The sequence below is a fragment of the Fictibacillus nanhaiensis genome (genome assembly GCF_023715445.1).
In the GTDB taxonomy this organism is placed as follows: Bacteria; Bacillota; Bacilli; order Bacillales; family Fictibacillaceae; genus Fictibacillus; species Fictibacillus nanhaiensis_D.
This window is the reverse complement of record NZ_JAMBOD010000001.1, coordinates 1152571-1208935: the sequence shown is the minus strand read 5'-3', so window position 1 is coordinate 1208935 and position 56365 is coordinate 1152571. Positions and strand designations below refer to the sequence as shown.

The following is a 56365-nucleotide window of genomic DNA, read 5'->3' as shown; positions in this document are numbered from 1 at the left end:
TACAAGGTCTTGTGCATATTTCTGAAGTTTCCCATGGCTTCGTTAAAGATATTAATGACGCTTTAAGTGTTGGGGACGTTGTGTCAGTGAAAATTCTTTCTGTTGACGAAGACAGCAAGAAAATTTCACTTTCCATCCGACAAACACAAGAAGCACCAGCGCCAGCACCTAAAAAAGAGCGCCGTCCTGGTGGTTTCAACAACAAAAAAGCAAGCAGCAGCAACTCTCAAGACGCTAACAAAGGTTTCAACACACTTGAAGCTAAACTTAAAGACTGGTTAAAAGAGTCTACAGACCGTCAGGCTCAACTTAATAAGCGTCTTAAAAAGTAATGAAAACCTCCCGCTCCGGGAGGTTTTTTTGGCTTTAAAATGATATAAATTAAGCACGGTTATGTTCTGGATTGCCTTCATGACTAAACTCTTCAGAAGGCTTGAATAATAAAGTTAAACAGTATAAACCAGATAGACCAACAAGACCGTAGACGATACGAGCAAGAGCGGTGTCCTGCCCGCCGAAAATGGCAGCAACTAGATCAAATTGAAAAAATCCGATAAGCCCCCAATTGATTGCACCGATAATTACGAATGCTAAAGCAAATCGTTGTAATCCACTCATTTTATGATCCCCTCCTTACTTGCACGTATAGAATGCTGTCTTAGGGTGTCCATTTTTTACTTTATCTATACATTCCCCTATTCTCCGTGATGAAACAATCCATAGAGGAAAAAGCTAATGTTCGGTAAGCTGATTACTTTACTTTTCAATTGAGTCTCCACATAATACGGGTTAAATGATAGTAAAGGGAGAGATTGTATTGAACGAATACATATATCACAATCCGACACGATTAGTATTTGGTAAAAATCAAATTAAAGCACTTAAAGAAGAACTTGGCCGCTATGGTAAAAAAGTACTTTTTGTCTATGGCGGCGGCAGTATTAAACGCAGTGGCTTATATGATGAAGTTATGAATGAATTAAACCAGATGGGTGCACAGGTAAGCGAGCTTTCAGGCGTTGAACCGAACCCAAGACTTTCAACAGTTAAAAATGGAATTAAAATCTGTAAGGAGAACGATATTGATTGCTTATTAGCGGTTGGCGGAGGAAGTGTAATTGACTGTACAAAAGCAATCGCAGCAGGTGCAAAATATGATGGAGATGTCTGGGATCTAATAACCCTTAAAGCACAACCGCAAGATGCTCTTCCGTTTGGAACAGTACTTACACTAGCTGCAACTGGGTCAGAAATGAATTCTGGTTCAGTTATTACAAACTGGGAAACCCAGGAGAAATATGGCTGGGGGAGTCCTCTAGTCTTTCCGAAATTCTCAATTCTAGATCCAACTTATACATTTACAGTTCCAAAAGATCAAACAATTTATGGTATTGTCGATATGATGTCGCATGTATTAGAGCAATATTTTCATAATGCTGAAAACACTCCTTTGCAAGACCGTTTCGCTGAATCTATTTTGTTAACGGTGATGGAAACAGCTCCTAAGCTATTGGAAGACCTTGAAGATTACGATCTGCGTGAAACGATTCTTTACAGTGGTACAATGGCATTAAACGGAACATTGCAAATGGGTCTTCGCGGTGACTGGGGCAGCCATAATATTGAACATGCAGTTTCTGCGGTGTATGACATACCGCATGCTGGTGGGTTGGCAATTCTGTTTCCGAATTGGATGCGTCATAACGTAGACACAAATGTTAAACGTTTTAAACAGCTCGCAGTTCGTGTGTTTAATGTAGAGTCAGATGGCAGATCTGATAAAGAAGCTGCCTTAGAGGGGATAGACCGTCTTTCAGCGTTTTGGACATCACTTGGTGCACCAAACTCATTAGCCGATTATGATATTGACAACTCAAAACTCGATCTAATAGCAGATAAGGCAATGGCTAGAGGTGAGTTTGGCAACTTTAGTAAACAAAATAAAAATGACGTATTAAACATTTTAAAAATGTCATTATAAAAGAAGGGGCTGCCCCCTTCTTTTTTATGTAGAATGATTAAGAATATTTCGTCTTTTTAATCGAAACCGTTTACATGGATGGGGTTTCTTGATTTGCATGGTCGCATTGTATAAAGTGAAAGAATAAATGATTGTTGGGAGGCTTACATATGACAAAGAAGCTGAGTTTTGATTATAGCAAGGCCCTTTCTTTTATCGGGCAGCATGAAGTAGATTATCTTTCAGGAGCTGTAAGAGCAGCACATGAGGCGATTCATGAAAAAACAGGTGCAGGCAATGATTTTTTAGGCTGGGTAGATCTTCCTGAAAACTATGACCGTGAAGAGTTTAGCCGAATCGTTAAAAGTGCTGAAAAGATTAAAAATGATTCCGATGTTTTGATTGTAGTAGGAATTGGGGGTTCTTATTTAGGAGCTAGAGCTGCGATAGAAATGCTGAACCATTCTTTCTACAATCTTCTAACGAAAGAAGAGCGAAAGACTCCGCAAGTTTTCTTTGCAGGACAGAACATTTCATCCACATATGTTAAGGAGCTTTTGGATGTATTAAAGGATAAGGATGTTTCTGTAAATGTTATTTCTAAATCTGGTACAACTACTGAACCAGCTATTGCGTTCCGTATTTTTAGAAAGTTCTTAGAAGAAAAATACGGAAAAGAAGAAGCACGCAAACGCATTTACGCAACAACGGATAAAGCGCAGGGGGCATTAAAGACTTTAGCAAATGAAGAAGGCTATGAATCCTTTATTATTCCTGATGATGTTGGCGGACGCTATTCTGTTTTAACAGCTGTAGGCCTTTTACCAATCGCTGTTAGCGGAGTTAACATTGAAGAAATGATGAATGGTGCAAAAGATGCATCAGTTGATTTTAACAACCCGAACCTTGCAGAAAACAGTGCCTATCAGTATGCTGCTGTTCGTAATGCCTTATATAATAAGGGCAAGACGATTGAGCTGATGGTAAATTACGAACCGGGGCTTCATTATGTGTCTGAATGGTGGAAGCAGCTTTATGGCGAGAGTGAAGGAAAGGACTACAAAGGAATTTATCCTGCGTCAGTTGACTTCACAACTGATCTGCATTCAATGGGGCAATATGTTCAGGAAGGACGCCGTGACCTTTTTGAAACGGTATTGTACGTAGATTCAGCCCGCGAAGAATTAACGATTGAAGAAGATGATCAAAACTTGGATAAACTGAATTTCCTTGCAGGTCAAACAATGGATCTTGTTAATAAGAAAGCATTCCAAGGAACGCTTCTTGCCCATACTGACGGTGGAGTTCCTAACTTAATCGTGAATATTCCGGAAATGTCACCATATCATTTTGGTTACATGGTTTATTTCTTTGAGAAAGGATGTGCGGTCAGCGGATATCTTTTAGGAGTGAATCCGTTTGATCAGCCAGGAGTAGAAGCATATAAGAAGAATATGTTTGCACTCCTCGGAAAACCTGGATTTGAAAAAGAAAAAGAAGAGTTAGAAAAACGTTTATAAGATAGAGCCTGGTCATATGACCGGGCTTTTTTAAAGAAACAGTCTTCCTTAGCACTCAAATATTCTATAAGTTATTTGGATACGCTAAATGATAGTAATAGGAATAGCTAAGGAGGACAAGAATGAAACCAATTAAAAGCAAGCTGGAAAATGGATTTTTTGCATTGAATGAAGCCGAAGATGTCTTGAAAAGCCTTGGTTTTTCATATGGAGGCAACTGGGACTATGACCACGGGTATTTTGATTACAAACTCGATGATGAAGAAGGGTATTCTTTTTTAAGAATCCCATTTAAAGCGGTTGAAGGGGAATTGGATAGAAGAGAGACCACCATCCAAATGGGGGAGCCATTTTTGCTCGCCCATAAATATCAGATTGGACTAGATGATAACGCAGGAGCGGGTAATTTATCGGGGAGTGTCAATCAATTTTCGGAACCGCAAGACCCCGACGCATCAATAGATAAAAAATGGATTGGAATCGGAAAAGAACTTCTGAAAAAAGCTGAAGAGCAATTGCTAAAATAAAAAAATAGACAGGGCATCAGCTGCCTGTCTATTTTTGTGTAATTTCATTATATAAGCCATTGACCATTTCATTAGCAGCCAGGTTTGAGGTTTGTATAAGAAAATCGGCACCAGCCCGCTTTGCATTTGTTGATTGCTCGGATGTTAATATTTCTGCATGTATCAGTACTTCTTCATTGAGTCCGCGTGCAGTAAGAATGGATAATATAGTATTCATATCTGCATCCGATTCTTTTAAATTTGAATCAGCGGTTATGAGAACAATCTTCGCTTTTTGGATATGGGCCTTCATCCATGTTTGATCTTCAGTAGCTTTCGCCTGAATAAAATGAATCCCTTCTTGATATAAAGGGTTAGCTTTTAAGGAATCATCAATTAAAACAATTTTATCGGTTTCTGACCTTTCTATTAGGACCCGAATCGTGTTTCGTGCACGCTCATTCCAGCCGACAATTATAAAATGACCTTGGTCTTTATACATATTTTTCCCTTCTATAAAACGATTTTCATTTTTCACAACAGCACTCGCAAAGTGAATAGTTAAGAATGCTAAAAAGGATCCTCCTAAAAATACGAGAAAAATCGCGATTAATCTGACTCCAAAAGTAAGGGGTGCGTAATCTCCATAACCTACAGTACCTGCTGTAATAACTGCCCAGTAAAAAGCTTCAAATATCGTTGGAAAAGTCTTTTTTTCTAAGAAGTGTGCTAAAACAGCGCTTGTAAACAGAATAAGCAAAAGAATGATGCCCAGCCTGATCAGCATTGGCAGTCTTAAATAGATATAATAAACTCCGCGCATGTGCACTCTCCTCCTATTATCACTATTGCCACAAGAGCAAAGAAAATATACGAGGGAGGAAAAAAGAAAAACTCCGGATAATACCGGAGTCTGTTTAAGTTATGCAGCTTTTTGCGGGGAATTCTCTGCTGTATTTTTAGCAGGTTCAACTTCCTGGCCGCAATTGGTGTTATTAACTATTTGTGCCGTTCCTTTTGGCTGCTTAGTTGAAGCGCCTAAAGATTGGTTTTGAGATAATAGATTTTGATTTATAAGTGCTAATGCTTGTTTGGTAAGATCTTCTGTTAATAAATTTGAATCACTTTCAATTCTAACCGTAATCATCATTCCATCAATCATGATTTCAATATAAATCCAGTTTTCTTGCTTCGGTACTGGTTCAGGCTGGGGATCTTGAACAGGTTCTTCAGGATCTGGTGAAGGCTGTTCATATCCTTTTGTTTTGTCATCTTTCGGCTTTTCTTCTTTAGGTTTTTCCTCCTTGATTTTTTCTTCCTTTGACATATTATTCTTAGGAGGAATTGCAGCTGGTACATCTTTTTCTGAAGGCTTCGCTGCGTTTGTATTTTCAGAACCTGCGGCAGTTAACGGCAGGTCTTTTGGTTTTCCGTGTTCTTTTTTTACACGTTCTTTAACCTTTTCTTCTTTCTTTGGTTCAAGTGCCATGATCAATTGACTGCTATGAGGTTTTGCAGGTTGTTCTTTACGAGTCGTTTGTACTTTTGAAGGCTTTTCCGGTTTTTCATTTATCGCTTTATCTTTCCCTTTTTGATCCAGGATTGGATGTGGCGGCTCATAAACACGATTTTCCTCTTTATTTGATGAAACTGTTTCTGATTTATCATTTTTATCTAAAAGTTCTTTAATGGGTCCAACCTTTTCAGAAATTTCTTCAATTGTTTGATTGGAAACTTCTTTAGCGGTTATTTTGATGCCGGATTTTTTTGCAGCTGTATAAATGGCGTAGTGCCCGGGTGATATTTTCATTTTTTTGGCTTTTTCACGTTCTTTAGAACTTATCACGATCGTTGTCATTTCAACAGATTTCTTTTTTGCGGTTTGGGTCATAACTTTATTAACCCGTTTCTTCATCTCAATTTCTTTTTCCTCAGGAATATCTTCAGAAAGAGTTGTCGTAATTAATACTTCCTCTTTCTTTTTTAAATATCCTAGGTCTTCACATGCTTCAAAAATAAGGTTTGTTACGTATGCAATATCTTTATTCTCCCATTCGCCCATAAGATTGAGAACGGTATCCCCTTGTTCATTGAATGAAAAGATATTGAGTACATGCATGTCTTCATCAATCTTTAATTCCAAACTAGGATCCATATTCATTCCAACGTATGCATAAGCTCCTTGTTGTAAAAGAGGGGATAAAACTTGAAAGAACAATAGAATAATAGCTAATGCTATAGCTGTTCCAGTTTTCCAATTTATAATGACAGAGAAAATAGAATCCTTTCTTTCTTTCAAAACAGGTAGTGAGATTTCTTGTCCGACTGTGTATGCCGCATTCGTATTTTTAATTTTTTTAAATTCCCCGCCTTCAGCCAGAACGATGAGGTGGCGGCTGCTAACTTCTACAATAATCGCTTTGTTCATTAGTGTTTTCCTCCCGTGCCCGGTACATATTGCAGTAACACTTGATAATTTTCTATAAAAATCAGTGTAAGTGCGGTTATGTATTCACGCTGCTTTTTCATGGTGAGTTTTTGATGCAATGTTCGTTCGTCATGAAGAAGGGGTAATCGTTTCCAGGTTAAAAAGTAGTTTCTCATTTCAGGATCTCCTGCAATTTCTTCCGCTACTTTAATTGCTTGAAGTCTATTTTCAGGTTCACGAGGCGTGCTTGCTGCCAATTGGCTAAATTCAATGCCAAAATCTTTTAATCGGCTCTTGAAATGAGATATTTCTCTTACAGGGTCTGGATCTGCAGCGTCGTACGCATACAAACCCGCCGCTGTCTCCTTAGACTGTGTATGAAGTACAGCTTGCAGGGATTTATTCTTTTTTGTAAACCACCGGCGAATCAATTTTTACCCCTCCTTTCTATTTATTTGTAAAATAATATATTTCAAGATAATAATAACCAAATTATTATAGTATACTTTCTTGTAAAAAAATAGTGAAAAAAGTCATGGCTCCGCAATGTGATGAAGTTTGATAGTGAGAAGAGATGGAAAAACTGATGGATGGGTGATAAAGGTGAAATATAACAAAGAAGACCGTGAAAAATACAGTCAAGCCATTGATCGGATGCAGGAAGGTTTGGACAGCATGATTGATTTATATAATGAGGCAGAAGATGATGAAGATTTAATCCAATATGATGAAGAAGTAGTAATAGCTATAAAAAGAGCCAAAGAAACATTCGGAGACGGGTTCATCGATCAAAAAATCAACACCATCGTCAAAGAGGTGCTGTCGCTAATGGAGGGGGGCCAGACCCCCAAAAAAGACAAATAAGTGTATTTTGTGTTTTTGAGGCGCACACATAAAGCGGGTTAAAGAAAAGGAAAAAAGGAAAACGTCCTATGGCAAAGCCATAGGACGTTTTCCTTTTGTTCTTATGTGATTTCAAGCATCCAGAATGGATTAAAAAATATACATAACAATCGGGAACATGTTCCAGCAGATCCAGAGAGTTAGAATAAAAAGCAAAGATACCGGTATAGAGACAGAATATTTTACCCAGACTGGGGTGCTTCTATTTTGGATCCATAGATTCCGAATTATCAGAATAAAAACGGGAAGCAATAAAAGAATAAAAAATAACTGTACCCAGAACACATAGGAAGTTGTGTCAGGTTTCAAAATCAGCAAACCGATCATATACGTTACAGCTATTACTCCGTATACAGACCAAGTAATTTGTTTGAACTTCAAAGTATCATTTTGAGTTAATAGATAGAAGGCAGCTATGCATGCAGCAGTAAAAAGAAACATATAAAATTACCCCCAAGACTAATCGTTTTTATTAAACTATTAATTCCTTTTGTATTTTATGCGGCATCTCTTGCAAAATTCAATATACTTCCTTTTACCTCAAAAAAGGCAAAATAAATCATTGCTTTTTTTAACACACAACGTTCATTCGGATTGAAATTCTTAAATGTAAAAATAATACTTGTAATTTTTTGTATTTAATAGAAAAATAGAGAAAAGACAATTCTTGTAAGATAACAACATTAAATAAATTCAGCAGGGATGTAGACTATGCGAGAAACTTCGTTAAAATCTCAAGACAACAATATGATGGATACATTGTACGAAGCCGTTTCCAGCGGTATTATCGTCCTTGAACGTTCAAATCTTATATTGCTGGCAAACAGAAAAGCCTGTGAAATTCTTTCGCTTTCTAAAACGGAAATGGTAGGTAAATTCTTATATGATCTGCCTCTCACCATTATTAATCAGCAAAAAACTAAACTACCATTTCAGGAGCTTCCTTCACAAATTACATTTCAAACGGGTCATGAGATAGATGGTAAAGAACTCGGATTAATACAGGAAGAGGGTGTGCATTGGTTACTGGCCAGTACTAAACCCATATACAAACAAGAACAAATCAAACAGGTTGTTATCACTTTAGTGGATATTACGGCAAGAAAACAGACAGAACAGGCTTTAAGCCAAAGCCAGGAAAGGTTTCTGTCACTTGTAGATTCAATGGAAGATACTGTTTTTACACTGGATCACAACTTGAGACATACAGGCATCTACGGAAAATGGATGGAAAAACATAATGTAACACCAGCCTATTTTCTCGGAAAGACGGTTAGAGAAGTTTTTGGTGAAGAAATTGCGGATGGCCAGGAAAAAGTGTGCAAACTCGTCTTAGATGGAAAATCACAGATCTATGAATGGAGCAATGTCCGGGATGGGGAACGACTATACTATCAAGCTATTCTTTCTCCCATAAAAAATGAACAAGGGCAAGTCGAAGGGATTGTTGGTGTTTCCAGGGATATAACAGAAAATAAAAGAATGGAAATAGGACTTCGCGAAAGTGAGGAGAGGTTCCGGCAATTTGCTGAAAATGCAAAAGATGTTTTTTGGATGGAAGATTATGAAACACGTAAACTGATCTACGTATCGAAAGCTTATCAAAAAATATGGAACATAGAAAACCCAGCAGTATTTTCTTCTGTTTTTACCGGGATTTATCCTGATGATGAGGAAGAAGTTAAGGAGTTTATCGAAACAATCTCCAGAGGAGAAGCGAAAATCGAATACCGTATTCAATGTAAGAATAAGAAAGTACGCTGGATCAGAACAAGAGCGTTCCCGATAACAAATGATCAAGGTGAAATCTATAGAATTGCCGGAATCTCTGAAGATATTACAGAACTAAAGGAAAAAGAAGAGCTTCTTAAAAAATCTGATAAACTTACTGTTGTTGGTGAGCTGGCAGCAGGCATAGCTCATGAAATCAGAAATCCGCTTACCAGTATAAAAGGCTTTGTACAATTAATGAAACAAGATTTGGACGATTTACATAGCGGAATTATTCTTTCTGAAATGGACAGGATTGAATCTATCATAACGGAATTTTTAGTACTGGCAAAACCCCATCAAGATACGTTTTTTCAACAAAGAAACGTAAATGACTTTATAAAGCAGACCATAACTCTATTAGATTCTGAAGCAAACCTGAACAACGTACAGTTTGAAACCAAGCTAAGGGACGTATCCCAAATACTTTGCGAAGGAAATCAGATTAAACAGGTCATCATAAATGTAATTAAAAATGCAATCGAATCCATGCACAGCGGGGGAACGATTACTGTTGAAACAGGTAATTTTGAGGACAGCTACGTGTTTATAAAGGTTACCGATCAAGGCACCGGAATCAGCGAAGACCGGCTTGCGCGATTAGGAGAACCTTTTTACTCAAATAAGGAAAAAGGAATAGGCTTAGGATTGATGGTCAGTTTGAAAATTATTGAGAACCACCATGGAAATATTACATTTGAAAGTGTTTTAGACGTAGGGACAACGGTCACTGTCTTGCTGCCCATTAAACTATTACTTTGATAAAAATAATAGAAAGCGCTTTTTGGATATCTTGCTGAAAGGCGTTTTTTGCTTGCTTACTAGGTGTTTACATCTTTTCTAAAAAGGGTAAATAACGCGTAGGAGCGTGGAATAACGGTTTGATTTCTTGTTGTAAATTTGCGGAAAATTGAGAAACATTACATTTCATGCTACCATTGTCATGTGGGTGTAACCTGCTAAATGGGATTTCAAGGAGGATAAGAATGAAGGATTTCAAGAAGAAGATTAGTATTTTAGCAGTCATTTTTTCGATGATGGTACTGGCTGCATGTGGCAGCAGTGAATCAAGTGACGGGGGTATTGAATTAAAAAACGAAGGGGAATTCAATTTTATTGTTTCAGGTGAATTTCCGCCATTTAGTTCTGTTGATAAGAATGGTGAACTAACAGGCTATGATGTTGCAGTAGGTAAAGCAATTGCAGATGAGCTTGGTTTAAAAGCTGTTCCAGAGAAATTTAAGTTTCATGGTGCGGTTTCCGCAATAAAGGCAGATCGTTTTGACGCAGCAGTGGCGAGCCATACAATCACTGAAGATCGTAAACAAGCAGTGAATTTCAGCGAGCCATATTATTATTCTGGTCCAGTCATTTTTACAAGACCGGACAGTGATATAAAAACAAAGGAAGATTTAAAAGGAAAAGAAGTTGCTGTTTCAAAAGGTTCTACCTACGAAAAATCTGCTCAGGAATTTACAGATCAGATTAAGAATTATGACAGTGATGCAACTGCATTACGTGCCTTAAGTGAAGGAAAGCATGATGCTGTAATTACAGATGCAATCACAGGAAAACAAGCGATAGAAAAAGGTTTTAAAATTGTTGAAAAAGAACAATTAGGCACAAGCGAGCAAGCTATTGCCGTGAAAAAAGAAGATAAAGAACTGTTAAAAGCAATTAATAAAGCTTTAAAGAAGCTCAAAGACAGCGGAGAGCTTGCTAAGCTTAGTGAAGAATTCGTCGGTGCTGATATCACAAAAAAGCCTGAATAACCTATGTGAGCCGCCCGCATGACAAAAGTGCAGGGCGGCTTTCTTTTCTGAGAAAAGAGATGAAAAGGGGAGAATAAACTGCATGTTTGATATAGCACATATTCTAGATGTATTAATAGAAAGTTATCCGCTCTTCATGAAGGGTCTTTGGATTACTTTAAAACTAACAGTAGTTTCTATTTTGATCGGTACTGGAATCGGACTGATCTTTGCTTTATTCAAAATATCAGGTATCAAAATTCTTAATTGGATTGCCAACATTTATATTGCACTAATCCGCGGGACGCCGCTAATCGTGCAGATTTTTATTTTTTACTTTGGTCTTGCTGAACTTGGCATTTCAGCTTTCTGGTCTGCTGCTTTTGGTCTTGCCATGCATAATGGTGCATATATAGCTGAAATTTTTAGGGGATCCATCCAATCTGTAGACAGAGGACAAATGGAAGCCGGCCGTTCTTTAGGAATGACCTATGGTTTAACGATGCGCAGAATTATATTGCCGCAAGCGTTCAAAAGAGCATTGCCGCCGCTTGGAAATCAATTTATTATCGGTCTAAAAGACTCTTCCTTGGCATCTTTTATCGCTTTATCAGAGCTTTTCAGTATAGCAACTACACAAGGATCAAGAACGTTTGATGAGATGACATATTTGATAATTGTCGGTTTATACTATCTGGTCCTAGTCCTTCTTTTCACACTTCTCGTTAATATGTTGGAAAAGAAACTTTCAGCTGGGGAATAGGAGGAGTTTTATATGAAAAAAGAGATGATAAAAATAGAGAACCTGAAAAAAAGCTTTGGGGATCTGGAGGTTCTAAAGGAAGTAAATCTGGATGTCCATGAAAGCGATGTAGTTGTTTTAATCGGTGCCAGCGGATCTGGTAAAAGTACTTTGCTGCGCTGTATAAATTTTTTAGAAATTAAAAATGGCGGAAAGATAGTGATCGAAGGAGAAGAAGTTGATCCAAAGTCTCATAATTTGAACGAAGTACGTCAAAAAGTTGGAATGGTTTTTCAGCACTTTAACCTTTTTCCTCACAAAACCGTTCTCGAAAACGTAATGGAAGCACCAGTAATGGTGAAAAATCAGGATAAAAAAGAAGCTGAAAAAGAAGCGAGGGTTTTACTTGAAAAGGTAGGCTTGTCAGACAAAGCTGATGTATACCCGGCTAAGCTATCTGGGGGTCAGAAGCAGCGGGTAGCTATAGCAAGAGCACTTGCTATGAAACCAGATATCATGCTTTTTGACGAACCAACATCAGCACTCGACCCTGAACTTGTTGGAGAAGTGTTGGCCACAATGAAGGAACTCGCTCAAGAAGGCATGACTATGGTCGTTGTTACCCATGAGATGGGATTTGCAAAAGAAGTTGCAGATGAAGTGGTATATATGCATGACGGTCAGATTTGGGAAAGAGGAACACCTCAGGAGTTGTTTAATAATCCACAAGAAGAACGAACGAAAGATTTTTTAAGTTCAATTTTATAATCAATAAGAAAGGGTACAGCATCTGGCTGTACCCTTTTTATTGAGCTTTATTCAATGTTCCATCGATTATTGTCTTTTTTGTTTTTCGTTCTTGTATCAATAGAACCGCACTTAGAACAAGCAGTATGCCAGTCATTTGAATGCTAGAAAGCGATTCTTTATATAATAATAATCCCATGATCGTTGCAACGACAGGTTCTACAGTAGATATAATCGAGGCTTTACTTGCTTCGAGCTGCTTTAACCCCTGTGTATAGAACCAATAAGCAAGCACTGTGGGAAACAGTCCCAGTCCGGCTGTATACCCCAAAACATTTAATTGTAAAACTGAAATTTCAGAAGAATAGATTCCGCTTATAGGAAATAAAACAATCATTGCAAATAGAAAAGTATAAAAACTGATCGTCAGCGTTTCGTATTTTTTGCCAGCAAGTTTGCCAAAGATGCTATAAAGAGAATATCCAAATCCAGCTCCCAAACCCGTAATGAATCCTGTCCATGAAAGCTCAGAGAAATTTCCTGAAAATAAGCCCGAAACAAAAGTGCATCCTAAAAAAGTTAAAAATAATGCTGTAAGCTTCTTCCATGTTAATTGTTCTTTAAAAACAAAAATAGAGATTAAAAGAACAAAAGCGGGAGCTGTATATAAGAGTATAGCTGCAATAGCAAGAGATGAGTGCTGAATCGTAGTGAAGTAGCAATAATTAAAAAACGAAACACTTAGCACACCTGTTCCGAAAAAATACCAGCTGTCTTCCCATTTTATTCTTAGCAAACGTGGACGGTAAAAAATAATCCATAGGAAAAAGAAGAGCAAAGCGCTAATAGCTCTTAAAAATACAATTTGTAAAGGTGTATATCCGATAGATGCGAGTTCTTTAACGAAGTAACCGATTACTCCCCATAAAGAGGCACCTGCAGCAACAAACAGGAATGCAATTTTAGTGCTTGGCATTGTTGTTCATCCTTTTTTGATGAAATCTATTTCTAATATGAACTCTAACAAAAAACACCTTCATTGTATACGACAATGAAGGTGATGAAGAACCACTTTATTTATTATATTTCTTGTCAATCTTGTCTGACTTGTCATCATCCTTAATAATATCATCATCAATATCCTCTTTAAATGCGAATGAGAGCAAAAGAGATACAAGAATTCCCCCTCCGATTAAATTCCCGATGGATGCGGGAATCAGATTAAGGAGTATGAATTCATACCAGCTGTATTCGAAGCCTTCTAAAACGGTAATGCTGAAATATCCCATATTTGCAACGGCGTGCTGAAAATTCCCCGCTTCAAAAATAATCACAGGCAATAGAATTCCGAATATCTTACCCATTACATCTCTTGCCGCGGTAGCAAGTACTGCAGCAATACCAATCAGCCAGTTAGCGAGAATACCTGAAAAGAGAACTTGGAACCATCCCCAAGTACCACGATCTGTAAACTCCATTTTCTTTTCCATGAATTTCAAAAGTCCTTCATAGAATTCTTTATCAAGAGAGCCCGATAAATTTAAAAGAAATCCTACAAATAAGGCTCCTAAAAAATTTCCGATGTAACAAATGCACCAAAATCGCAGCACCTTTTTACTTACCCAATATTTACTTTGTAAAATATAGCTGGGGAGAAGCACATTAATCTCTGTAAAAAGAATCGAACCCGATAAAAAGATCATGGCATATCCAATGGCGAATCCTACCCCGGAAAGCAGATTATATGGACCAGGAGTATGAACTCCCATCGATAAAAGAACTGAACCTAACGCACCAAAAGCAATAAATGCTCCTGCCATAAACGATAAAATAAATTGTGCCAGGTTCGTAATCTGCAGGGAAGCTTTACCTTCTTCAATAAAGTATTCGATAATTTGAGCTGGAAAAAAATACTGCCGATCTGGTACGTCTGGTGATGTCTTTTTATTGTTTTTTTTCATCCATATTCCCTCTAGTTTCGTATTTCTTGTTTTATTACTCTTCCCAAAAGGAAGAACCCTCAAAACCAATAATGGAACAAAGTATTGAAAATGTAATTTAAAGCTTTTTCACGAAATGTGGTAAAATAGAGTAGAAGGGAAGTGTTTACTTGAAGGGATCAGGTAACATGTTTAATCAAGGAGAGACAGTAACCGTTTTAAAAACGGGTGAGTGTGTGACAATTTCAAAATTCCAATATGTTAAACATATGAAAAAATATTGCTATAAAGTCAGCGAACACCCTAGTACATTTTTCTTCGAGGAAGAATTTGAAAACGGTAAAAAGAAACGATAAAAGTTGCTAACTGAAAAGTAAGAATAAAAAGAGCACTCCGCCCGAAACAGCGGAGTGCTCTTGTCTTGAAAAATTATCTGGATGCAGTATGTCCTGTATGACTGGATACAGTAGTTTTAAAACCAACATAAAAAGAAGAAAATGCAATGGCAAAATGCAGAATATTTGTAGCCACCATAAACATAATACCGCTAAATTCATGAGTGAATATACCTAAAATTGCGACAAGCAGATACACAACACCAAAAACCTTCGCATATAATAAACTTTTAGCTTCACTTGAACTCATAATAAGCGCCACAATACCAGAAACAATGTGAATCACATTATGAATCGGTGTTAGATGAAACAATTCTTCCATCGGAAAAACGAATCCGACAACAGCTAGAATTTGTGTAATTAATATATCATTTTTTTATCTTTATTTATTTCTGTTATTTTACATACGACAAGACTAGAGTTCTTGCAAGACTAGAAGAGCTTTCTTATCAAATTAAATTAACAGGTTACGCTGTTAAATTAAATAGTGTCAATTAAATGAGAGACTATAATGGTTTCTCATTTTTTGTTGATGTTTACCAAAAATTCATGAAATTTGTCTTAAATTAAGTAAACAAACTGAAACAATTATGAAGACTTTACTCATGCGAAGAAATCTCTTTATCTATATATAATTTTAGTAAATTCAAATAATAATAGATTGGGAGGAGAAGCTGTGTTGAAAAAAGGGCTGGTTTTATTTATTACGTTTTTATTTATAGGGGTATCGGGATTAAGTGATAAAGCTGAAGCAGCTAGTTATGTCAATCCGTATCAAACGTATACATATGAAATGATGACGAATGACATAAAAACTCTTGCACAAAAATATCCAGGCTTGGTTCAATATAGCTCACTTGGAAAAACGCCTTATGGCAGGGACATATGGGCGGTAAAGCTGGGCAGGGGGGATGCGACAGTTTTATATAACGCATCTCATCATGCGAGGGAATGGATAACAACCAATATTGTAATGGAAATGATTGATCAATACAGCGAAAAGTATGTATTGAATGGAACGATGGACGGATACAATGTTGCACATGTACTTAATAATACTTCAATTTGGTTTGTACCCATGACAAATCCCGATGGAGTAACTCTGCAGCAAAAAGGGCTTTCTGCTTTTCCGGCTGGAGCACATGCAAACCTTATTAAAATGAATGGCGGAAGCAAAGACTTCAAACGCTGGAAATCAAATGGAGAAGGGATAGATTTAAACCGCCAGTATCCTGCACGATGGGAAGATATCAATAATAATGCAAAAGCTCCTTATTACAAAGATTATAAAGGGAAAGTCCCGCTTCAAACGACTGAAGCAAAAGCAGTTTCTGCACTCACATACTTAGTGGATCCTGAGATTACAAATTCTTATCATACTGCCGGAAGAATTTTGTATTATCATTTTAACTATGGAAGCAATACATATGAGGGTGACAAGACACTTGGAAGTATACTTGCGAATATGACAGGATACAGGCTTATTCCTCCTGATACGAGTTTATCAAGTAGTGGAGGATATAAAGACTGGTTCATTCAAACTTTCAAACGGCCTGGCTTTACTTTTGAACTTGCACCTTATGCCGGAGAAACAAATCCGCCAGTTTCCATCTTTTCGGAAGAATGGAACCGTAATAAAAAGGCAGGACTTTATATGGCAATTGAAGGGGATAAAAGATGGGAAAAGCGTATTACTGCTTTAACAAAAACAATTACGCTTACACAAAAAGTACCTTTGCATGACCGCCCGAACATAAAACATAAAATGGCGGCAGCAAGTCTTTACCCAGGCACATATCAAGTAAATGCATCATTCGGAAATTTTTATCGTATACAAACGATTCTAGGAGCAAAATGGATTTCAAAATAAGAATTGAACAAGCAGCATTTTGCTGCTTGTTTTATTTTACTTTATTTTACAAAAAAATGCATAATGCCTCAATTGTAAGGAAAGATAATATGGAAAAATGATGAAGGGGGCTATTCCAATGCAACAGCAAAATCAAAATCAGATGCAGAATCAGCAGCAGCCTGTCTATCAAAATCCGCCACAAATTATCACAGGAAAAGATCTAAATTATGTTACGGACATGCTTTCATGGAACCTGCTAGGGACGAAAAAAGCACATTTCATGGCCACTCAATGTCAGGATACAGAGGTGAAAGCTGTACTTGAAAAAGCATGCCAAATGCATGAAAGCCATTATAAACGAATAATCGGCCATATTTCAGCACAACAAGCAGCAATGAATCAGACACAGGCCAATATCCAAAACTAGGAAGGAGTTTACAAATGAATCAATCCAATAAAATTCAAAACCCAAAATCTCCTGTACCTAAAACACCAGAGATGAACGACAGGGATTTTATCAATGATATTCTGTCCTATGAAAAATACATGACCGATTCTTATTCTATAGTATTAAATGAAGCAAGTCATGAAGCGCTTTACCAAGACTTGCTTACTGTATTTAACGAAACACAAAATATGCAAAGAGAACTGTACAACATGATGTTTAAAAAAGGCTGGTATTCTCTGGAACCTGCTGATGCTCAAAAGCTGCAGCAAACTTATCAGCAATTTTCAAACTATATGAATCAGTTCCCGCACCAGGGACCAGCTCAATAAAAGAGTTAACAAGCAGGATGTCCTTTAAGGGGCATCCTTTTTTGAATCCAACGACCTACTGCAATGATATTTTTAAATACTACTTTTAGTGTAGGACTCACTAGTAAATAATATGTGTTTTTACAGATTAACTGGATTTATAACTATTATTTGAATATTATGATAATTAAATGAATGAGTCGCCATTCATTTTTATTAAAAAGTCTTACATACATTTGGAGGGGATCTGAATGAAGATCTTTAATTTGTTATCAGCTGAAATTGCTAAACTCGCAGCAAACAAAGCTATTCTTTTTTCAGTCATTGCCGCATTACTTGTTCCTGTGGTATATGGAGGAATTCTTTTATCAGCAACTTGGGGACCTTATGATAATCTTTCTAACTTGCCGGTTGCAGTAGTTAATAATGATCGTGGGGCTGTTTCCGGAGAACAGGCGATTAATGTAGGGGAAGATCTCGTAGCGAATATGAAGGAAGGGAAAGACCTAGGCTGGAAATTTGTAAATTCAACAGAAGCTATGAAAGGGCTTCAAAAGAATGAGTATTATATGGCCATTATCATTCCAGAGGATTTTTCTGAAAGAGTAACAACGGTTTTAGGCCCGCAGCCAAAAAAGCTAGAATTAGAGTATATCCAAAATGAGGGACTTAACTTTTTAGCTTCCAAAGTTACAGAAACAGCTACACAAAGAATGCGTGAAAAACTTGCCGATACAATAACGGAAAAATATGTGACGAATATTTTAGGAGAGGTTTCTGATGGGTTTGGAAAAGCTGCAGATGGATCTTCTCAGCTTGCAGACGGTACAAGCCAGCTGCATAAGGGAACGAATGAACTCTTAACTTCTGTGACCTCCAAGCAATCGGATATTACGAAGCTGGCAAACGGAACAAAAGAACTGAAAAACGGAACTGGACTTTTACTAAATAAACTTAATGAAAAATCAGGGGATATCAACAAATTGGCAGATGGCTCAAAACAGCTGCACGAAGGTACAGTAAGCTTAAAGGATGGATCTTCGCAAATCCTTGCCGGACTTCAAAAAGCAGAACAAGGAAGTGAAGAGCTTAAAAACGGTGTTGCAGAACGTTTAGTCCCCGGAAGCAGAAAGGTAGCAGACGGGACGGGCCGGCTTAAGGACGGTTCGGCAAAACTTGCAGCTGGTGCACAAAGATTGGTTGCCGGCCTTGAAGAATATAAGAAAGCAAATCCAACTGTTAATGTAGGACCTTATTACCAGCAAATCATAGATGGTGCGAAAGAAATATCAAGTGGATTAACCAACCTTTCCGCAAAATCAGTTGCTTTGAATGAAGGAGCTGTTTCGGTCGCGGATGGAATCGCTTACAAAGTAGCTCCCGGAACAGTTGCCTTGAATGCCGGACTTAATCAATTGGTGGCCGGGCAGATAAAACTTGATCAAGGAGCTGGAAAACTTGAAGCTGGTGCAGCACAGATAGCAGACGGTAATGCTAAAGTCGATAAAGGGTGGAACGAGTTAATTTCAGGTGTTACACGATTAGATTCTGGAGCTGGCCAAATTTCAGATGGAAATGCAAAAGTTGATGAAGGGTGGAAAAAGCTGTCCCAAGGAGCAACCAAACTAAATGATGGAGCAGGAAAAATTAATGATGGAAGTGCAAAACTATCTTCTGGTCTGAAATCAGGTGCTGAGAAAACAGGCGGCATGAAGGGAAAGGATAATATCAATATGTTTGCTTCTCCTGTGCAGCTAAAAAGTAAAGCAGTGAATGAGTATGAACACTATCGTGATTCTACTGCTCCATATGTGCTTACACTTGGTTTGTTTGTAGGAATCTTAATCATGTCTCTATTCATTGATTTTAAAAAACCGCCGTTCATTTCTAGCTTTAACTGGTTTGCGGTGAAGTTTTTAAAGCTTGCGACACTTGCTGTTGTTCAAGCAATCTTGCTATTAATTGTCGTGCTATTTATTTTAAAGGTTAATGTGAGTAACCCAGGTGGATTAATCCTGTTTGCTCTTGTTGCAAGTAGTGCTTTTTCAGCCATCGTCCTTTTCCTGGCTGCCTTTGGCGGAAACGTTGGACGTTTTATTGCGCTTGGACTTGTTATCATGCAGCTATCAATTACAGGAGCTAACCTTCCGATTGAAATGCTGCCCGAGGAATATAGAAATCTGAGCCAATACTTGCCGTTTACTTATTCAATTGCAGGATTTAAATCTGTGATCACGTTAAATGATTTTGGGGCTGCTCTTTCAAACATGGCTATCCTGCTGACATTCCTTATTGTGTTTGCTCTATTAGCCTTTGCAGTGTTTAGCTTTAAGAAGGAGAGAGTGCACAATCATGACAGGGAAATAACTGCTTAGAAAAAATGAATAGAGAAAAAGACTGCCCTAAAAGATAATCATTAGGTCAGTCTTGTTTTTGTTTTACGCACTAATCGTATGAGAAGATTCAATTTTAGGTTCTGGTACAAAAAATAAAATTGAAATACCAATAATGAAAAGAATGACTAAGCTGAACACAGCGCTTGCTGAGTTTCCTGTAACTTGGGCTGTGATCGCAACCAATAATGGTCCCATGATGGAAGCGAACTTACCGAAAATATTATAAAATCCGAAAAACTCATTGGCGTTTTTCTTTGGTACAAGTTTAGCAAAGTAGGCACGACTAAGTGCCTGAATGCCTCCCTGTGAAGTTGCAACAAGCATCGCTAATATCCAAAAGTCGAGAGTAGTTTTTAAAAAGTAAGCATAAATACAAACGATGATATAAACACCAATACCTACATATAGCATCTTTTTACCTGTGAATCTTTCAGCTAATCTTCCATATAAAATGGCAAATGGTGCAGCTACAACCTGAGTGGCAAACAGAATAATTAAAAGATTAGTAGAACTGATGCCCAGATCAGATCCGTACGCTGTTGACATCGTAATAATCGTACCTACTCCATCAATATAAAAGAAATAAGCAAGCAGGAATAAGAATAATGCACGGTATTTACGGATTTCCTTTATCGTGTTACCTAAGCGTTTAAAGCTGTTGACGATTGGTTTTGGTTCGCGCTCGATTCCGTAACGCTGATAAACGTTTTTCAGCATGGGAATCGTAAAAACACCCCACCATACAGCAGTTATAAGAAACGCAATCTTACTTGCAATCGTGGTTGAGAATGGGAGAACTTCATTTTGGGCTAAAACGATAATGGCAATGCTGATTATAAAAGGAATTGTACTTCCAATATAGCCTAAGCCAAAACCTCTGGACGAGACTCTGTTCATTCTTTCTTCCGTTGTTACATCTGTAATAAATGCATCGTAAAAGACATTGGATCCGCTGGAGCCTATTGCTGTAAGGGTATAAAAAGTTAATAATAGCAGCCACTGATCACTTGGAATAAAAGCAAGGGTTGCAGTTGAAATCAAGCCAAGGGCAAAAAAGAAGGTGAAAAACCTTTTTTTCAGTCCTTTGTAATCTGCAATGGTTCCTAAAATGGGGCTGAGCATCGCCAAGATAAACGTGGCAATAGCAATCGTATAACCGAGATATGCAGTAGAATCTGAAGCACTGACACCGGCCTTCATAGCTGCAGCTTTATAAAACAGAGGAAATACGGCAGTTGTAATAATGATTGAGTAAGCAGAATTTGCCCAATCATAAAACATCCAGCTATTCTCTTCTTTTGTAAACCGTTTCATTTAGTTTGTCCTCTCTTTAACGATTTTTACAAGATTAAAAGTCTTTTAAACAGATAGTAAATCATCAATAATATGACCGTCTGTTTCTCCTAAATGGAGTCCAAGCAGTCTTGCAAATGTTGGTCCTTCATCTACAAGGCGCATAGATGGAACAACAATATTCTGACGAATGCCTTTACCTGCTGCCATGATAGTGGTTGTGTAGTTTTCTTTTTCAGGTGAGTATCCGTGTGATGCCAATGTATAGCGTTTAGCTCTTACATCTCTATCTGTAATAACATCAATAAATTCTCCGTCTAATTGTTCCTTGATGTAAAAACCTCGTCTTGCTTCTGCCATAAACGCACAGTTTGTATCTGCCCCTAGCGCTGCAACTTCATCTTGACTAATCACTTTTTCGATGCCATTTGTTTCATCAAGTACTAAATTCTTCAAAAGCTTTTCTACTACCTCCTTTGTTTTTATATCAGTAGGATCATTTAAGTAAATATATGCAGAACCATCACAGCTTTTGCAATAGGCTTTCCAATTTTGCACATGACCTCTTGTATTGATATCTATTAAGCCGTGTTCACGAAATAACACATTAAGTTTTACAGCTTTAGATTCATCAAGAGCACTATGATCCCCGAGAGCAACGACAGCAGAGTTCTCATATATTCCGCTCTCTTTCAGCGCTTGGATAATTCTTCCTAAGCGAAAATCATGCCTGCGAACAGCATCCATTGCCTCTTTAGAAGAAAATCCGTGATAATGACGTTGCGTGTCTAGATCTACAAAATGAACAAGAAGCAGTTCTGGTTTTTTCGTTTTAATGGTATGAACAGCAGACTCCAATACAAAATCATCGAGCTCGGGCTGATCAAGACCCTTCCGCAAATGTCCGAATCGGCGGTTCATATCCAATTGATAACGAATACTTCCGTTTACGAGTGAAACAGGAATTTGATGGTGCCAAGTATGGTTTGCAAAGATCTCAGGCATATTGTAGTCAATGTTTGCTCTCGCTGTAACTGGCCATAATAAAGCGGCAGTTTTCATACCAGCCTTTTTAGCTTCATCGTATAATGTGGTCCCTTGTACATGTTTGCGGTGCCAATACCAGTCAGGGGATACTCGACCTGGCTGAAGAAAAGTATTATTTACCACTCCGTGCCGATTTGGGTATTTTCCAGTCACGATGGTTGTATGACAAGGATATGTAACAGAAGGATAAATGGTCTTTACCTGATTGCAATAAGATCCACTTTGCAGAAGTTCCTTGAAATTTGGAAGTTCCTGCAGCTGAGGGAAATCCAGAGAGGAAAGGCAATCAAAAGATATAACAATTAAATGATCAGTGAGACGCTTCATAATGACCTCCAGCTAAAATGATTATCCATCCTTATGGTAAATAATAGCACAAGAATACAATTACGAGATAAGTATTGAAGAATGGTGGTGTTTCATAATACTAGACTTCCGATTTCCAAACTTTGGAAAGTATGATATGAATAAAATATCTTAAACGAGTTGGTGATTTCATGATTAAATGGTGGCTTGGGGTAGTATTTATGTTTTTTATAGCAACTGGAGTAGTAAGCTATTTATTTGTGATGGACTACGCGTCTGAAAAAGCGATGATCGAAATCTCTAAAGAATTATCTGCAAATGAAGAAGAAATCAATAGACTTCTCGCAGATCCTGAAATAAGAAAATACATTGAAACAGGAGAGACACCAACAAACAATCTGCCTTTTACAACTAGAAAACAAGCAGTAAAGCTTATATCTGAAAAGTACACGATAAGTGAATTAGCTAAAACGAGAGAACAGGTCAGCGGGGGATTAAACGAGAAAGAGAAGGAAGCAGTTTATGAAAAACTTTTAGAAAAGTTTACAGAAAATGAGCTTCTAGCCTTAAAGGTTGTAGCCTTAAAAGAAATAAAAAAGAATAAATAATACAAAAACCCTCGATCAGAGGACTTTTTTGTTATTAAAAGGATAATTTAATCGTTTCACCTGTTTTTGCTACATGATAGCTTTCGAATTCTCCCATCTCAACTATTATTTCTTTGCCAGTATCAACTACTTGTTTAATCTGTTCTTTTATGTCAGGGTGCATGTCATAAAGTATGGCGACACTTTCGGTAGGGACAGATCTAAACCCAGTGCTGATCATCATGACGGGTTCTCCCGTTTTATTATCATACATGGCAAAAGAATCACTGAACTCAATAGCATATAATGTTGCATGATGTTTTTTTGAAATATCGATTAGATCAGCGAGGTTTTCTGACTTTGAATCCATTATATTTACATACGTAAGCCCATCAATCATCCTTTTTTCGGGAATAATGTTTTCTTTTTCATTTGCTTTTGTCTCAGATACGATGTTAACTGTATGTTCCTCGCTGACTTGATTTTCGCCTTTAACTGACGGTTTAGCGTATATTTCTGGTTGATGAACTTCCTCAACGACCTGTTCTTTTTCTTTTAATGATGGGAATTGTTCCAAAGGCCGTTGAGCAGGGATATCGGATTTTGATATTTCCACCGACCTTTCTGTATGTATTTCTTTGTTCTCTTTAATATTTTGATTAGTAGTTGCCTTTGCTGTACCTTCATATTTATGATAATTTAAAACGCCGATTGTCAACAGAGAAGATAACGTAAAAATAACAGCACGATTTCTGTTCTTCATTCCAATCCTCCTTAAATCCTTACTCACCTATTAGACGAGATTAAATGCTTTTAGGTTTCGTTTGTTACAAAAATATTTCATGCATATTACAGATGTTGATTCCTAGTAATCATGATTTTTAAAAATGAAAGGGATATTTTTATGAAAAAAGAAATCTGAAAATTATAACATTTCATGACAAGACAAAAGAGAGGAGTAGAAAAAACAAAAATGTAAATGTGAATAAACAAAGTGGAAAAACAGAAGTTATACCTGCAGTTTCCGAATAAAAATAGATCCCTCACAAAGGTATGTGTGGGATTTGTTATTCCTTTAAGTATGAACCTTCTTTTTTTGTTGCAAACTAGAAACAGATTAAGGAGGTTTTAAATTGGAACAAACAAAAGTTATTTTAATTAAGTTTATCGTTTGTTTAATAGCATTTTGGATCGGTTTGGATTTATTTTTTGATGCGGGAGTCAGCGACATCTTATCTTTCGCAGTTACTGCCACAGTCATCACCTATATTGTTGCTGACCGGATTCTTTTACCCCGTATTGGAAAAAGAAATACATTGATGGTTGAATTTATTCTCGCTTATACAATCGTATGGATTTTTGGTTCCATTCTTTTAGAAGGATATCTTCAAATTGCATGGGGGAGTATTATTTCAGCAGGTATTATCACAGCCGGAGAAGTATTTGTTCATCAGTATCTATTAAAACATATGCCGGAACGGAAAACTGTAAAGCGCAAACATAGAAGATTCAGACAGCCAAGTTTAAGATATGCTACAGAGTTTGCTGAAGATCAAGACCCGAGAGATAAAAAGTAAATAGTTACTAAAAAAAGAAATCTTTTACAGGATTTCTTTTTTCATTTTTATGTTTCTGTGAAGTAAACCTTTACACCCTCGCAACCCACTATAAACATTGTTACATGAAAATATAGTTGCATTAAACAAAATAAAAGTATACCTCAAGGCATTTTCTAACTCGTATATTTTATAAATAATTTGAGAGGATTTAACACGGTTTTTTCTATGTTGTTTAACAAAAACTAAAATTAAATAAGATGAGGGAAAGGGGGAGTTTTCGTGAATAATCAGATCAAAAAAGTTATTGATTGGGTTCAAACAAAAGGTAAACAAATTCCTAATAGCATTATGGAGATGATGGGTAAACTAAATACTAAATCCACTATATCAGTCAGTAATTTAGCAAGTATTATTATTTATCATCCGAACACAGAAATAAGAAAAGATAATTGGTTAGGTTTAACTTTCCATGTTTATAAGTTAAAGATCGGAAATTTAACTTTTTATCTTGAAACAAAAGGAAAGAATAATGATTATATACTCATGTGCCAAGTTTTTGACGAAAATGGTCTTTTTTCCGAATATAAATCATACGAAAAAGTTATCTCTATTAACGATCAAATAAAGATCCCATTAATCGATCAAATTTAGCAGATGTAAGTTTTACCTTATTTAAACAGTTTTAAATGGAAGCAATCACCTTTTGTTTTTTTATTATTTTAACCAAACTAAAAGTGTTCAAAATGTGAACAATAAAAGAGGGGTAATAAAGATGAGAAGAATGGATCGGATTTTACCGATAATCGCTTCAGTTGGAGTGGGTATTGCAGCTTATCAGATGATGAGTGGAAATGGTGGAAAGATGAAGAATATGTTACCACATGCTTCAAACATGATGGGTATGGGTACAGGTATTCAGGGACAAGATCAACAACAATCAGACAATCAATTACTTTAATTAGAAGTAGGAGTTAAAAGATTACCGATAGGATAAGTCATCCCCTTTAGATTCGGAAAAAAAAAGCATCATAAAACAATAATAAAAGCAGTGGGATTCGGATGTGAAATCGCACTGCTTTTCCTCAAGGGTTTTTAATCTTTATGTATGGTGGAGACAGCGGGATCGAACCGCTGACCTTTTTGCTGCCAGATGAAATCCAGAAATAAAACTAAGTTTATTGAGGTGAATTAAGATTAAATAAGTCTTATTTAATAAGGGTTTTGAGAAATTCGGAATAGAAATAAAACAATACAAACCAATAGAATAAATTACGTCTGTGCACTAATTTGTGCACTGATTTAAATTTTTTAAAATTAAAAAGAGCCTTACAAAAACATATCAGTTTTTGTAAGGGTGCTTATTAATTTAAGGACTTATGTATTTTTGTATGCATACCAGTATAATCCCAGTACACCGTGTCGTTTCTTTTTAGTTGATCTCATGTATTCCTTTAGATCGTTTTCCATTTCATCTCTTTCAATCTCATCTGTAGTAAATATAATTTGCCTTGTGTCCCAAAAAGGTAGCTGGAAAAAGCACCTGAAGCCGGAATTATGTGACGCTGTTTTAAAATTTCATTACCGTTACCTTTTGATAAAAATTAATCGGTGTTGAAAATATTCTAAACTAATATGGGGAGAGTCCAATTTATATTTTGTAGACACGCTCATCTACATATAATGACGTTTATCTGAAAAAGGCGTAGATGACGCAGAAAGAATTACTCAAATACTTGTACTAGAAAATATAGATTTTGTCATTTCAATTCCATCAAAAGGGAGTTTAAACAGTCGAAAGAGGACAATTTATAGGTAATGAAGTTGTTTTTGTGAATGGTTTTAAAGAACAGAAATTGTCTGAAGGTCCTGTTGAGGATTTTAATATAGCTATCACAAAAGTTTGAGAGGAAGAAACCTTTTCTTGGAAGATGGAGAATCCAATATTAGTGATCAGAAACGGGGAGTTAAGGCAACTTTAAAGGTATTAGAAAGTATAATTATATAAAATTGGGTATAACTAAAATAACATAGCTACGAAGGTAGGGCAGATAATGGAACGCCTTGGAAAATCACATTTAAAAAACAAACTTGAAACCAATATCAACCAATCCTTCGAAAATTCGAGTTCAAATATTAGCAAAAACATTGCAGAGAATGAGCAATTTTTAAAAAATATGTTTCAAAACTGTTCTGACATTATATTTCGTGAAATTATGATACACGGTGAAACCAAATTACTATTGATTCATGTTGATGGTATGATCAACACAGATATCATTACTTCAAACGTTCTAAAACCATTAATGTATGGTGGTCTGCCTCAAGGTCTCGGGACGATCGACAGTATTGCCCAAATGTTCGAACAAGAGGTCTTTTCCGTTTTACCAATTAAGAAACTTTCCAACTATGGAGATATCGTTGATCATATTCTAAAGGGAAATGCTGCCATATTGGCCGATGGTGAAGATGTGGCCCTTCTTGCCGATGTCTCAAAGTTTAAGACACGAGCCATAGAAGAGCCTTATAATGAGGCAGTCATTCGAGGACCTAAAGAAGGTTTTACAGAGCAACTGCGGATAAATACCACGATGCTACGCAGGATAGTGGCAACACCGAAGCTGAAACTCGAATCTTTAAAAGTCGGGAAACTGACAAGGACCGATGTAGTCATTGCTTACATAGAAGGAATTGTTTCCCTATCCGTCCTGAATGAAGTTCGCAAAAGAATAAATCAGATAAAAATCGATGCAATTATTGAATCAGGGTATATCGAAGAATCCATTGAAGATACTCATCTTTCTCCCTTTCCGCAAATGGACGTCACTGAACGTCCTGACATTGTTGCCGCTAAATTGGTTAAGGGAAAAGTCGCCATATTAGTCAATGGAAGCCCATGTGCACTTGTCGTTCCAATGACGTTTTTGGAAGGACTTCAGGCGCCTGACGATTATTATGAACGATTTTTGTTCGTATCCTTTATTCGATGTATTCGCTATCTATTAGTTTTCTTGTCGGTTGTTTTCCCTTCTATTTATATTGCGTTAACCACTTTTCATCCGGAGATGGTACCTCAAGAACTAATGATAACGATTGCATCGCTGCGAGAAAAAACACCTCTTCCGACCGTGATTGAAGTCTTTATGATGGAGTTCATGTTTGAAGGTTTACGGGAAGCAGGGATCCGTTTGCCAAAACAGATAGGTCCACTCGTAAGCATTGTTGGAGCATTAATCATTGGGGAGGCGGCTGTCAACGCTGGAATCATTTCTGCACCTATTGTCATTGTCGTTTCGATTGCCGGAATCTGCTCGTTTATCATACCGCGACTTCGTTCTGGTTATCCTTTTAGGATGTTAAGTTTTCCTTTATTGATCCTATCTGGAACATTTGGCCTATTTGGTTTGGCGATTGGAATCATTGCCATTTTAATTCACTTGGTTCAACTAAGTCCATTTGGAACTCCTTATTTAACTCCGGTAGCTCCACTGATCACGCATAGACTTAAGGACTTGTTCATTCGATGGCCTCGAAAGCGTGCCATATATACTGGACCTGACAATGAGGCGGATCAACCATGAAGAGGGCAGGGAAACTTTGTTTCGTATGGCTGCTAATGATATTGAGCACAACCGGCTGCTGGAACCTGAGGGAACCGGATCAACTCGCATACGTTTTGGGGACAGGGCTGGATTTAACAAAAGACGGTCAGTTACAAATTAGTATTCAAATCGTGATACCCTCCGGTGTTGACGGTGGACAAGAAAGCGGCGGTGGAACCAAGGAAAAAAGCTTCCGTGTGATAAGTGCGACAGGAAAGAACGTTTACGATACGGTTCCAAGCTTTCAGGCGCAGCTATCGCGAAGTTTATTTCTCGGGCATCGCCGGATCATTCTCATCGGGCAACGGCTGGCCGAGCATGGAATTGGCAACTTGCTCGACGAGTTTATTCGCAATCCTCAATCGGAGCTGCGTTCAAGGATCTATGTTGTGAAAAACGGTCAAGCGAAAGACATCCTTTCTGCAGAGCCGATTTTCGAGCCGTTTACACCCACGGAACTCGTGCGTCAGCAAGCCACTCTAGGTTTAAAGCGTTATTATTTCCGCGATTTTTTGTCGGATGCTTTGAGTCAAGGCTTGCAGCCCATGGTGCCGACGGTTCGCTTAACGGATTCAAAGCAATTTGTCTATAGTGGAACTGCCGTTTTTAACAAAGACGAAGGCCTGAAATTAGTAGGTTTCTTGAATAGTAAAGAGTCTAACTATGCTTACTGGATTACAAACAGACAAACCACCTTTACCATCACTTCTATCGTCAAACAAGGAAATGGAAATGTTAGCTTAAAACTGCGATCATTGGATCGACGTATTCGTGTAAAGATGATCGATAAGCAAATACAAATTGACGTCCATCTCACTGGAGAAGGAACCATTCTCGAAAACAATACGAACTTGGATCCAACCAAACGAAAGGATCTCAACATTATTCAAGAAGAACTCAGCCAAACGACTCAGAAATCGATACAGAAGATGATCAAAAAAGTTCAGGAGCAGTACAAGACAGACATCTTTGGGTTTGGTGAAAGTGTTCATCGTAAGTACCCTTATCAGTGGAAAACCTTGAAACAAGATTGGAACGATACTTTTCCTGAGCTCGATATTTCGGTCAAAGTAGAACTTCAAAGCAAAGATCCGGGCGAAACTACTTCGTCTATCAAGAGTATACCTTAATTCTGGTTCGGGCAGTATCGTATCGATGAGGAGTGGAAAGAATATGAACATGCAAGGATCACAATTGGTTTGGATTATTGTAACAACTGAAGTCAATGCGTTAATCGGGATAACTATTTCACCAGCGATCTTAATATCAAAACAAGATACGTGGCTTTCGATGTTGGTTGGGGGTGGAATAGGTTTAGTCTTAACCTTGCTTGTTGTTCATCTGAGTACTCTCCATCCCAATCAAACATTGACCCAATTTAGCCAAGCTCTGCTGGGTAAATGGTTAGGGAGACTGATTGTCATTCCATATCTCATTGCCTGGTACACGCTATCTGCTTATTTACTGCGCGAATTTACAAGTTTTTTGCAACCTATTCTAATTGACAGAACACCCCTGTGGATCATCATGATACTCTTATTAGGTTTAATGGTATATTTAACCTGTTCCGCAGGTATTACGGGAATCGGTCGATTATGTCAAATAGTGGGACCCATTATTATCTTTGTGTTGATTGTTTGTTTTATTTTAAATGTCGGCAATGCGGACTGGCATAATCTACTCCCTGTTTATGTCGATTCCGGATGGGTTAATATTTTAAAAGGATCGCTTCGTCCCTCTTTTTGGTTCGCAGGCCCGTTCACCTTATTGGTTATTATCTCTTTTATGCAAAACCCGCAAAAAGCGATTGCTAAATCGATGTTAGGTGTTGGTATTAACATTTTCATGGTTTTAACTGCCACACTTATGGTATTGATGGTTTTTGGTCCCAATTTAGCAGCAAAAATAAGGTTTTCTTACTTTATGTATGTAAGAACCATTGATATATTAAACTTCATTCAAAACTTAGATATATTCACCATATTTATTTGGATTTTCGGAGTGACTATTCAATTATCCTTATATTTGTTTGTCGCCAGCTATGAAACGGCGCAGTGGTTTAATGTGAAAGAATGGAAGAAAATCATTTGGTTCGGCGCACCGGCGATTTTTTTGATGGCGATTTTGATTCCGAATGAGTTGTTTCTTGCAACATACGAAAAATTTTGGGCATCTGTGATATTCCCAGTTTGTGGTATCGGGATCCCCCTTTTATTATGGATCGTTTCGGTCGTCAAAAAGAAAGCATCTGAATACAAGGTTTGAGTTCCTGTAATCTATTTTTATTTATTCCATTAGACAAAATAGTAATTCAAGAAACGGGTGCTTTCCTGGAACAAGGATAAACGCTCATTTTCGATTTTAGGGCCAAACAGCCGGTCGTACGACTTCGGATCGGTATCGCTTTATTGGCTTGCGGAGCCTGGCTTGTCGTTCTCTCCGGGACATCGGAAAGCATAAGCCTAATGTGGATCGGGGTGCTCGTTCAGGCGCTTGGCAGCGGTTGGACGTTCCAGATCAGCCTGCGACTGGCCGGCGAGCTTCCGAATGCATCGGAGCGGCCGAAGGTGATAACGACTTTCTACTTTGCGGGTTACATCGGATTTATTGTTCCCATCGTGGGAGTCGGTCTCCTAAGCTACTTATTTGACTTGTACGTGTCTCTGATCATCCTGAATATTCTCGCTTCCCTGGTGGTTCTCTACATGTTGGGTTATTCAGTAAGGTTTGCGCGGTACTATGCCGCCAGAAACGGAACGCAAGCTCAGGCGGAAGGTCTTTTATCCGAGGCGAGTTCGCAGGCCTTGCAATCCTGACGGATGAGCGGGCGGTTTAATCGCCGTGCCGATGGGTTACCTTGATCATTTATTTTTAAAAGGTTTTAGTATTTATTTGTGCTTTAAAAAACACATAGTATCTGTTCCGTACACAGGTACAATAATGGGATAGTCATTATTAAAAAAGAGCAACAGATAATCTGTTGCTCAGATTGTTGAGGAATGTGTTCAACCATTCCTGGCTTTAAGCAGCTATAACAGAAAAGTCAATTCAAATTAACCCCTTTAGAAGTACTCTGAAGGGGTCTTGTTAATTCCTTTTGAGCAAACTGCTGGCTTTTGTTTTAGCAAATAATGACAACTGTTCTTATAGTAGATTGCCAATTATTATGTCACAAATGGGGCAGGATACGTTTGGTATGATTAATTATTTTACTTTCAGATTTTGATCAGAATGGTGAGCTCCTTTAATTAGTTGATCAAATAAGTATCCTTGTTTTATAAATAATTGGTTTACGATATCCCATAATAACATGCTTGACATAAAGTTAACTTTACATTGTAAGGTTAATATACGAGGTGAGAATAATGTATCAAATTTCTGAAGTATCTAAACTTGTAGGCTTATCTATCTCTACTATTCGCTACTATGAAAAACTTGGACTTATAGACACACCCATTAAAAATGCTCGTGGATATAAAGAGTATGATGAACAAATTATTCAATATCTTGGTTTTATTGTTCATTTAAGAGATACGGAGATGCCATTAGATCAAATAAAAACCTATGTAGATGCTTACAAAAGAAATGACTACTCTTCCTGTTATTCTATTTTACAAGAACACGAAAAAAGAATAGAGCTTGAATTACGGAAACGCCTACAAATTTTAGAAAAGGTACAATATAAAATTTCTCACTTTAGTAACCTTAAAGGTGGAGGAAAATAGTGCAAAAACCATTGCAAACAAGCTATACTGCTCGTACTAAAACAGATGAGGTTATACAAGGTATTGACTTAAAAGGAAAAGTGGCAATCATTACTGGTGGATATGCTGGTTTAGGATTAGAAACAACCAAGACTTTAGCTTTCGCTGGAGCAACTGTCATCGTCCCGGCAAGAAATGTTGAGAAAGCAAAAAAAGCTTTAGTAGGTATTCCTAATGCCATACTATATCCTGCTATCTTCGATTTAAGTAAAAGATCTACTATAGATTTTTTTCTGCAATGGTTTAATAAGAATTATCTAAAACTAGATATATTAGTAAACAGTGCTGGGATAATGGCTATTCCACTAACTAAAGATGAAATGGGAAATGAGATGCAACTTTCCGCAAACTACTTAGGCCATTATTACTTAACAAAGGGATTACTTCCAAAGCTACAAAAAGCTAATGGAGCTAGAGTAGTTCATCTCTCTTCTAGAGCACATCGGTTCTCTCCTTTTCACTTTGATGACCCAAATTTCAATCAAAGCCATTACGATAAGTGGACTGCGTATGGCCAAGCTAAAACAGCTGTTTCTCTTTTTAGTGTAGCAATGGATGAACTGTTTAAAAAAGATTTGATCCGTTCCTTTACTGTTCATCCTGGAAGTATTGTAACTGGGCTTTCTAGTAATTTGTCAGATGAAGAGTTAGCAACAATGGGCGCAATTAAATCAAACGGAGAACGTGGATATGATCAATATAATGACGAGCATAAAACCATCTCAGAAGGTGCTGCTACTATTGTTTGGTGTGCCACTAGTCCTCAATTAAACGGATTTGGCGGGGTCTATTGCGAGAATGTAAATATTGCCCCTATATCTACAGAGAAGAATGATAAGGTAGGGGTTAAACCATGGGCAATTGATAAAGATCTAGCTTTAAAGCTCTGGAATGAAACTCCTCAACTATTCCGTTAGTGATTTCTTCTAATTATGTCGTTCTTCGTAAGTGGCATAGAAGTTTAATATTCCACTTACGTAATATCCTTATACTATTCGTATAATACACACTAAAACGCTTTAATATTTTATTAGAAAAACGTCTAAGTCTATGGTACATATGGATTTAGATGTTTTTTTTATTATAGCATAATTATGGTTAAGAAGGATTAATGCTCTTTTATTCCTACTGTTTAGAAAGCTAAGAACTTTCAGGACATGATGATTGTTAGAACTCTTCTTTACACTGTAAGCGTAAGTGAATTAATAAATATTAAATTGTCTGAAGTAGATTTTGACAGATGTCAAATCCGGATTAACCAGGGAAAGGGAAAGAAGGACAGAATAGTTCCTTTCCCACATTCCTTTAAAGAGTTGTTGGCAATGCATTCGGGTGCAAGAGTTAAACAAAACGTTGTTTCGGCAGCGTTTTTTCTAATTGCGCTAAAGGGCAGATTAGTTGAGGATTGGTTGTAGTTATCAATAAATAATTGAACGTTCCGTTTTCCTTGAACTAAGAAAAAACCTCTCTAAATTGCTGTTAATTTAGGAATTTCACGAGAGGTCTTTTTATATGTTGCTCTTCGAAAAATATTTCCGAGTATCTTCACGTGTTTTTTGGGGTAAGACACGTTCAAGCTCTTCATTCAACCATGAAAGTGTTTTACCACGCAAGTAATCACGCATTTTTTCTTCCGCAGCGAGCATAACTAAATTGATGCTACAAGAGGAGGGAGCTGAACAGGAGCCTTCTCTATACAAATAACCATTATCTTTAATATTTTTACATTGAAAAATAGGCTTAGGACCTTCAACTGCTTCAACTACATCCCAAAAGGAAATATCTTCTGGGGACTTAGATAACCTATATCCTCCCTTTACACCGGAGACAGAACTTACAATACCAGCCTTAGATAATTTACCGAAAACTTTTGATAGAAATGTCTCAGAAAGTCCTTGGAATTCTGCCAAATCCTTTATCCCAACACTTTCCTTTGAAGGAACATCAATTAAATAAACCAGGCAATGTAAAGCATATTCAACCCCGACACTATATTGCATATAAACTCACCTGCTTTTAATTTTAAGTGTTACCAAATTGTATCTTAGGAGTATTTAGAGTGTTAGTCAAATAAAAAAATTCTTATTTGGTAAATTATATATTTTGACAAAAATAATTAGTCGTTGTATTATCGATAAAGTAAATCGACGATTAATTGGATCTTTAATTATTAACCTAAAATTCAGGAGAAATGCAAATGAACAAAACACTTATCATTAACGCACATCCAAAAATAGATGGTACTTCATCAGCTAGCTTGCAGGTTTTTAACCACTTTTTGAAAGCTTATAAAAAATTAATTCCAGATAGCAAAGGAATTGCACAGATTAACCTGTACAGTGATGTAGTTCCTATGGTAGATCAAACGGTTTTAAGTGCATGGGAAAAACAACAAAAAGAAGAAGAACTAACCTTCGAAGAACAAAAAGTAACGGAGCGTATGTCCGAGATCTTGCAACAATTTAAAAGTGCAAATACGTATGTCATCGTTTTACCTTTGCATAATTTTAATATTCCATCAAAGTTAAAAGATTATATGGATAATATTATGATCGCACGTGAAACTTTTAAATATACTGAAAATGGGTCAGTGGGCCTCCTTAAAGACGGACGAAGAATGCTTGTCATACAAGCAAGTGGTTCAATCTATACAAATGATGATTGGTACACAGAAGTTGAATACTCTCATAAATACCTAAAATCAATGTTCAATTTCCTTGGGATTGAAGATTATCAAATCATTCGCGTACAAGGAACTGCTTTATTGGAGCCAAATGAGGTATTAGAAAAAGCATATAAAGAAGTTGAAGAGGCTGCTTCAAGAATAGCTACTAAATAATGAACACATGACCAAAGAAAGGAAATGTTAAATTAAACATTAATATGACATTTCCTTCAATATAACAAAAGGGGAGAGTTTGGTTTAATATGGCGAAAGTTCTATACATTACTGCTAATCCAAAACCAGTTGAAAATTCAGTTAGTCATAGAGTAGGGCAGGCTTTTCTTCAAGCTTATCGCAACTCTCATACAAATGACGATATTAGAGAAATAAATTTATATGAAGAAGACTTTCCAATAATAGATTACGATGTCCTTAACGGTTGGGGAAAAATGCGTAAAGACGGAATTTCCTTTTCAGAATTGAATGAAATAGAACAACAAAAAATAAATGCTTTAAATACATTTACAGAAATGATAGCGAACGCTGATAAATATGTATTTGTATCTCCTATGTGGAACTGGGGAATTCCACCACGATTAAAAGCATTTATCGATTCCTTTGTAGTAGTAGGAAAAACATTTCATTATACGGAGAATGGCCCTGTCGGACATTTACAAGGTAAAAAAGCTATTCACGTTCAAGTAAGCGGTGGAATTTACTCTCAAGGACCTTTTGCGAAAATGGATCATAGTCATCCATATTTAAAACAAGTGCTTAATATCGTAGGTATAGATGATGTGGAAGTTTTGTATGTGGAAGGACATGACTTTGACAGAGATAAAGCAGATGATATTATTCGCAAAGGTATATTAGATGCAGAAAAACATGCGATGGCTTTTTAATTTGACTTTATCTTAGTTAGAAGTAGTTTGTAAAGTCAAAACAATTTTTCATTATGGGAAAGAAATTATAATGGCTACTGTTAGAAAAGCTGAACCGAAAAATATAAATTAATTAACTGAACTAATGTATGAGTATATCGTTGACTTTTTATCAAAGACTTGAACCACCTATGGAAAAAGTCCATCAACTTTTTTATACATTACATAATCAAAAGGAAGGAGCACAATTTGTTTTCGAACAAAATGAAGAGTTAGTTGGTTTTGCTACATTATACTTTACATTCGATACACTATTTGCGCACTGTGGAAGAACGATATTGATAAAAGCCTATCCTATCGCTATCCAAGAGTTAAAAGAAGAAAATATATACCTATAAATATATAATCTGCCCCAAAAGGTCGTTAACTGACGACTCTTTTGGGGCATTTTTTTTTTTCACTTTATTTTTGGTTTTTTTGTATTTTTAATAACTGGAACTGAGATCCCTCTTTGGACAGGTTCAACGTCATTTCCTTTATCTATACTTTTTATCTCCTTCTTCAGTAGATGTTGCGGGCCGCATTGCAAATCGTGGAGTACAGACGGTTACAGATATCCGAAAAGCAGGAGGGAAAGCAGAGTTTGTGCAGAGGGATCTTAGTGATGCGACGAGCGCATGAACTTGGCGAACCGGGAGTCGAACACTTGGCCACAGTGGATTATCTTCTTCAGTAAAATGGAGTTGACGCTCCAAAAAAATATTGTTATGATTGGTCTGCTAAAAATGGAGTTAACATTCCAAAAATGTTCCCTTGGAATTGGGCGTGCGATATCGCTCAAATTAGCGTCAGTAGGTACTGACGTAGTGATTTTATACATTAGGTAGAAAGTCATTGGCACTTCAAGTAGATGTTTCAGACGCGGATCAAGTGAATCAAGCATTTCAAGAAGTGATGAAGTTGTTTGGTAAGATTGATGTCTTGATTAATAATGCCGGCATCACGAAAGATAATTTAGTGATGAGAATGAATAAATAAGATTTGAATCGAGTGATGGATGTCGATCTTAAGAGTGTTTTTCTTTGTTCAAAAGCAGTCATGCGTCCCATGATGAAACAACGAAAAGGTCGAATCATCAACATCAGTTCAGTGGTTGGTGTTGCAGGGAATCCTAGTCAAGCGAACTATGCAGCAGCAAAAGCAGGCGTGATCGGGTTAACCAAAACGTTAGTGAAGGAATTGGCAAGCCGGAATATTACAGTCAATGCACTTGCGCCGAGGTATATTGAAACTGACATTAACTCTTATTTATCGTGGAGAGAAGAAACTATGAAATTGATTCCGCTCAGGCGGGCTGGAACACCGGAAGATTTTTCGGAAAAGAGAAAGGCACTGGACTTGGACTAATGATCTCGAAATAAATCATAGAAAATCATTATGGAACCCTTTACCTTTGGAGTGATAAAAAACGGAACAACCGTTGAAGTTATATTACCATTATATTAATTTATTGATACTAAACTGCTGCTTAATATATTTCATTTCATATAGGTTTTAACGTTTTTTTTACTTGCTGATAGAATAGGGATCATTAGATAGTCAATACTTACCGTCATAATTATTGTCGTAAAGTATAATAAGGGGGATGAAATAATGAAGTATGGCTATGTTCGTGTGAGGGCAATTCATCAAGATTTAGAATCACAATTGTTTTAATATATTAACCTAGTTCAAATTAATGAACTAGGTTCTTTATTATTATATGCTCGAAAAAGAGGGGTGCGAAAAAATTATTCCTATAAAACTTTCAGGAACAAAGAATAGTCATTCAAGTTTTGATCAACTTATTGTTGATTTGAAAGAAGGAGACCTTGGTGATTACAAAAGTAGACCGTTTGTTCGAAATACGAGGTTAAAATATCAAAAAACTTTATATAATAAATTAAACGCTTAGAAATTGAAATAATTTTTAAAAATTATTATATGGGAGTGATAGTAGATGTTTGAAATTTTAATAAAAGATGAACAAAATACACCCATATATCTTACCATCTATCGGCACATTCGAGACGCCATTCGAAATGGAGAAATAACGAATGGTATGCGCCTGCCTTCTATAAGATCATTACAAATGCAACTAAATATCAGTAAAACACCGATTGAAACAGCGTTTCAAATGTTAATCGCTGAAGGATACGTAATTAGCAAGCCACGATCGGGTTTTTACATAATAAATCCACAAACTGTTTTGCCTATCAAACAATATGAACTCGATGCTGATCAAGAAATTAAAGGCATTAACTGTCCACCTATTGAATCTAAACCGACAATTGATTTTAATCCTTCTGCTGTTGACCCACATTGTTTCCCAATTCGAGTCTGGAATAAGATGTTGAAAGAAGCTCTTGAAAATTTTTCAATGGATATTGGAAAATATGGTGATCTTCAGGGAGAATCTAAACTTCGCGCAGCACTAGCAGATTACTTATTTAATGCGAGGGGCGTTCGTTGCACTCCGGAACAAATCATAATTGGCAGTGGAATAGCAGATAGTATCCGAATACTTTGCCATCTGTTTAACGATCATTCCCGAATAGCATTTGAAGAACCAGGATATAACTTGGTACGTCAACAATTTATAATGAATGGTTTTAAAATATTACCTATCCAAGTAGGGGAAAAAGGGATTTCAGTTAACGATATAGAAGGTAGGTCCGCAAAACTTGCTTATATCACTCCTTCACACCAGTTTCCCACAGGATGTATTATGCCTTTTTCCGAAAGGGAACATTTGTTAAAGTGGGCAGTTAATAAAAATGCATTTATTATCGAAGACGATTATGATGGAGAATTCAGGTATATTGGAAAGCCTATCCCTTCTCTACAAAGTATAGATGAATATGACAGAGTGATATATATTGGTACTTTCTCCAAGGTTTTTACACCAGCTTTACGAATGAATTACATGGTATTGCCACAAAAGTTATTGACAAAATTGAAGGAAAGTTCTTTTGAATTCACATCCGCCCCTTCTCGTATTACCCAATGGGCAATGATTTCTTTTATAGAACAAGGACATTGGTATCGGCATATCCGCAGAGTACGTAAATTATATCGTAAAAAGCATCATAAATTACTTGTGCTTATTCAGGAAAATTTTCATAACCATGTAAAAATTACTGGTCAAAATGCCGGCCTTCACATACAAATCACGGTTAACACGAATCAGTCCACAGAAACCCTGATAAAATCAGCTGCTGAAGAGGGAATAATTGTCTATGACTTTAAAAATATGTGGATGACCATAAGGACTGATCCTCTCCCAAGATTGTATTTAGGGTTCGCTGGTGTGAGTGAGAAAGACATGGAAAAAGGAATAGAGTTATTAAAGAAGGCTTGGTCACCCTTTCTTCTTAAATAGTAAACCTCATGCTAATCTGACTTTTTAAATAGAATTAAACTGACCATTTATAAGTGGTCAGTTTAATTCTATTATTGTGATGAGATAAATTATAGTATTTTTGAAAGGATGAAGATAAAGATAAACGAAACTATAAATTTAAAACATAAATTTGGTCTTGGAATAACTCCTCAACAGTTTATAGACAGTATGGAAATTCGAGTAATGAAACAAAGCAAAATCTTAAATACGAAGGACCAATTTTTGTACAACTATGAAAATTTCTCATGGGAAAATAAAACGGATAACTTGTTTTTTAATTCAGTTCGTAACCCTCAAGATCTTTATTGCTTAATTCTTTGTACCGATTGGTGCCCAGACGTTATTTGGAATGTCCCGGTTCTTTTCCGGGTTATGGAAAAATGCAACATTCCTACAGAAGTATTATTAATGGAAGAACACTTGGAAACTATGGACCATTTTTTGACTGATGGAGTACGTAACCAACCGATTGCTGTCATTCTAGATAAAAATGGTAATGTATTGGGTAGATGGGGAGCTCGTCCTGCCTATATTCAAGCTGTCATGGATCGATTTAAAAGTTCCAATCCTGACAAGGAAGCTCCTGATTACCGAGAGAAAATAGGAAAAGTATATGGAGAAATAGGTGAGTTGTATCATTCGGGAACTCACTATCAAAACGTTCTACTGCATGAATTAACTGTACTTTTTTCCTCTATAAAAGACTTTGGATAAAGTTTTACAATTGTTAAGGAAAGAAGGACATTGTTTAAGGCTTAAAATTAAACTTTATTGTCACTTTATAGATAAAATTATTGGTTATTTAATGTTAACATTTTATTCCATCTGCAAGGCGTTTTTTGGACTTATCTAGGACTTACCCCGTAGAGAGCAGACCGTTACAGATATCCGAAAAGCAGGAGGGAAACGAAGTTAATAAAAGAGGAATTCATTTAGGAGAAGGAAATGTTTGTCACAAACGTACCTGAAGATGAACAAATGTAACTTTTGGACATATTAAGGAACAATAGCAGACCGTTATCGAATTTGGTTTAAAGAATGGAATTGAATTGAATAAACTTTTTTAGGAGGAAATAAAATTGAAACAAAGAATTGATTATTACAATGTAGCACCAGACGCACTTGAAATCATAGGGGAAATGGATAAGTATACGGTAACTACAGATATAGACCGTAAACTTCGTGAACTTATTAGACTTCGTGCTTCTCAAATTAACGGCTGTCCACTTTGTATGTATATGCACACAACAGATGTCCTGAAAATGGGTGAAACAGAAGAAAGAGTATATTGTATTAGTGCTTGGGAAGAGTGTGAATTTTACACAGAAGCAGAAAAAGTAGCTTTAGAGTTGACAGAGCACGTAACATTAATCCCGACAAAACGTGTGCCAGATCAGCTTTATCAACGAGTGCGTAACCACTATGACGAAAAACAGTATGTTGACCTTGTTCTAATCATTAATCAAATTAACACTTGGAATAGAATTGCTATTGCAATGGGGCAAACAGCAATTGAAAAATAATAACTCTCAGCGGTCCTCTTAATAGTATTTGTTTCGGATACATTTAACATTATTTTTATCTTCAGCAATCAGGCCCAAACGACAAGTTCCTAAAAAATGGTTATACTGACTGCAGATCTGTTATCAAACAGATTATATTTAAACCCGTTGATTATCCGAAAAATTCCGTATAAAAAACAAAATAAGAAGGTTGGTTCTACATGATAGGAACGGAGAGTAAAAAACAAGAAATTTTAAAAGCTTACCAGTTCAGACATGCTTGTAAGGTATTTGATAACAACAAAAAGATTTCGGATGAAGATTTTCACTTTATTTTGGAGACAGGAAGATTGTCTCCAAGTTCATTCGGCTTCGAACCGTGGAAGTTTGTCGTGATCCAGGATGCGGCACTTCGTGAAAAATTAAAACCTGTATCCCTCGGTGCACAGGGACAACTGCCCACTGCCAGCCATTTTGTCGTTATATTGGCCAAAAGAGAAGAAAACTTAAAGCATGATTCGGATTACGTGATCAAAATGGTGAAAGACATTCATCACATGCCTGAAGAAGTTATGCAACATCATTTAGGTTTCTACAAAAACTTCGCCAAAACAGAACTCGAAGATAATGACCGTCTCATGTTTGAATGGTCAATCAGACAAACATATATAGCATTGGGAAACATGATGACAGCCGCGGCTCAAATCGGTATTGATTCCTGTCCGATCGAAGGTTTTGATAAAAAGCAGGTGACCTCTATTTTACAAAATGAGGGTATCATTAACGCTAACGATTTCGGTGTATCATGTATGGTCGCTTTCGGATATCGTGAAAAGGATCCTAAACGTTCACAAACAAGACAAAATCTTGATGAGATTGTTGAGTGGCGCTAAACTTAAGATAAATTTCAGCATTAGAGGACACGTTTTGCTAATAGGTTGGATGAGTTTAAGTGGGGGTTGCTAATGGCAACTCCCTTTTTATGTGTTAACGACGGGGCAGATTCAAAAAGGGGTACGTAAACGATTCTGGATCTCAGGCGCATCTATGGAAAAAAACAAAGAAATAAGATGTTAGATGTCAATAAAATTGTTCCAGAAAAGGGCGATTTAATGGAATGAGATCTCGAGGGAATTCTGGATATTTATGTTATTATTGTATGAGATTGTGAAGGAAGGTACTTAGAGTTCTAGGGTAGATTAATCGAAGAATAACTTACATGGAAATAAATTTTTTGGAAACTTTATTAGAGGGGAGTATGTTTTCGGAAAGAAAGGCTAATAAAAGTGTCAATAAAGATGCAAAGGTTAGGAAATTTTGCCACCTTCTTATTGGCGTGGCTTACAATACTTTTTTGGGCTTGAAAAATATAAAAAGATTTTTTCCAGCGTCTATACTTATTGTTCTTTTAGAAGGCATTAATGTTCAAGTTGGGAAAAGACGTAGAAAATCTGTCTAGAATAACAGAATTTTTTAAAGGAAAAGTTTTAAATCCATCTCGAAAATTATTTGGAAAATCCCCTCATCTTCTTGTGAGCAATTTGCTCCAATTGTGCGATGGTTTTCATATAAACCTAATGATCGAAATGTCGAATAACTTATAGCAATGAAATATCATTTTATCATGTAAATCAATTCATTGAAACTCTATGTATTGGAGGTGAAAAAATGAAAGGTGGAGGCCCTATTGAGTATTCAAAAAAATTCTTGGATAAAAGGAATGACCTTACTGGTCCTAGCGATGCAGAAAAACGATCATATCCCAAACCGCCAAAACATGTTTCGATTCAACAGTCTAATAAAGAAAATCAATAAATTGGTTCATAAGATAGTCTATATATGAAAGTGAAAATTATAAAAGTAAAGCACCTTATATGATGTAGATGATGTTAAGTATGATCATTCTAGCACAATTGTGCGTCTTATGGAGTGCATTATGTGTTTTACAGCTGGAAGTTTAGGGAATTATTTTTAATCCTATTCTTTCAGCTTTTCAATTACATAAAAGAGAAATAGGATGGATTACTTAAAAAGGTTTAATAAAGGGATAGACAAAGTAGCATTGCAAAAGGATACTTTGTTCAGCGGACGTATTTAATCAATCTCAAGTGTTACAGCTCTGCTAAGAATGTGAAAGATAGATCTTTTCTACTATTACTGCTGCTGATTTGAAGGGTGCATTTGAAGTAATCTTTGAATATGAATCAGATGAGTATAAGAATTATGAACATGGGTAACAAGATTTACGAAAATATGTAAGGTACCTTACATTATAAAAAAGGAATTCCAAGTATACTCCTAAGTGTAAGTTATTAAAAACACTTTAGAGGAGGAACTAATCATGGCATTAGTAAAATTCAATATCGAAACTACATCTCAAAAGGTAACAACTGAAGTGAAGGCAGGAGCTCATACATTTTTTATAGACGAGCCAAAAAACTTAGGTGGAAACGATAAGGGTGCAAATCCGTTAAATACACTACTTGGCTCTCTTGCAGGCTGTGAAAACGCCATTGCCAATATCGTAGCAAAGGAAATGAAGTTTAACCTTAATGGAATCGACTTCAAAATTCAAGGAACTTTAGATCCGAGAGGGTTAATGGGAGATGCTTCTGTTAAGCAATACTTCGAAACGATTACTATTGAAGCAGTGGTTGACACTGACGAATCTAATGAAAGAATTCAAGAGCTAAAAGAAAAGACAGACTCAAGATGTCCAGTGTTTAACATTTTAAAAGATACAAACTTCATAAAGATTCAATCAACTTGGAGAAAGAAATAATCAAAATTATTAAAAAGGAACCCCTTATGAATGGAGGGGTTCTTTCTAAATTGATGGAATAGATAGAGTTTGGGCAAACTAGTACTAGTAGGAGGTATGTTTATGTCAACAAATTATGAATTAGCTACATTTGCTGGTGGATGTTTTTGGTGTATGGTTCAGCCATTTGATGAGTTACCAGGCATTATTAAAGTAGTTTCAGGATATACAGGTGGGCATATAGAGAACCCAACCTATGATGAAGTATGCTCAAACACAACGGGTCATTGTGAGGCAGTTCAAATTACGTATGATCCGATTGTTTTTCCGTATGAAAAGCTGTTAGAACTATTTTGGCAACAAATTGACCCAACCGATTCAAATGGTCAGTTTGGTGATCGAGGAGAGTCCTATAAAACTGCAATCTTTTATCATACTGAGGAACAAAAGCGACTAGCCGAAGAATCAAAACAGACATTAGAGGATAGCAAAAAGTTTTCAAAGCCAATCGTGACAGAAATCAAAGAGGCATCAGTGTTTTATCCAGCTGAAGAATACCATCAGGGCTATTATAAAAAGAATTCCTTTCATTATAATATTTATAAAGAAGGATCTGGACGAGCGGGATTTATCCGAGAAAATTGGAAGAAAAACCATGCAGAAAACATAAAGAAGCTTACTCCTATTCAGCACCGTGTAACCCAAGAGAACGGTACGGAAACACCCTTCCAAAATGAATTTTGGGATCATAAGGAAGAAGGAATTTATGTAGATATTGTTTCTGGTGAACCATTATTTAGTTCATTTGACAAATTTGACTCTGGATGTGGATGGCCGAGCTTCACAAAACCTATTAAGCATCAAGAAGTCCTCGAAAAAATAGATACGTCCCATGGGATGAGACGCATTGAAGTCAGAAGCACCTCGGCAGATTCTCATTTAGGACACGTATTTGATGATGGACCACGTGATAAAGGTGGACTTCGATATTGCATTAACTCTGCTGCACTTAAATTTATTCCAATAGACAAGCTAAAAGAAGAAGGCTATGGGGAATATCTTCGTTTATTTAAATAGTTATGGAAACGATCCTGGAGACTTCTCTAGGACGTTTTTTATATTTAAGCATAAATGTAAGCTAGATAACAGAATCCATTCTTTTTTTATATAAACTGATGGTAAAGAAAGAAAGAATGAGAGGAAAAAATATGACACTACGAGAACAGTTAGAAGCGAAAATAAAGCCCTCAGGCAATACAAGATATATTTAGAAAAGCAGCAGAGGACTTAGAGAGGCATGTGCCTAAAGGAATATCGGTCGGGCATATAGCTCCAGACTTTACACTTCCAAACGCTACAGGTGAACAAATATCTCTTTACCGTTCGGAGGAGATGAATTTGGTGTTCTCCTAATCAATCCATTTCATCATGAATGTGAACAATGTGCGTACGACCTACTAAGCGCTTTTGAAAAGATGGCAGCGGAAATATTACCAGACTTAGGCCTATCAATTGGACTAGTTCATTCTCATGAAATGAATATGAACGAGCTACTAGAAGAGGCAGACAAGCTTCTCTACCATTCGAAAAAATCAGGTGGAAGAAAAATTACGAAAGCAGAATAATCTTCTAAATAAATGTAACTGTTAACCTCATATATGTGAGATAGCTAACATTATTCATTTTCGATATCAGCTACAGTTAAATAATAATGTGAACATTATGAGATAAAATGCGCTTATTCGGTGTAAGAATGGTAAAACAGTGAGGTGAACGGTTATTGAGAAGAAGTACTGTGATTCGAAAGCACCTATTTACTTTTTGAGGTATATGATTGAGGTAAAACGGGAAGAATTGACAAAATTATTCAACGTTGATAAGGAACTTCAAAAACCTACTATCATACAATTAAGTCAAGAGCTTGACCAATTAATCAATCAATATTTGAAGTACATGAGGAGTCTTCAAATAGAAAATGATGATTCATGCAGTTAAGAAAAGGGATCGAGCACAATGCTCGGTCCCTTGCTTTTATTTAAAATAAGTTGTTAGAAATTCAGTTACACTTTCAGGTGTTTTGGCATTTGCACTGTGCAGGTGACCGATCTTCTCGCCGTCTTTAAAAACGAGAAGGCTTGGAATTCCCATCACTTCATACGTGGATGAAATATCTTGAAATTCATCTCGATCCATTTCATAAAGAGTAAACGGATGGAACTCTTCTAATACCTCTTCCATAAAAGCATCCATACGTTTGCAGTCTGGACACCAGTTTGTGTCAAACTTGATGACAACTGGCTCCTTTGAGACAATAATTTGATTGAAATCCGGTTGATTTTTTATTCTTTTCTTCATATTTATCTTCCTTTCCATAAGTGATCAGTTATCTTACACAACAACATGATACGAGATAACCACTATGTATTCTGTAATCTGGCTTACACATCGAAATATTCTTTTTTATTAGGAAGTTTCTCCCATTTCTTTCAATTGCTGAATACCATTCGCAAGCTTCTCATTCTCGACTTCTGTTTCTTATATGCTGAAGAATGGTTTTATTTATATGTACAAAATTAACCTTCGTACCCCACTTGAATGATGTATGAAATAACTAGATATGTTTACAAGCAATAGTTTTAACATCTTTTTTTGTTTATAAAATAAACCATCTTTTATGTGAGCCATCTAACATTTTTATGTTTCAAGTTAGTTTAAACTTTCTATAGTAAGACAATAGACAATTCATATTAGACTTTCAAAGTTGCTTAAATGAAAAAGGAGATGGATAAGATGACGAGTGAAAAAATCTATGATGTGATTATTATTGGAGCTGGACCTGCTGGTATGACAGCTGCGGTTTATACATCTCGTGCCAACCTTTCAACTTTAATGATTGAAAGAGGAGTGCCTGGTGGACAAATGGCCAATACAGAAGAGGTTGAAAACTATCCTGGATTTGATCATATTCTAGGTCCTGAACTTTCTAACAAGATGTTTGAGCATGCAAAGAAGTTTGGTGCTGAATATGCATATGGAGATATTAAAGACATTGAAGAAGGTGTGGAATATAAAACGGTCAAAACCACTTCAAAGGAATATAAAGCTCGCGCCGTGATCATTACAACCGGTGCTGAGTATAAAAAGCTGGGTGCACCTGGTGAAAAAGAGCTAGGCGGACGTGGTGTTTCTTATTGTGCAGTCTGTGATGGAGCATTTTTTAAAGGCAAGGACCTTGTGGTAGTGGGGGGAGGAGACTCTGCAGTTGAAGAGGGTGTATACTTAACTCGCTTCGCAAATAAGGTGACAATTGTTCACCGACGTGATGAATTCAGAGCGCAGAAAATTCTACAGCAACGTGCGTTTGATAATGAAAAAATTGAGGTTATGTTTAATACAACCGTTAAAACCATTAATGAGCAAAATGGAAAAGTAGGGTCAGTGACGCTTGTATCGACGGAAAATGGTGCTGAAAAAGAGTTTACTATAGACGGTGTATTTATCTATGTCGGAATGGTTCCACTAACAGCACCATTTAGGAAACTTGGAATCACGAATTCAATGGGCTACATTGAGACAAATGATCGAATGGAAACAAAGGTGGAAGGTATCTTTGCGGCAGGGGATGTTCGTGAAAAAACATTACGTCAAATTGTAACCGCAACTGGTGATGGTAGCATTGCCGCACAAAGTGTCCAGCATTATGTAGAAGAGCTCTTGGAAAAATTAAAAAGCTAAATGAGAAAATGAACATCTCTTCGAACGGAGGAGATGTTTTTTGTATTGATAAAATTTTGCCACTAATAATTCTTAAATATAATGACTAAATGTTAGCCATCTAACATTTTTAAATACAGAAAAAAACTATACTCGTAAGTGTAAGAAAAGACTATTACAGATTTTAAGGAGATGGATAAGAGATGGCAGTATTAAACGTGACCGATCAAACATTTACGGCAGAAACTAACAATGGAATAGTGTTAGCTGACTTTTTCGCCACTTGGTGTGGACCTTGTAAAATGATTGCACCCGTTCTTGAAGAGCTTGATCAAGACATGGGGAACCAAGTTAAAATTGTAAAGATTGATGTCGATCAACACCAAGAAACAGCCAACAAATTTGGTATCATGAGTATTCCGACTCTACTAGTCATGAAAGATGGCAAGGTTGTAGATACTTTGGTTGGTTTTAAGTCTATGGAAGCACTTGAGGAAGCATTAAATAAGCATATCTAAGCCTAAAAAAGCATTGAGAAGTAACCATCGTTTCGGGGTAGTATCATTTCGTTGCTGACACCACCCGCAAGTGATGCGGGATACAGAATGTATCCCCATAAAGTAATTCAAGACATTGAGTTTATTAAACGAGCTCAGGATCTAGGGTTTACTTTGGAAGAAATTAAAGATCTACTAGCTGCATCAAACGGGGATAAAGAATTTCATTCAGAAGAAATGCTCCAATTTGCAACAGGAAAAATTGAGGAAATTGATAAAAAGATTCGTGATTTCAACGAAATGAAATTCTTGTTAGAAGGTTTGGTTGAAAAATGCCCTGGTTCTGGAGTTCCAAAAAGTCAGTGTCCGATTTTAAAAAAATTATCAAAAGGAGTGAATTAAAGTGGCCAAAAGATTAATCGAAGTATTTACAGCGGGTTGTAGTGTTTGTGAAGGTGCTGTCGAGCATAATTTTTTTAAAAAAATACGACAGATAAAAATGCATGGGTCCGAGGGAAAAATGGAGGAACATTTTTTTAGCCTTTCGGTAAATAACAAACTTACTATCGCTAATGGCGGAGGAGGAAACGTTCATGTTCAAGTTATCTGAAGCTTTCGGTCAAAAAATTGAGATCATCGGAACAAAGGGTTTGTTTATTGCACTGGCCATCGTTTATATTTGGATTGGCGCGATGAAATTCACGGCTTACGAAGCGATGGAGATTGCCCCCCTTGTAAGCAACAGCCCGGTACTTGGATGGCTTTACAACTATTTTTCAATTCGTACGTTTTCTTCTCTATTGGGCATATTAGAATTATTAGTCGGCATACTCATTCTTAGCCGCTTTGTGTCTGCAAAGCTGTCAGCTGTTGGAGCGTTTCTTTCCTGCATTCTATTTCTGACGACCCTGAGTTTCATGGTCTCCACGCCGGGTGTCTTTGAGACGAGCCTTGGTTTCCCAGCCATTTCTGCGGCGCCAGGTCAATTTCTGTTGAAGGATATCGTTTTGCTGGGCGCTTCTGTGTTTGCCTTGGGCGAGTCACTGAAGGCGGCTAGAAGTGGAACGTTTCATGAAACCCGGGAGAGCCGCTATCCGGATGTGGGAAAATAATCAGATCATTTGATGGTTCCGAATGTCTATGATTTGTATCGATTTATTAAAGATCTGCATGTTTTTTACCCAATTTAGAAAAAGGAAGAGGGGGCTAGCAAAAGCGAAAGCCTCTGGAGTTAAATCCGTTTCAGCAGTTGCAATCAATGGGAAATTAGTGAGCACGAATGGTATCGAAATTGATGTGTTAAAAAATGCTGGATTAGGTCTGTGTTAATAATGAATTCCCAAGGGTGAAGACTTCACCCTTGTTTTCTTATTTAAAGAAAGGAGCGTTGTCCTTGAATACAGTTGTTTCAAAGAAACAAACGATCATTTCCTATGTGATCTCTTTCTTTTTTATCCTGGCGATGGTGACGGTTTCGGAGATGTTAAAAGACCATGAAGTGATTTTGCCTGAAATGGCAGTAATGGCAATTGTGATGTGGGTATATCGAGAAGCTGGATGGATCAGGCAGCCCTCGAAGATTTTTCTTGCTCCATCTATCACAGCTGTGATTGGTTTTGGTCAACCAACTTCCTATTACGTATGTGGGCAATGTAATAGCTAATCTGTAATGCAACTGACATTTTTCTTTTAATTTTTCCACTATACTCTTACCTGTAAGGACTAATAAGTAAAATAAAAGAGTGGGAGGAAATAAAATGAAGAATCAGATTAAAGTGACGGAGCAAATTAGAACAGTTTTAAAAGAAGGAAAGATAGAATTATACATGAAAGAAGTACTGATTGGAAGGGTTTCTATTACTCCAGAAAAACAGGGTAAGTTAGAATTGATTCAAGGCTTTACAGAAGAAGACGGAAATATATTTAGATTGATAGAGCATTTACGAGATGATCATCCTAAAGCCTATGTGGTGGGCTGTGACCTTGGCTGGTGCTAAATATGGAAGAAGGGAGTACAACATCATGAACGTTCTATTTACAGAAAGAGCAATGGAAAGACTTAGTCAGGAGCCCGCACAGGCGTATCAGTTAAATCCTAGCCTGGGTGGATGCTCCATTGGAGCAGATTGGGTAACGTTTATTGGGATGAAGGAACTGAGTGCAGAAATTAACGAAAAATTCCTTTCAACCAACTTTAAACCAGTCCTACTGGGACATAAGTCAGACCATTTATTTGATGAAGATCTAAAAGTGGACTATAATCCAAATACATCCACGTTTATTCTAAAAAGCAACAGTCAAATTTATACGGCGTATATGAAGCTAGAATATAAAAATTAAGGATGATACAAATCAGGCATCTCGTAATCGATTTGCCCTGATTTGTATTTTTTTTGAGGTGATGAGATTGGATACCGTAACATTTGGAATGGGTTGTTTTTGGGGGCCTGAGGCGCGTTTTGGGTACCATTCAGGGATTCTTAGAACGAGAGTCGGGTACGCAGGTGGAAAAGAAGGTCAACCGTCCTCGAAAAACACGTTGGACTACACGGAGGTTTTACAAGTCCAGTTTAACGCAGAGCTTTTAAGCTTAGAGCAAATCGTAAATCAATTTTTTAAGCAACATAATACAACGAGAGCACCTCGTTCCATGAAGTATCGATCTTTATTGTTGTTTGAAAACGAAGAGCAGAAGAGTGAAATGCTTCAAAAACTAGAAGAGATTAAGCATATCCATGGGAACAGCTATACCTCTGTAGAGCCCCTACATTCATTTTACGAAGCAGACCTTCGTCATCAAAAGTATTACCTTCAGAGGTGGAAACCGGTCTATGAGAAGTGGCAGGAGCTACATGTGGAAAAGGAGTCACTAGTTGAATCAACCTTAGCTGCTAGGCTAAATGGTCTTTCAAAGGGTTGTGGTTCACTAATAGAACTGATGCAAGAGTTTCCGGATTCAGCCTACGATTCCCTTTGGTCGGTTATCCGAGAAGTGAGGGAGAATTCGAAAGAGCAGTCAGAGGATATGTGTGGGTTAGATTAATAAAAAAAATGAAAAGCAGCCCTGTTATTAGGGCTGCTATAACTTATAGGTTTCTTAAAGCACGGAAAATGTCATAAGGCTCCAAACGAGACATGATTGGACCTTTTTCCAGCTCTTCATATAAATTAATGTCCTCGCTAAGGTGATTTTTTAATGTGAAGTCCTTTGTTTTCTCGCCTTCTGCGATCCCAATGACTAACCCTGATTCCTGTGTCTCTTTTATGGAACGTTCAAATGCCTGCATCGCCTCAAATGGGGTAAGCTGCTTAAATTCTCTAGAGATAACACTTAATTCAGTATTTAATCTCATTTTTGGTTCTCCTCTCATAATGGATACTATCATTATGTCTCCTACTCTTGAAAACTACTGTAAGCCGCCTTACATTTACTTTTAAGTTTAATGTGTAAAATAATGAATAGTAATAGGAAGGCAATTTGTATCCAGATGACAGACAAATAATGAAGAAAAGGAAGAGTGAGGAGGATATGACTTTATATATTTTGCCCAGCTGTTGTAAATGTGAAGAAGTGATAAAGCTATTTTTCAAGCTAGGAATAGATGTGATAGTGATTAATATTTTTGATAACCTTGATATAGGGAGGTCACTAACGGTAGATAACGGGCTACCAGTACTAGAGCTGAATGACGAATGGTTAGATTATGAGATGATTATGAAACGATATAAAAGTGAGGTGAAAGACATGGATAAATTAAAGCTTCTTTCACAGATTAATTTACTTGATGAGCTGCCAGAAGATGAATTAAAAAAATAGATGAAGTGACATTAACGACTCCTATTATAAAGGGAACGATTATGTCTGTTCGAAATATAGATGAAATAACTATATACAATAAATGGGTGGAATAATTGATTAAAAAAAGGAAAGGAGGAGTCCCATGTTGTAAGAAAAATTCTTACCATTAATTATTTTGAGTGCTTACACATTTGGTTTCATAAATTTATTATTTAATGGAACCCTTTTAATGTTGTACCTGCTATAATTGTCCATATTTTTTCCTATTTCTTAGTAAAGAAATTTTATCCAAGTGAGCGAAACTGAAGAGGTGTAATAGCTTATATTTTGCTACAGCTTAATAGGATATATTAGCTAAGATTATTTCTAGTTAGAATATTGATAGAAAGAGGATTAGAAGAAGATGAAAAATAAGAGTGGGTATTTAGTAACGTTATTAATATTTCTTCTACTTGCTGTAGCATTAAAGTTTTTTGTTGATTTAGAACTTAAAGAGGAGGCGCCACAAGGAGGAATAAATCGATGTCATTATTTAACCATCCTACTGTGTTAAATGAGATTGAACGAATGAAAAACATTTGTAAAGAATACGAAGAAGTGGAAGTTGACTGCGGAAGTATCAGCGATAACAAATACGCTAATATTACCTTTCCAATTTTGAAGATCTAAACCTGATACATTATGAGGATTAAAGGGAGAATGGATCATTTGAGATAATCTTGGTATCTTTAAGATACTGAAAGTAAGTCTTAAGACTTTCTATAAGATGAAGGATGTAAAATAAGCAGAATAAGGAAAGGGAATAGGCCTAACACCATAAAGATATTTGTTGCAGCTAAGTTTAAAAAATGGCGTGCCTAAATGTATAAGCCTAAAAAAGATTCTCAGAATGAAGCAGAGTTTGTTTTTTATAGAATAAAAGCAGAAAAACTCTGGGAAGTATCAGCCTCAACAAATGCTGCTTGTTCCAAAACACCCTTTCTACATTTCGGACAGTTCAAACATCCTCTTTCTCTTTGTTTTCAAAATATTAACAATTGTAATTTAACTTACTTATGATACGCTTAAATATTAACGCGGTAAATAGGTGAAGTTTATGAGTGAAACATAAGCTGTCTAGAGTTTCTCGAAGCCTGAGGACCACATATAGATATTTGTGGTCCTCATTTATTTCTTCTTCAACTAAAGCACCCTTTAGTTTAAGTGTAATTCTTTACAATCTTGTAGTCATACCCAGTAAGTGCTAATTGAGAAATAAGTCCATATTGACGGTGAATTGACTTTCGAACTAACTTCAAACCAAACACGAGGAAAATATATAAGAAAGGAAAAACAACCGCAGAGTGCCAAATCTACACTTACTTTATATTTCCTTCGGCATAGATTTTTTCAAAGCTAATTTTAAAAAGCTAATATATACCAGAACCTCATCTGGCAAATGCACATCGTTTCGTTTCACCAATCCCACTTCAATCATATTGCTTTCTTCCAATGGAATAGAGATAATATTGGGATTCATGTAATTATGTACGATACAGCCTGTTCCCAGATTGTAGCTATCTGTATTTGACAGGAGATTATTCATTGCCCCTCTATCTTTGAGATAAACTAGTTTCCCGATATTGTCTACATTCAGGGCTTCTTCCGCAAAATGTAGCAACATGTCGTCCTGCTGATAGGTCAGATATGGATAGTCCCTTAACTGATCCAAGGTTATGCATTCGAGATGAGCCAGAGGATGCTCTTTTCGTAGAAAGACGTGCTGTTTCAATGAAGCAATGGGAGTAAACGTTAGTTGCTTTGAGGTGAAATAACGCTCAAAAAAATGCTTGTTTAAATCGGTCAGAAATAAGATCCCAAGAATACTTCTGCTTGCATACACGTCATCAATCACATCAAATGTCTTATCCTCTCGAATCGTAAGCTCATAGTTCCGCTCGGCAAAATAATCCATTAAATTTGCAACAGCCTCTATAGCGAAACCATAATGTTGAGATGAAATAGAAAACTTTGTTAAGTTCATTGTTTTCTCTTTGTTAAAATGATGGACAACAGACTCCATTTGTTCTAGAAGCGTTTTTGCGTAAAATAATAACTCTGTGCCTTCTTTTGTGAAGACAACACCTTTATTCGTTCTATCGAGAATAGTAATCCCTAACTCTGTTTCGAGTTCACGCACCGCTCTGCTGATACTGGGTTGCGTCACGTAAAGTGCAGAAGCAGCTTTACTAATAGAATTATGCTTGGCAATCTCCACTATGTATCGAAATTGTTGGGGCGTCATGTTCGCACCTTCCCTTATATGTTTTTGCTATAACTTTATCCTATAGCAAGGGGTTAAAAAGTTCAATTTTACGTTCTGTATGTAGAGTTCTAAAATATATGGAGAGAAACAAATTTATTATGAAAGGAAGAAAAAAATGATAAGGGAAGCAACTCAAAAAGATTTAATGAACATCTTAGACATTTATAATGATACCATTCTCAATACTACTGCTGTATACGCCTATAAAGCCCAAACGCTCGAAAGCAGACAAATTTGGTATGAACAAAAGAGGGTTGAAGGATTCCCAATATTAGTATGCGAACAAGATAATAAAGTGGTTGGATTTGCGACATTCGGTCATTTTAGAGCATGGCCCGCTTATAAATATTCAATTGAACATTCTGTTTATGTAGATAAGGAATACAGAAAAAAAGGAATTGGAACTTCTTTAATGAAAGAACTAATCGCTATTGCCAATGAAAGTGAGTATATGACCTTAATTGCTGGAATCGATGAAGCAAATGAAGAAAGCATTGCCATGCATAAAAACTTTGGCTTTGTTTATTCAGGTACAATAAGAAAGGCAGGTTTTAAATTCAATAAATGGCTTAATTTAGCTTTTTATCAATTAGAACTTAACGGACCTAAAAAGGTTCTGGTGTAAATACGAAAAAAGTTGTAGGTCCACTTTCAGTTTTACCTGGAAGTTTTTTTGTTAATGAGAGCAAAAAAAATCACGAATATGTACGAATTGCTATGACACAGTCTATAGATCAGATTGAGGAAGCAAGTAAAAGAATAAGGAATTTTATTAATACTAGAAAAAATTTTTGTAAGGTATACGCACAATAAATATCTAAAATATCAGCTTGAAGAAACATAAAAAAATCTGTACATACCCTTAATCAATTGTACACCATAAGGTGGACCCCGTCGTCAAAACACGGTTTTTAGTTTTTATAAGTGCATTTATTTTAATCCTTTAAGGGGAATGCCCCCCCCCGAGGGGGGGGGGAAATTTCAAGTGTTGAAAACAGCAGCCGGCGTTGTGTATTTCAACGATTGATGATGACGTTCAAAATTTTACATTTGGAAATATCGGGCTATCCCTTGCCTAGCTTCTCTTGGGGTTTGGTAGTCGTAGAGATAGACTTCCTCATATTTGAATGAGCGTCATAGACGCTCTGTGAAGATGTTATACAAGGCTCTGCCTCGGCCGTCCAGAGTCTGTCAAGAAATTTGTGTAACCTACTAAACCAGAATCTAGCAAGTACTGGGCTACCAGTTTTAGAGGAAAATAATGAGTGGATTGATTATGAAATAATTATGAAACGGTATAACAAAGGAGTGTAGACATGGAAAAACTTAGGCTTCTTTCACAAATTAATTTACTAGATGAGCTACCGGAAGAAGAATTAAAGAAAATAGACGAAGTGACGCTAACCGCTCCTATTAAAAAAGGTACAATTATCTTAAGTCCGACTCAACAAATAAGGGCGTTATTTTTCTTAAAAAAGGGGCAGGTTCGTTTATATAAAGTGTCTTCTACTGGAAAGGAATTCACGGTTGATCTTTTAAGTGAGGGAAATGTGTTTGGAGAAACATCAAGCTTTTCAATAACAGAGTCTGATATTTATGCAGAAACGATGGTTGATTCATTTGTTTGTACGTTAACAAAGGAGAGATTTGAAGAGTTTCTTCGTCAAAATCCTGATATTTCGTTAAAGCTTATAACCATCTTGACTTCGAAGCTAAAAGAGATGTACCAAATAACAGAAAGCATTGCTTATAAAGAGGTCAAATATCGAATTCTTTTACTTTTCATGCAGTTGAGTAACCGTTTTGGTGTAAGAAGTGGGGAATGGCAAACGGTTGGGGTCAAAATCACCCAGCATGATATCGCAAGTATGATCGGGTCATCAAGAGAAACCGTTAGTTTATTTTTAGGAGAATTAGATAAGGAACAAGTCATTACAAGAAAGCCATTAAAAATTAATACAGTTTTAGCTAAGGAACTATATGAGGTGGAGGAGGGGTAATCGAAATCTACTTTCATATCATGTTCATAAAGAAAGACGCTGAGGTTCGCCTTTGCGTCTTCTTTTCATGTCAGATTTTATTGTAATTGTAATATAGCAGACCCAAAATCTACATTGAAAACACGGCACCAAATAACAACTTTGCAGCTTCCGTCTTGTAGGTCGACAGCTAATGGAAGTAAATAGTTCTGATTGCCTTCATTTCCTTTTAGCTCACTAAGATTGAAGCCTTCGTTAGTAGGCTGTTCAATTGAGATTATTAAGATGTATTTCATAATAGAGGAATCATATCAGGTGACGAGTTGTAAATGGGGGAGCTTAGGAAAATGCGGATTTACAACGCTAAGTAAATTTTCCTGACGATTTCCCCGATTTTAACAACGTTAAGGAACTTTTAATGGTCTTAAAGAATCTAGCGAGACCATTTTATCAAATATGTGAAATTACAAATGTGTCTAGGGCTTCATTATATAGAAAGCTATCGGAAGGGAACAAATAATCATTCCCTATTCTATTGAAGGCACAGTTGTTGAATAACACTTAATAGAAAAGTGGCGAGTGTCGCTTATGGAATTCGAGTAACTGGCCTATGTGCCGAGAAGTTTCTATTTCTTGATTAGTACCTGCCATAGTTTCTATTTATGTGACCAATTAGACACAGGTGGTTCATTAAACCAATTTTTCCTTATTAATAACTTCAGCCCTTTCTCTGAATAGTTTTCAATCATCTTGATTAGTTCCTTTATAGACTCTATATGATCCTTTTTATAACTGGATACCACTGCAGTTTGTAGATTAGTTATACTAACTGGATTTAGGAACATTATTAAGTTTGCTATTAATTTATCTGAAAAAGGTGATTCCTTTACTTTATTAACGTGAGCCTCTAGTCCAGTTGTAGTTGGAATTCCATTTTCTCTATAGATATCGGATAAAGAGGCTGATTGATAAAATGCTAACTTTTTCCCTTCTAGTATA

General features: G+C 36.6%; 67 protein-coding genes and 4 pseudogenes (2 of these 71 running past the window's edge). 53 read left to right on the top strand and 18 right to left on the bottom strand.

Annotated features, from left to right (window positions below):
* Positions 1-332, top strand: the 3' portion of a protein-coding gene (gene yugI / locus M3196_RS06215; RefSeq protein ID WP_251321350.1) for a S1 domain-containing post-transcriptional regulator GSP13. It extends 85 nt beyond the left edge of the window; the window shows 332 of its 417 coding nt (coding positions 86-417); its start codon lies off the left edge, out of view; it ends in the stop codon at positions 330-332.
* A gap of 49 nt (positions 333-381) precedes the next feature.
* Here yugI and M3196_RS06210 read toward each other — a convergent pair whose 3' ends face one another.
* A complete protein-coding gene (locus M3196_RS06210) occupies positions 382-618 on the bottom strand; it encodes a DUF378 domain-containing protein (protein ID WP_251321349.1) in 237 nt (78 codons plus the stop codon).
* A gap of 199 nt (positions 619-817) precedes the next feature.
* Here M3196_RS06210 and M3196_RS06205 point away from each other — a divergent pair, with 199 nt between their 5' ends.
* The 3 genes from M3196_RS06205 to M3196_RS06195 all read left to right on the top strand — a co-directional run bounded on the left by M3196_RS06205 (position 818) and on the right by M3196_RS06195 (position 4007).
* Positions 818-1981 carry an iron-containing alcohol dehydrogenase gene (locus M3196_RS06205; protein ID WP_251321348.1) on the top strand — a complete coding sequence of 388 codons (1164 nt, stop codon included), beginning with the start codon at positions 818-820 and terminating at the stop codon, positions 1979-1981.
* A 149-nt stretch (positions 1982-2130) separates the two neighbouring features.
* Positions 2131-3480: a glucose-6-phosphate isomerase gene (locus M3196_RS06200; protein ID WP_251321347.1), complete on the top strand. Its 1350-nt coding sequence runs from the start codon at positions 2131-2133 to the stop codon at positions 3478-3480.
* A 122-nt stretch (positions 3481-3602) separates the two neighbouring features.
* On the top strand, positions 3603-4007 hold the full coding sequence (locus M3196_RS06195; protein WP_251321346.1) for a YugN-like family protein: 405 nt from the start codon (positions 3603-3605) through the stop codon (positions 4005-4007).
* A 28-nt stretch (positions 4008-4035) separates the two neighbouring features.
* On the opposite strand, the gene M3196_RS06190 is transcribed toward M3196_RS06195, so the two are convergent.
* The 3 genes from M3196_RS06190 to M3196_RS06180 form a co-directional block, all read right to left on the bottom strand.
* Entirely contained in the window at positions 4036-4809 is a 774-nt protein-coding gene (locus M3196_RS06190) for a potassium channel family protein (protein WP_251321345.1), read from the bottom strand.
* 99 nt (positions 4810-4908) lie between these two features.
* Complete coding sequence (locus M3196_RS06185; protein ID WP_251321344.1) at positions 4909-6414, bottom strand: anti-sigma factor domain-containing protein; 1506 nt, start codon at positions 6412-6414, stop codon at positions 4909-4911.
* Positions 6414-6845, bottom strand: coding sequence for a hypothetical protein (locus M3196_RS06180; protein ID WP_251321343.1), 432 nt, complete (start codon positions 6843-6845; stop codon positions 6414-6416). The genes M3196_RS06185 and M3196_RS06180 overlap by 1 nt, the downstream gene beginning before the upstream one ends.
* Before the next feature lie 172 nt (positions 6846-7017).
* Between M3196_RS06180 and M3196_RS06175 the strand changes: the two genes are divergently transcribed.
* A complete protein-coding gene (locus M3196_RS06175; protein ID WP_251321342.1) occupies positions 7018-7278 on the top strand; it encodes an atypical membrane-integrating protein (Mistic protein) in 261 nt (86 codons plus the stop codon).
* Between the two features lie 129 nt (positions 7279-7407).
* Here M3196_RS06175 and M3196_RS06170 read toward each other — a convergent pair whose 3' ends face one another.
* Positions 7408-7758, bottom strand: coding sequence for a hypothetical protein (locus M3196_RS06170; protein WP_251321340.1), 351 nt, complete (start codon positions 7756-7758; stop codon positions 7408-7410).
* 270 nt (positions 7759-8028) lie between these two features.
* On the opposite strand from M3196_RS06170, the gene M3196_RS06165 reads away from it, so the two are divergent.
* From M3196_RS06165 to M3196_RS06150, 4 genes are all read left to right on the top strand, one after another.
* Positions 8029-9849: a PAS domain S-box protein gene (locus M3196_RS06165; RefSeq protein WP_251321339.1), complete on the top strand. Its 1821-nt coding sequence runs from the start codon at positions 8029-8031 to the stop codon at positions 9847-9849.
* 224 nt (positions 9850-10073) lie between these two features.
* Positions 10074-10859 carry a transporter substrate-binding domain-containing protein gene (locus M3196_RS06160; RefSeq protein ID WP_251321338.1) on the top strand — a complete coding sequence of 262 codons (786 nt, stop codon included), beginning with the start codon at positions 10074-10076 and terminating at the stop codon, positions 10857-10859.
* A gap of 82 nt (positions 10860-10941) precedes the next feature.
* On the top strand, positions 10942-11601 hold the full coding sequence (locus tag M3196_RS06155) for an amino acid ABC transporter permease (protein ID WP_251321337.1): 660 nt from the start codon (positions 10942-10944) through the stop codon (positions 11599-11601).
* Between the two features lie 12 nt (positions 11602-11613).
* Positions 11614-12348 (top strand): amino acid ABC transporter ATP-binding protein, encoded by a 735-nt coding sequence (locus M3196_RS06150; RefSeq protein WP_276531246.1) that lies wholly within the window; start codon positions 11614-11616, stop codon positions 12346-12348.
* A gap of 37 nt (positions 12349-12385) precedes the next feature.
* Here M3196_RS06150 and M3196_RS06145 read toward each other — a convergent pair whose 3' ends face one another.
* The gene (locus M3196_RS06145; protein ID WP_251321336.1) at positions 12386-13303 is read right to left on the bottom strand and encodes a DMT family transporter; all 918 of its coding nucleotides are present in this window, start codon (positions 13301-13303) and stop codon (positions 12386-12388) included.
* 97 nt (positions 13304-13400) lie between these two features.
* Entirely contained in the window at positions 13401-14288 is an 888-nt protein-coding gene (locus M3196_RS06140; protein WP_251321334.1) for a formate/nitrite transporter family protein, read from the bottom strand.
* 167 nt (positions 14289-14455) lie between these two features.
* On the opposite strand from M3196_RS06140, the gene M3196_RS06135 reads away from it, so the two are divergent.
* Positions 14456-14623 (top strand): hypothetical protein, encoded by a 168-nt coding sequence (locus M3196_RS06135; protein ID WP_251321333.1) that lies wholly within the window; start codon positions 14456-14458, stop codon positions 14621-14623.
* A gap of 73 nt (positions 14624-14696) precedes the next feature.
* On the opposite strand, the gene M3196_RS06130 is transcribed toward M3196_RS06135, so the two are convergent.
* A complete protein-coding gene (locus M3196_RS06130; protein WP_251321331.1) occupies positions 14697-14984 on the bottom strand; it encodes a DUF4383 domain-containing protein in 288 nt (95 codons plus the stop codon).
* 357 nt (positions 14985-15341) lie between these two features.
* Here M3196_RS06130 and M3196_RS06125 point away from each other — a divergent pair, with 357 nt between their 5' ends.
* From M3196_RS06125 to M3196_RS06110, 4 genes are all read left to right on the top strand, one after another.
* Positions 15342-16532, top strand: coding sequence for a M14 family zinc carboxypeptidase (locus M3196_RS06125; RefSeq protein ID WP_251321330.1), 1191 nt, complete (start codon positions 15342-15344; stop codon positions 16530-16532).
* Positions 16533-16650: 118 nt separating this feature from the next.
* Positions 16651-16941: a hypothetical protein gene (locus tag M3196_RS06120; RefSeq protein ID WP_251321329.1), complete on the top strand. Its 291-nt coding sequence runs from the start codon at positions 16651-16653 to the stop codon at positions 16939-16941.
* A gap of 14 nt (positions 16942-16955) precedes the next feature.
* Positions 16956-17291: a spore coat protein gene (locus M3196_RS06115; protein ID WP_251321328.1), complete on the top strand. Its 336-nt coding sequence runs from the start codon at positions 16956-16958 to the stop codon at positions 17289-17291.
* A 230-nt stretch (positions 17292-17521) separates the two neighbouring features.
* Positions 17522-19645 (top strand): YhgE/Pip domain-containing protein, encoded by a 2124-nt coding sequence (locus tag M3196_RS06110; RefSeq protein ID WP_251321327.1) that lies wholly within the window; start codon positions 17522-17524, stop codon positions 19643-19645.
* A 63-nt stretch (positions 19646-19708) separates the two neighbouring features.
* Here M3196_RS06110 and M3196_RS06105 read toward each other — a convergent pair whose 3' ends face one another.
* Together M3196_RS06105 and M3196_RS06100 are read right to left on the bottom strand one after the other, a co-directional pair.
* Complete coding sequence (locus tag M3196_RS06105) at positions 19709-20980, bottom strand: MFS transporter (protein WP_251321326.1); 1272 nt, start codon at positions 20978-20980, stop codon at positions 19709-19711.
* A gap of 45 nt (positions 20981-21025) precedes the next feature.
* Positions 21026-22333, bottom strand: coding sequence for an alkaline phosphatase family protein (locus tag M3196_RS06100; protein ID WP_251321325.1), 1308 nt, complete (start codon positions 22331-22333; stop codon positions 21026-21028).
* A 170-nt stretch (positions 22334-22503) separates the two neighbouring features.
* Here M3196_RS06100 and M3196_RS06095 point away from each other — a divergent pair, with 170 nt between their 5' ends.
* Positions 22504-22920, top strand: a complete 417-nt coding sequence (locus tag M3196_RS06095) for a hypothetical protein (protein ID WP_251321323.1) — start codon at positions 22504-22506, stop codon at positions 22918-22920.
* 34 nt (positions 22921-22954) lie between these two features.
* On the opposite strand, the gene M3196_RS06090 is transcribed toward M3196_RS06095, so the two are convergent.
* A complete protein-coding gene (locus M3196_RS06090) occupies positions 22955-23662 on the bottom strand; it encodes a hypothetical protein (RefSeq protein ID WP_251321322.1) in 708 nt (235 codons plus the stop codon).
* Positions 23663-24032: 370 nt separating this feature from the next.
* Between M3196_RS06090 and M3196_RS06085 the strand changes: the two genes are divergently transcribed.
* The 10 genes from M3196_RS06085 to M3196_RS06040 all read left to right on the top strand — a co-directional run bounded on the left by M3196_RS06085 (position 24033) and on the right by M3196_RS06040 (position 33236).
* Positions 24033-24476, top strand: a complete 444-nt coding sequence (locus tag M3196_RS06085) for a YndM family protein (RefSeq protein WP_251321320.1) — start codon at positions 24033-24035, stop codon at positions 24474-24476.
* A gap of 261 nt (positions 24477-24737) precedes the next feature.
* A complete protein-coding gene (locus tag M3196_RS06080) occupies positions 24738-25109 on the top strand; it encodes a hypothetical protein (protein ID WP_251321319.1) in 372 nt (123 codons plus the stop codon).
* Between the two features lie 121 nt (positions 25110-25230).
* Positions 25231-25416, top strand: a complete 186-nt coding sequence (locus M3196_RS06075) for a hypothetical protein (protein WP_251321318.1) — start codon at positions 25231-25233, stop codon at positions 25414-25416.
* Positions 25417-26509: 1093 nt separating this feature from the next.
* Positions 26510-28036 (top strand): spore germination protein, encoded by a 1527-nt coding sequence (locus M3196_RS06070; RefSeq protein WP_251321317.1) that lies wholly within the window; start codon positions 26510-26512, stop codon positions 28034-28036.
* Positions 28033-29187 carry a Ger(x)C family spore germination protein gene (locus tag M3196_RS06065; RefSeq protein ID WP_251321316.1) on the top strand — a complete coding sequence of 385 codons (1155 nt, stop codon included), beginning with the start codon at positions 28033-28035 and terminating at the stop codon, positions 29185-29187. Before M3196_RS06070 ends, M3196_RS06065 begins: the two co-directional genes overlap by 4 nt.
* 43 nt (positions 29188-29230) lie before the next feature.
* Positions 29231-30322 (top strand): GerAB/ArcD/ProY family transporter, encoded by a 1092-nt coding sequence (locus M3196_RS06060; protein ID WP_251321315.1) that lies wholly within the window; start codon positions 29231-29233, stop codon positions 30320-30322.
* Positions 30323-30522: 200 nt separating this feature from the next.
* Entirely contained in the window at positions 30523-30873 is a 351-nt protein-coding gene (locus tag M3196_RS06055) for a hypothetical protein (RefSeq protein WP_251321314.1), read from the top strand.
* A 549-nt stretch (positions 30874-31422) separates the two neighbouring features.
* The gene (locus M3196_RS06050; protein ID WP_251321313.1) at positions 31423-31782 is read left to right on the top strand and encodes a MerR family transcriptional regulator; all 360 of its coding nucleotides are present in this window, start codon (positions 31423-31425) and stop codon (positions 31780-31782) included.
* Positions 31782-32738 (top strand): SDR family NAD(P)-dependent oxidoreductase, encoded by a 957-nt coding sequence (locus tag M3196_RS06045; RefSeq protein WP_251321311.1) that lies wholly within the window; start codon positions 31782-31784, stop codon positions 32736-32738. Before M3196_RS06050 ends, M3196_RS06045 begins: the two co-directional genes overlap by 1 nt.
* A 240-nt stretch (positions 32739-32978) precedes the next feature.
* Positions 32979-33236, top strand: coding sequence for a tyrosine-type recombinase/integrase (locus M3196_RS06040; protein ID WP_338082928.1), 258 nt, complete (start codon positions 32979-32981; stop codon positions 33234-33236).
* 93 nt (positions 33237-33329) lie between these two features.
* On the opposite strand, the gene M3196_RS06035 is transcribed toward M3196_RS06040, so the two are convergent.
* Positions 33330-33821: an RrF2 family transcriptional regulator gene (locus M3196_RS06035; protein ID WP_251321310.1), complete on the bottom strand. Its 492-nt coding sequence runs from the start codon at positions 33819-33821 to the stop codon at positions 33330-33332.
* 197 nt (positions 33822-34018) lie between these two features.
* Between M3196_RS06035 and M3196_RS06030 the strand changes: the two genes are divergently transcribed.
* The 14 genes and pseudogenes from M3196_RS06030 (at position 34019) to M3196_RS22190 (ending at position 45067) form a co-directional block, all read left to right on the top strand.
* Complete coding sequence (locus tag M3196_RS06030; protein ID WP_251321309.1) at positions 34019-34660, top strand: FMN-dependent NADH-azoreductase; 642 nt, start codon at positions 34019-34021, stop codon at positions 34658-34660.
* Between the two features lie 89 nt (positions 34661-34749).
* Positions 34750-35388 carry an FMN-dependent NADH-azoreductase gene (locus tag M3196_RS06025; protein WP_251321308.1) on the top strand — a complete coding sequence of 213 codons (639 nt, stop codon included), beginning with the start codon at positions 34750-34752 and terminating at the stop codon, positions 35386-35388.
* Positions 35389-35528: 140 nt separating this feature from the next.
* Positions 35529-35765: a hypothetical protein gene (locus M3196_RS06020; RefSeq protein ID WP_251321307.1), complete on the top strand. Its 237-nt coding sequence runs from the start codon at positions 35529-35531 to the stop codon at positions 35763-35765.
* A 532-nt stretch (positions 35766-36297) separates the two neighbouring features.
* Positions 36298-36774: pseudogene (locus tag M3196_RS06015) on the top strand (SDR family NAD(P)-dependent oxidoreductase).
* 592 nt (positions 36775-37366) lie between these two features.
* Positions 37367-38788 (top strand): PLP-dependent aminotransferase family protein, encoded by a 1422-nt coding sequence (locus tag M3196_RS06010; RefSeq protein WP_251321306.1) that lies wholly within the window; start codon positions 37367-37369, stop codon positions 38786-38788.
* A gap of 108 nt (positions 38789-38896) precedes the next feature.
* Positions 38897-39523, top strand: coding sequence for a thioredoxin family protein (locus M3196_RS06005; RefSeq protein ID WP_251321305.1), 627 nt, complete (start codon positions 38897-38899; stop codon positions 39521-39523).
* A 365-nt stretch (positions 39524-39888) separates the two neighbouring features.
* Positions 39889-40332, top strand: a complete 444-nt coding sequence (locus M3196_RS06000; protein ID WP_251321304.1) for a carboxymuconolactone decarboxylase family protein — start codon at positions 39889-39891, stop codon at positions 40330-40332.
* 200 nt (positions 40333-40532) lie between these two features.
* The gene (locus M3196_RS05995; protein ID WP_251321303.1) at positions 40533-41204 is read left to right on the top strand and encodes an NAD(P)H-dependent oxidoreductase; all 672 of its coding nucleotides are present in this window, start codon (positions 40533-40535) and stop codon (positions 41202-41204) included.
* A gap of 341 nt (positions 41205-41545) precedes the next feature.
* Complete coding sequence (locus tag M3196_RS05990; RefSeq protein ID WP_251321302.1) at positions 41546-41770, top strand: hypothetical protein; 225 nt, start codon at positions 41546-41548, stop codon at positions 41768-41770.
* 209 nt (positions 41771-41979) lie between these two features.
* The gene (locus tag M3196_RS05985; protein ID WP_251321301.1) at positions 41980-42126 is read left to right on the top strand and encodes a hypothetical protein; all 147 of its coding nucleotides are present in this window, start codon (positions 41980-41982) and stop codon (positions 42124-42126) included.
* Between the two features lie 526 nt (positions 42127-42652).
* Positions 42653-43093 carry an OsmC family protein gene (locus tag M3196_RS05980; RefSeq protein WP_251321300.1) on the top strand — a complete coding sequence of 147 codons (441 nt, stop codon included), beginning with the start codon at positions 42653-42655 and terminating at the stop codon, positions 43091-43093.
* 102 nt (positions 43094-43195) lie between these two features.
* Positions 43196-44149 (top strand): peptide-methionine (S)-S-oxide reductase MsrA, encoded by a 954-nt coding sequence (msrA, locus tag M3196_RS05975; RefSeq protein ID WP_251321299.1) that lies wholly within the window; start codon positions 43196-43198, stop codon positions 44147-44149.
* A 293-nt stretch (positions 44150-44442) separates the two neighbouring features.
* A complete protein-coding gene (locus M3196_RS05970; protein ID WP_338082938.1) occupies positions 44443-44697 on the top strand; it encodes a diguanylate cyclase domain-containing protein in 255 nt (84 codons plus the stop codon).
* A 205-nt stretch (positions 44698-44902) separates the two neighbouring features.
* On the top strand, positions 44903-45067 hold the full coding sequence (locus M3196_RS22190; protein WP_425310986.1) for a Spo0E family sporulation regulatory protein-aspartic acid phosphatase: 165 nt from the start codon (positions 44903-44905) through the stop codon (positions 45065-45067).
* A gap of 36 nt (positions 45068-45103) precedes the next feature.
* Here M3196_RS22190 and M3196_RS05965 read toward each other — a convergent pair whose 3' ends face one another.
* Positions 45104-45427 (bottom strand): thioredoxin family protein, encoded by a 324-nt coding sequence (locus M3196_RS05965; protein ID WP_251321298.1) that lies wholly within the window; start codon positions 45425-45427, stop codon positions 45104-45106.
* Positions 45428-45853: 426 nt separating this feature from the next.
* Between M3196_RS05965 and trxB the strand changes: the two genes are divergently transcribed.
* From trxB to M3196_RS05920, 9 genes and pseudogenes are all read left to right on the top strand, one after another.
* Positions 45854-46807: a thioredoxin-disulfide reductase gene (gene trxB, locus M3196_RS05960; protein ID WP_276531296.1), complete on the top strand. Its 954-nt coding sequence runs from the start codon at positions 45854-45856 to the stop codon at positions 46805-46807.
* Between the two features lie 182 nt (positions 46808-46989).
* Complete coding sequence (gene trxA / locus M3196_RS05955) at positions 46990-47304, top strand: thioredoxin (RefSeq protein WP_251321296.1); 315 nt, start codon at positions 46990-46992, stop codon at positions 47302-47304.
* 51 nt (positions 47305-47355) lie between these two features.
* The gene (locus tag M3196_RS05950) at positions 47356-47685 is read left to right on the top strand and encodes a MerR family DNA-binding protein (protein ID WP_276531245.1); all 330 of its coding nucleotides are present in this window, start codon (positions 47356-47358) and stop codon (positions 47683-47685) included.
* A 1-nt stretch (position 47686) separates the two neighbouring features.
* Complete coding sequence (locus M3196_RS05945; RefSeq protein ID WP_251321294.1) at positions 47687-47893, top strand: hypothetical protein; 207 nt, start codon at positions 47687-47689, stop codon at positions 47891-47893.
* Entirely contained in the window at positions 47877-48395 is a 519-nt protein-coding gene (locus tag M3196_RS05940) for a YkgB family protein (RefSeq protein WP_251321293.1), read from the top strand. The genes M3196_RS05945 and M3196_RS05940 overlap by 17 nt, the downstream gene beginning before the upstream one ends.
* Before the next feature lie 281 nt (positions 48396-48676).
* A pseudogene (locus M3196_RS05935) lies at positions 48677-48950 on the top strand (hypothetical protein); the annotation flags it as partial.
* 90 nt (positions 48951-49040) lie between these two features.
* On the top strand, positions 49041-49280 hold the full coding sequence (locus M3196_RS05930; RefSeq protein ID WP_251321292.1) for a DUF2553 family protein: 240 nt from the start codon (positions 49041-49043) through the stop codon (positions 49278-49280).
* Positions 49281-49305: 25 nt separating this feature from the next.
* Positions 49306-49623, top strand: a complete 318-nt coding sequence (locus M3196_RS05925) for an iron-sulfur cluster biosynthesis family protein (RefSeq protein ID WP_251321291.1) — start codon at positions 49306-49308, stop codon at positions 49621-49623.
* Between the two features lie 67 nt (positions 49624-49690).
* The gene (locus M3196_RS05920) at positions 49691-50326 is read left to right on the top strand and encodes a peptide-methionine (S)-S-oxide reductase (protein WP_251321290.1); all 636 of its coding nucleotides are present in this window, start codon (positions 49691-49693) and stop codon (positions 50324-50326) included.
* A 43-nt stretch (positions 50327-50369) separates the two neighbouring features.
* Here the strand turns inward: M3196_RS05920 and M3196_RS05915 are convergent, their stop codons facing one another.
* Positions 50370-50636, bottom strand: coding sequence for a hypothetical protein (locus M3196_RS05915; protein WP_251321289.1), 267 nt, complete (start codon positions 50634-50636; stop codon positions 50370-50372).
* A 125-nt stretch (positions 50637-50761) separates the two neighbouring features.
* Between M3196_RS05915 and M3196_RS05910 the strand changes: the two genes are divergently transcribed.
* Both M3196_RS05910 and M3196_RS05905 read left to right on the top strand, forming a co-directional pair.
* Entirely contained in the window at positions 50762-51100 is a 339-nt protein-coding gene (locus M3196_RS05910) for a hypothetical protein (protein WP_251321288.1), read from the top strand.
* Positions 51101-51604: 504 nt separating this feature from the next.
* A complete protein-coding gene (locus M3196_RS05905) occupies positions 51605-51751 on the top strand; it encodes a hypothetical protein (RefSeq protein ID WP_251321287.1) in 147 nt (48 codons plus the stop codon).
* Positions 51752-52445: 694 nt separating this feature from the next.
* Here M3196_RS05905 and M3196_RS05900 read toward each other — a convergent pair.
* Positions 52446-53366, bottom strand: a complete 921-nt coding sequence (locus tag M3196_RS05900) for a LysR family transcriptional regulator (protein WP_251321286.1) — start codon at positions 53364-53366, stop codon at positions 52446-52448.
* A gap of 136 nt (positions 53367-53502) precedes the next feature.
* Between M3196_RS05900 and M3196_RS05895 the strand changes: the two genes are divergently transcribed.
* On the top strand, positions 53503-54012 hold the full coding sequence (locus M3196_RS05895; RefSeq protein ID WP_251321285.1) for a GNAT family N-acetyltransferase: 510 nt from the start codon (positions 53503-53505) through the stop codon (positions 54010-54012).
* A 422-nt stretch (positions 54013-54434) separates the two neighbouring features.
* Here M3196_RS05895 and M3196_RS22185 read toward each other — a convergent pair.
* Positions 54435-54575 (bottom strand): annotated as a pseudogene (locus tag M3196_RS22185) (IS3 family transposase); the annotation flags it as partial.
* A 128-nt stretch (positions 54576-54703) separates the two neighbouring features.
* Here M3196_RS22185 and M3196_RS05885 point away from each other — a divergent pair.
* Positions 54704-55387, top strand: a complete 684-nt coding sequence (locus M3196_RS05885) for a Crp/Fnr family transcriptional regulator (protein ID WP_251321284.1) — start codon at positions 54704-54706, stop codon at positions 55385-55387.
* A gap of 77 nt (positions 55388-55464) precedes the next feature.
* On the opposite strand, the gene M3196_RS05880 is transcribed toward M3196_RS05885, so the two are convergent.
* A complete protein-coding gene (locus tag M3196_RS05880) occupies positions 55465-55662 on the bottom strand; it encodes a DM13 domain-containing protein (protein WP_251321283.1) in 198 nt (65 codons plus the stop codon).
* A gap of 155 nt (positions 55663-55817) precedes the next feature.
* Between M3196_RS05880 and M3196_RS05875 the strand changes: the two are divergent.
* Positions 55818-55886 (top strand): annotated as a pseudogene (locus tag M3196_RS05875) (helix-turn-helix domain-containing protein); the annotation flags it as partial.
* Positions 55887-56022: 136 nt separating this feature from the next.
* On the opposite strand, the gene M3196_RS05870 reads toward M3196_RS05875, so the two are convergent.
* Positions 56023-56365, bottom strand: the 3' portion of a protein-coding gene (locus M3196_RS05870; protein ID WP_251321282.1) for a DUF3231 family protein. It continues 617 nt past the right edge of the window; 343 of the gene's 960 nt are visible here — the last part of the coding sequence; the start codon falls outside the window, past its right edge — the gene reads right to left on this strand; it ends in the stop codon at positions 56023-56025.

Bases quoted from the DNA above. Each gene is read 5' to 3' on its own strand.
- M3196_RS06210 (WP_251321349.1), bottom strand. From the start codon at position 618: ATGAGTGGATTACAACGATTTGCTTTAGCATTCGTAATTATCGGTGCA.
- M3196_RS06200 (WP_251321347.1), top strand. From the start codon at position 2,131: ATGACAAAGAAGCTGAGTTTTGATTATAGCAAGGCCCTTTCTTTTATC.
- M3196_RS06195 (WP_251321346.1), top strand. From the start codon at position 3,603: ATGAAACCAATTAAAAGCAAGCTGGAAAATGGATTTTTTGCATTGAAT.
- M3196_RS06190 (WP_251321345.1), bottom strand. From the start codon at position 4,809: ATGCGCGGAGTTTATTATATCTATTTAAGACTGCCAATGCTGATCAGG.
- M3196_RS06185 (WP_251321344.1), bottom strand. From the start codon at position 6,414: ATGAACAAAGCGATTATTGTAGAAGTTAGCAGCCGCCACCTCATCGTT.
- M3196_RS06170 (WP_251321340.1), bottom strand. From the start codon at position 7,758: ATGTTTCTTTTTACTGCTGCATGCATAGCTGCCTTCTATCTATTAACT.
- M3196_RS06165 (WP_251321339.1), top strand. From the start codon at position 8,029: ATGCGAGAAACTTCGTTAAAATCTCAAGACAACAATATGATGGATACA.
- M3196_RS06160 (WP_251321338.1), top strand. From the start codon at position 10,074: ATGAAGGATTTCAAGAAGAAGATTAGTATTTTAGCAGTCATTTTTTCG.
- M3196_RS06155 (WP_251321337.1), top strand. From the start codon at position 10,942: ATGTTTGATATAGCACATATTCTAGATGTATTAATAGAAAGTTATCCG.
- M3196_RS06150 (WP_276531246.1), top strand. From the start codon at position 11,614: ATGAAAAAAGAGATGATAAAAATAGAGAACCTGAAAAAAAGCTTTGGG.
- M3196_RS06145 (WP_251321336.1), bottom strand. From the start codon at position 13,303: ATGCCAAGCACTAAAATTGCATTCCTGTTTGTTGCTGCAGGTGCCTCT.
- M3196_RS06140 (WP_251321334.1), bottom strand. From the start codon at position 14,288: ATGAAAAAAAACAATAAAAAGACATCACCAGACGTACCAGATCGGCAG.
- M3196_RS06135 (WP_251321333.1), top strand. From the start codon at position 14,456: ATGTTTAATCAAGGAGAGACAGTAACCGTTTTAAAAACGGGTGAGTGT.
- M3196_RS06130 (WP_251321331.1), bottom strand. From the start codon at position 14,984: ATGGAAGAATTGTTTCATCTAACACCGATTCATAATGTGATTCACATT.
- M3196_RS06120 (WP_251321329.1), top strand. From the start codon at position 16,651: ATGCAACAGCAAAATCAAAATCAGATGCAGAATCAGCAGCAGCCTGTC.
- M3196_RS06115 (WP_251321328.1), top strand. From the start codon at position 16,956: ATGAATCAATCCAATAAAATTCAAAACCCAAAATCTCCTGTACCTAAA.
- M3196_RS06110 (WP_251321327.1), top strand. From the start codon at position 17,522: ATGAAGATCTTTAATTTGTTATCAGCTGAAATTGCTAAACTCGCAGCA.
- M3196_RS06105 (WP_251321326.1), bottom strand. From the start codon at position 20,980: ATGAAACGGTTTACAAAAGAAGAGAATAGCTGGATGTTTTATGATTGG.
- M3196_RS06100 (WP_251321325.1), bottom strand. From the start codon at position 22,333: ATGAAGCGTCTCACTGATCATTTAATTGTTATATCTTTTGATTGCCTT.
- M3196_RS06095 (WP_251321323.1), top strand. From the start codon at position 22,504: ATGATTAAATGGTGGCTTGGGGTAGTATTTATGTTTTTTATAGCAACT.
- M3196_RS06090 (WP_251321322.1), bottom strand. From the start codon at position 23,662: ATGAAGAACAGAAATCGTGCTGTTATTTTTACGTTATCTTCTCTGTTG.
- M3196_RS06075 (WP_251321318.1), top strand. From the start codon at position 25,231: ATGAGAAGAATGGATCGGATTTTACCGATAATCGCTTCAGTTGGAGTG.
- M3196_RS06070 (WP_251321317.1), top strand. From the start codon at position 26,510: ATGGAACGCCTTGGAAAATCACATTTAAAAAACAAACTTGAAACCAAT.
- M3196_RS06065 (WP_251321316.1), top strand. From the start codon at position 28,033: ATGAAGAGGGCAGGGAAACTTTGTTTCGTATGGCTGCTAATGATATTG.
- M3196_RS06060 (WP_251321315.1), top strand. From the start codon at position 29,231: ATGAACATGCAAGGATCACAATTGGTTTGGATTATTGTAACAACTGAA.
- M3196_RS06055 (WP_251321314.1), top strand. From the start codon at position 30,523: ATGTGGATCGGGGTGCTCGTTCAGGCGCTTGGCAGCGGTTGGACGTTC.
- M3196_RS06050 (WP_251321313.1), top strand. From the start codon at position 31,423: ATGTATCAAATTTCTGAAGTATCTAAACTTGTAGGCTTATCTATCTCT.
- M3196_RS06040 (WP_338082928.1), top strand. From the start codon at position 32,979: ATGATGATTGTTAGAACTCTTCTTTACACTGTAAGCGTAAGTGAATTA.
- M3196_RS06035 (WP_251321310.1), bottom strand. From the start codon at position 33,821: ATGCAATATAGTGTCGGGGTTGAATATGCTTTACATTGCCTGGTTTAT.
- M3196_RS06030 (WP_251321309.1), top strand. From the start codon at position 34,019: ATGAACAAAACACTTATCATTAACGCACATCCAAAAATAGATGGTACT.
- M3196_RS06025 (WP_251321308.1), top strand. From the start codon at position 34,750: ATGGCGAAAGTTCTATACATTACTGCTAATCCAAAACCAGTTGAAAAT.
- M3196_RS06010 (WP_251321306.1), top strand. From the start codon at position 37,367: ATGTTTGAAATTTTAATAAAAGATGAACAAAATACACCCATATATCTT.
- M3196_RS06005 (WP_251321305.1), top strand. From the start codon at position 38,897: ATGAAGATAAAGATAAACGAAACTATAAATTTAAAACATAAATTTGGT.
- M3196_RS05995 (WP_251321303.1), top strand. From the start codon at position 40,533: ATGATAGGAACGGAGAGTAAAAAACAAGAAATTTTAAAAGCTTACCAG.
- M3196_RS05985 (WP_251321301.1), top strand. From the start codon at position 41,980: ATGAAAGGTGGAGGCCCTATTGAGTATTCAAAAAAATTCTTGGATAAA.
- M3196_RS05980 (WP_251321300.1), top strand. From the start codon at position 42,653: ATGGCATTAGTAAAATTCAATATCGAAACTACATCTCAAAAGGTAACA.
- msrA (WP_251321299.1), top strand. From the start codon at position 43,196: ATGTCAACAAATTATGAATTAGCTACATTTGCTGGTGGATGTTTTTGG.
- M3196_RS22190 (WP_425310986.1), top strand. From the start codon at position 44,903: ATGATTGAGGTAAAACGGGAAGAATTGACAAAATTATTCAACGTTGAT.
- M3196_RS05965 (WP_251321298.1), bottom strand. From the start codon at position 45,427: ATGAAGAAAAGAATAAAAAATCAACCGGATTTCAATCAAATTATTGTC.
- trxB (WP_276531296.1), top strand. From the start codon at position 45,854: ATGGATAAGATGACGAGTGAAAAAATCTATGATGTGATTATTATTGGA.
- trxA (WP_251321296.1), top strand. From the start codon at position 46,990: ATGGCAGTATTAAACGTGACCGATCAAACATTTACGGCAGAAACTAAC.
- M3196_RS05940 (WP_251321293.1), top strand. From the start codon at position 47,877: ATGTTCAAGTTATCTGAAGCTTTCGGTCAAAAAATTGAGATCATCGGA.
- M3196_RS05930 (WP_251321292.1), top strand. From the start codon at position 49,041: ATGAAGAATCAGATTAAAGTGACGGAGCAAATTAGAACAGTTTTAAAA.
- M3196_RS05925 (WP_251321291.1), top strand. From the start codon at position 49,306: ATGAACGTTCTATTTACAGAAAGAGCAATGGAAAGACTTAGTCAGGAG.
- M3196_RS05915 (WP_251321289.1), bottom strand. From the start codon at position 50,636: ATGAGATTAAATACTGAATTAAGTGTTATCTCTAGAGAATTTAAGCAG.
- M3196_RS05905 (WP_251321287.1), top strand. From the start codon at position 51,605: ATGTCATTATTTAACCATCCTACTGTGTTAAATGAGATTGAACGAATG.
- M3196_RS05900 (WP_251321286.1), bottom strand. From the start codon at position 53,366: ATGACGCCCCAACAATTTCGATACATAGTGGAGATTGCCAAGCATAAT.
- M3196_RS05895 (WP_251321285.1), top strand. From the start codon at position 53,503: ATGATAAGGGAAGCAACTCAAAAAGATTTAATGAACATCTTAGACATT.
- M3196_RS05885 (WP_251321284.1), top strand. From the start codon at position 54,704: ATGGAAAAACTTAGGCTTCTTTCACAAATTAATTTACTAGATGAGCTA.
- M3196_RS05880 (WP_251321283.1), bottom strand. From the start codon at position 55,662: ATGAAATACATCTTAATAATCTCAATTGAACAGCCTACTAACGAAGGC.